Origin of the sequence: Bacillus sp. UNC322MFChir4.1 (assembly GCF_000746135.1) — a bacterium.
Taxonomy (GTDB): Bacteria; Bacillota; Bacilli; order Bacillales; family Bacillaceae_G; genus Bacillus_A.
Window position 1 is genome coordinate 1 of record NZ_JQKQ01000030.1, and the last position, 57671, is coordinate 57671.

Sequence of the window (57671 nt, forward strand, 5' to 3'; positions counted from 1 at the left end):
ACTGTTTTAAATTTTGTACGTGGTTGTCCTTTAAACGGTGCATTACCTTTACTACGTTCATCAAATGGTTCACCATTTTTCCATTTTTTCACCCAAACCTTTAATTGTGTACAACTTCGAATACCTAATCGTTCTGAGAGCCTTTGATAACTTTCGGACCCATTCACATAGGCCCTAACGGCATCTAACTTAAATTCTTCCGTGTAGGATTGAAATTGTTGTCCCTTTTTCGCCATAGAAAAATCCCCTCCAAGTTTCATTCTTTCCTTCATCTTATCATGAAGGTTTTTTTGAATGTCTACTTAAAGGGGATAATACCAGTAGATAGCGGTTTTTTTATATTACTCTGCAATTTCCTCATATAAGAAGTACGTCACATTGTAAATATGTTCTACTTCGTCGTCCGTCATATACATCAGTTCTTCACGTTCGATTCCTTTCTTCTTTTCAATAAATTCAATCATGTTTTTCCGTTCTTCTCTTTTGATCATCATTATTTCTCCTCTCAATCTGTTTTAATACAGTTTATTTAAGTTAGTACTATTATATAACAGGATCTTTAGAAAGTTCCAGCTTTTTCAATATTTTTTGGAAAAGAACTTTTCGACAAAACGAGACCTCATCTTTTGTGAGGTCTCGTCTTAATTTGTTATAGGCGTAAAAATTCTGGTTGTGCTGTACCAGTATGATCAATGTAATAAATGGTGTCAGGATTGATTTTTATTAACACGTAATTTGGATCTTCAGGACCAAGTAACCAGCGTTTTAAACTATTTGTCCAAAATTTATTTTTTAGCGTGCTGTCTTCTTCAATAGAAGCAATACCTTCTATTTCAAGATATTCTTCGTCCCATTTTTTTCCCTCGCGACCAAGTAAAACATGAACATTCGCATTTTGTTTGATATCTGCTATTTTTTTGGATTGCCGATCTGTTGCAGCGTACAATACGAAATCTTCGTGAAAAAATATCATAAAACAGCTATACGGTTTGTTGTCACGCATTGTTGCTAGGACACCAATGCGTTTGCTTTGAATAATATTTTCTATTTTTTCTTTTAGATGCATTTGTTTCTGCTCCTTTCGAGTATCTCATACTTAACATTCATATTTTTTTACTCGCTCTTACTTTTTTCTACAATGCTCTTTTTTAAACGTAATTATGATAAAAATTGGGTAAATTAGAAGAATAATAATGGTAATATAAAGAGTGATTGAGAAAGAAATGGAAGGATGAAAAGGATGTTTAATAAGATTTTTTTATTTGTTGCAGTCATTGGTGTACCGCTTTCTGTTCTTGGTAACGTAATGCATTGGCCACAAACAATTATGTTTGCTGTCTATTGCGTTACAATTATCGCACTGGCCGGTTTTATGGGGAGAGCAACGGAAAGTTTGGCGGTTGTATCAGGACCTCGTATAGGAGGCTTGTTAAACGCAACATTTGGTAATGCAGTTGAGCTTATTATTTCAATTTTTGCATTGCAAGCTGGGTTAACAGAAGTCGTACTCGCTTCGTTAACAGGTTCTGTTCTTGGGAACCTATTACTAGTGGGTGGACTCTCATTCTTTGTAGGGGGTCTAAAGTATAAACGTCAAAGCTTCAATGTATATGACGCGCGCCATAATTCAGCTTTATTAATTTTTGCGGTTGTCGTTGCTTTTGTCATTCCTGAAATATTTTCAAAAAGCATGAACGTAGGAAAAACGTTCCAACTTAGCGTCGGCATTTCTATTATTATGATTGTTTTATATTTAGCGGCATTGTTTTTCAAACTTGTCACGCATCGCGGTGTATACCAGCATAAAGACGAAGTAGTAGAGCATGATGAAGAACCGGAATGGTCAAAAGGAAAAGCATTGCTTGTTTTGGCAATTGCAACAATAGCGGTTGCTTATGTATCAGAGGCACTTGTACATACGATTGAAACTGTCGCTAAAACATTTGGCTGGAGTGAATTATTTATCGGGATTATTATTGTGGCGATTGTTGGAAACGCAGCAGAGCATGCATCGGCTATAGTTATGGCCTATAAAAATAAAGTGAATATCGCTGTTGAAATTGCAGTTGGTTCAACATTACAAATTGCCATGTTTGTTGCGCCTGTACTTGTCATTATTTCGATGTTCTCCGCGGTAAATATGCCTCTTGTATTTACGATTCCAGAATTAGTCGCAATGATTACAGCTGTATTTTTGACAATTGCTATAGCAAATGATGGCGATACGAACTGGTTTGAAGGTTTAACATTACTTGCCGCATATCTCATTATGGGAATCGGTTTTTATTTATTATAAAAAGTTTGGATAACAATAGAGAGCAGGGAAAAGAATATAACCGTATAGTCCCATTAGGAAGGAGCTTTACGGATGAAACGAGTGTGCAATATTTATATCACCATTATGTTCTCGTTTATCTTTTTATTTCCTTGTAGTAGCTTTGCGAAGACAGAATTGAATGTAAAGGTTCCACCATCTGTTTTAAACATTTCAAAAGAAAATACGTATCCAAATCCAACGCAGGACTTGCCGCGCTTACAACCGAGCGAATTAGCAAAAGCGTTGCTTGAGACATCGCCAATAAAGATTGAAAATCCGGATTTAATTCGGATGTTTAATGAAACATCCATTTCTAATGCACCACTTGCAGTTGGATACCGTGCGAAAATTTATTTAGGACAATGGCCTTTAAATTATGAATCGACTGAAACAACAATGAACTGGGAATACAGGCAAGTCAATCGGAATGTTCATGATAATCGCGGTGGACAGGGATATTATCCACTTCGCTATAGACAAGAGGCACAAAAACTAGTAGAAGGTGGGCTTACTTCTTACATTAAGGATGCAGAAGATGTGAAGAAGATGATGCTGCTAAAAGCGATGGAAAAAGTACGTTTACCTCTTTCGTTTAAAACAATCATTGGTTATGGAACCCAGCATGAACGAGTATATAATATTAGTCCGAAACAACTTGGATATTTATATGCGTATACGCCAGCCGTTAACGAAAAAGGAAAAGTAACATTTGGTGAGGTATATCTTGTTTTAAAAGGGAATCAGCGAAAATTGATGATTAAAAATATTACATCACAAGGAATTGGAGCATCCATACCAATTCAAGATCATATCTCTTTTAAGTTTATTCCGTCTTCTGATCCAAAGTAAATGTTCATACAAAAAACGTCAGCATGATAGTACGCTGACGTTTTTTCTTATAATGTGATGTTTGCTTGTTTTGTTAAGAAATTTTCTGTGGGATAATAACTATTTTTTACAAGAATGTTTGGCCCAAGGCATTTTACAGCTGGACAATGACAGCTTAATTCTTTTGCTGTTTTTGAGGCACTCCACTTGTCATAGGCTTCTTGTAATGTATTCGTTTGGACATTTCCGAGCATTGGAATGTCACCGAAATCTGTAACAATAATACTGCCGTCAAAAATATTTACATTTAAACGAGAACGACCGTCTGGGTCATTACGTACTGTGACATTTTTACTTGCATGCAGTTTCTTGAATATTTCTAAATCACGTTCATCATCGCTGCATGCATAGAATGGCAATGTTCCAAATAGCATCCACACATTTTCATCTCGAATATCAAGAAGGCGTGAAATGGCACTGCGGATTTCATCTTTCGTTAAAATTTCAAGATTGCTCGCAAAATCACTTGGATACATTGGATGTACTTCATGACGTTTACAGCCCATCTCTTCAACAATTTGACGGTGAATATGTTCAATATGCGGAAGTGTACGCTTATTGAGCATTGTTTCAGCAGAAACAAGAACGCCTGCCTCTGATAATGCTTTACTATTTGAAATCATTCGTTCAAATAATTTAGCACGTTGTTCATATGACGGCTTGCGTTCCATCATCGCAAATCCGCCCTGGACGAAATCATCAATCGTTCCCCAGTTATGAGAAATGTGTAAAACATCGAGATAAGGAATAATTTGTTCATAACGGGCTAAATCTATAGTTAGGTTAGAGTTGATCTGGGTGCGAACGCCTCGTTCGTGAGCATATTTTAAGAGCGGTGTTACATAGTTATCAACAGACTTCTTAGAAAGCATCGGCTCACCGCCTGTAATGCTTAAAGAACGTAGATGTGGAACTTCATCTAATCGTTGTAATAGTAAATCAAGCGGAAGTGGATTTGGATCTTTTGGCTGCAGTGTATAACCAACAGCACAATGTTCACAGCGCATATTGCATAATGTTGTCGTTGTAAACTCAACGTTTGTTAATAATAATTTGCCATACTCTTCAAAATCCATATAAGCTTCCCATGGATCATAAGAAGGAGTAATCGGCTTCATTTTTTGTGATGTATTCATTTATGAAATACTCCTTTGACTATTGAAATAACAATTTGTCCATCCTCTATGATAGAAGAAGATTGCTTTTTAATAAAGTGAAACTTCCATCAGTGGGGAGTTTTTTCATCCCTACTGATGGTTAGCCCACCCAATCGGGCTTTTACGGACAGTTATCCCCACTGAAGAAAAACCATTCTTTTTAGATGGGCGAGAGCATCTGGTCATACATAGAAGTTCTGCCACATGCGAAGTTTAAATAAAGCGAGAGAAGGATCCTTTTTCTGCATTGCAGCAATTTACATATTGAAAAATTAAAATGGATTCATCTAGTTGAACCTTCTGCGATTTTCCTTGAATTTTGAGGTGGAGGAATAGCGGGACATATCATTTTACTCAAATTAATGCAAAAATTCATGTCCGTGGTAATCATTTTTACTGTATAATAAAATAAAGATTCAACAAGCAAACGAATGAGTATGCTTAGTATGAGTCGAAGCAATCGGGTTATATAAGTGTATTATTTTTTGCAAATATGTAGGAATACTTATATCTTTTAAGAAATAATCAAGATAACTCGCACAAAAAGGAGAGAGCACCTATGGGAAATGCTACTTATGATAAAGATTCACAATTAGTATATTTGAAAGAACGTTTAAATATGTTTATAGAGGTTATTGATACAATTGAACCAGAAGACGTGGAACTAGAAGATGTAGATCGCCTTCTTGAAATGTTAGATGATATTGAGTTTAAATGTGAGCAATTTAAAAAGAGTGAGTAATCAGAAGTCGACAACAAATGTTGTCGACTTTTTTATTTTCGCTGTAAATAGGATGAAAATATACTTTATAATGTAAATATGGAAAAGGAGGAAGTATATGTCACACAACTTAATGGAACCTGTATTACAAGGGAAACAAGCGAGAGAAACAAAAACGTATAATATTTATAATTTTTTTGTTATTGGACTTATTTTTGGGATTATTCCGATTATGATTTTAGGAACTTGCAATGCGATTTGGTTAAAAGAGTCCAAAAAGAAAATATATATACTTCTTATGATAGGAATAATGACTTTATTAGCAATGTTCATCTTTGCCGCTCTAATTGGTGATATATATGTGCTAAAGATTGCTTCTCGAATAGCTGCTGTAGTCGTAACAGGTGTGTATGTATATGCGCTGCGGGAACGGTTTCGAATTCATAATTTAGTAAATGAAAATGTAGAGTCATTACACCGGATCGGTTTAATCGTTGGAATAGTTGGTATCATGGCCCAAGCGGCATTGATAGCAGGAGGGGAGATGCTCCATGTCAACTTCACACAGTGAAACGATGTTGTGGCAAGAAGCGTTGCATTATTACGAGATTGGTCATATTGAAACAGCACAGCGGAAATTGGAAACGTTGCTTTCTCATAATCCGCAGCATGCGGGAGCATTGTACTTTTTGGGATGCTGTTATGCAGATTTAGAACAATATGATGAAGCAAAAGAGATTTGCTTATCAGCTTTGCAACATGGTTATGACCCAGAAGAAGTGTACTATACACTTGGACATATATATACATATACGAATGAACTTGAAAAAGCGGAGCAAAGTTTTTTGAATGTGCTGTATTCAGACCCTTCCAATGCGCAAGCGATGGCGAAATATGCATATATTTTATTAAAAACAGGTCATATTGAAAAAGCTAAGCAACTCATAAAAGAGGCGGTAGAAGTTAATCCGAACCATCCTACCGTTCTTCATTATCAATTTATTTTATTACTCGCAATAGGAACGAAACAAGAAATAGAGGAATCTTTAAAAGATAATTATTATGTATCAGATAATGAGGTAAATTTTTTAGTGAAGTTAGGACTCCATGCATCATCAAAGAAAAGGTATAGAGAAGCATACAAATATTATCGACAAGCGTTCTTGTTGGCGCCTAATAATAAAGATTTACTTGAAATTTTAGAAGAAGCAGAAGAGATGATTCATCCGATTTTCTTTCCGAATGTTCTCATCGATAAAATAGGTGGTCCGCTTATCTTTTGGGCAATAGGTGTTGGAACGATGGGCTTATTAGCTACGTTACATTCGGACGTTATACTGAGAGCTGGACTTTTATTTTATATTATCATTTGTATATGGAGTTGGTTATCTACACCGATGTACAAGTTATATAAAAAAATAAAAAGATCATGATGGGAGAGCGAAGGGTGAATAAAATAGATGTGTTAAAACAAGTAGTAGCACAAGATGAAGAAAATGGATTGATTTGGTATTTGATTGGGGTAGAGTATAAAGAGCAGGGAGAGGTAGCAAATGCGCTGCAAGCTTTATCGAAAGCCCTTCAGTATGGTGATCAAGAATGGAAGGATAAAGTTGCTGCTGAACTCGCAGCTTTATCACAGGCTCTTACAAATCCGAAAGAAGCACCACATGTAACTGAAGAAGAGAGCCATTTTGAAAAAAACGAGCATTACGTAGTAGAGCCATCTCCTGAAAAAGAAAAACAGTTACATACAGCTTATGTAAATGAAAACGCGGAAGAAAATGTGATTCCGATGAATGTGCTTCAAGGCGGGAGAAGCAAACAAAAATATGAACAAGATCAGATTACATTTCAGGATGTCGGCGGTTTGCATGATGTGAAAAAAGCGATCCAAATGAAAATTATAAAACCCTTTACTTCACCTGGGTTATTTGAACGGTTTAAGAAAAAAGTTGGTGGCGGTATTTTATTATATGGCCCTCCTGGTTGCGGTAAAACATATATTGCAAAAGCAACTGCAGGAGAATGTGGAGCGCATTTTACGACAATGAGTATTACTGATATTCTTGATCCGTATGTTGGCGTAAGTGAACAAAACATACGAGAAATTTTCCAATATGCTCGTTCCAAAAAACCATGTATTTTATTTCTAGATGAAATGGATGCGCTTGGATTTAACCGGAGTAAAGCATCAGGGCATCCGACACTAAGAACAGTTATAGATCAATTGTTAACAGAAATCGAAGGTATTGATACGAATACAGATAAACTATTGTTAATTGGTGCGACAAATATGCCATGGGATATTGATCCTGCATTTAAAAGACCAGGTCGCTTTGACAAAATGATTTTTGTTTCACCGCCCGATTTAGAAGCACGGAGCAGTATTTTTAAAATTAAGTTGGCAGGCAAACCGATTTCAACAATAGATTACGATTTGCTAGCGAAAGAAACAGAACTTTATTCTGGTGCTGATATTGAGAATGTAGTGGAGCTAGCTTTAGAAAATGTTTTAGAAGAAATTATGACAACGGGCATAGAGCGAATGATTACAATGAAGGATTTAACCGATGCCATAGTAGAAACAAGGCCATCTACGTTAGAGTGGTTCCGTACAATTAAAAATTATATTAAATATGCAAATGAAAGCGGTGCATATGATGATGTACAAGCATATTTAAAAAGATACAAAAAAATATAATCTCATTAAGACGCTATTGAAAATAGAAGGAATGGAAAAAAAAGAGTATAATCATATTGTGAAATTTTGAAATGCGTTTTGGTAGCGTTCACAATTGAGGGGGAAGTAATTATGAAAAAGCTTCAAGAAAGCATGTATCAACTAATTGTTGAAACGTCAACGAATTTACCGAAAGATGTAAGGCGTGTAATTCAACAAGCGAAGGAACGAGAAAATGCAGGAACTCGTTCTGCGATGGCACTTGGCACAATTACAAATAACATTAAAATGGCTGATGATAATATTTCGCCAATTTGCCAAGATACAGGGATGCCAACTTTTAAAGTGTACACACCAGTTGGTGTAAACCAACTGCAAATTAAAGAAGCAATTTACAAAGCAATCGAACAAGCAACGAAAGACGGGAAGCTTCGCCCGAACTCTGTAGATTCTCTGTTTGGTGATAACAGCGGAAATAACTTAGGACCAGGAACACCTGTCATTAAGTTTGAGCAATGGGAAAAAGATTATATCGATGCACGCCTTATTTTAAAAGGCGGTGGTTGTGAAAATAAAAATATTCAATACAGCTTACCTTGTGAAATTGAAGGACTAGGACGAGCTGGCCGTGATTTAGAAGGAATTCGTAAATGCCTTCTTCATGCGGTATATCAAGCACAAGGGCAAGGATGCAGCGCCGGCGTAATTGGCGTTGGTATCGGAGGAGATCGCACGTCAGGTTATGAACTTGCGAAAAACCAATTGTTCCGTTCATTAGATGATGAAAATTCAATTCCAGAATTGAAGCAACTTGAAGATTATATTATGGAAAATGCCAATAAGCTTGGTATTGGAACGATGGGATTTGGCGGCGAAACAACATTACTTGGCTGCAAAATCGGTGTATACAACCGTCTCCCAGCTAGCTTCTATGTTTCTGTTGCGTATAACTGCTGGGCATATCGCCGCCTAGGTGTAACGATTCACCCAGAATCAGGTGAAATTATTGACTGGTTATACCAAGAAGGTGAAGACACGTTAAAACACGAGGAGGCAAACGAAGAAGCAAATACACAACGTGAAATCGTCTTACAGGCGCCAATTACTGAGGAACAAATTCGCGAACTTCGCGTTGGTGACGTTGTAACAATCAACGGTATGATGTATACAGGCCGCGATGCAATTCATAAACATTTAATGGATAACGATTGCCCAGTTGATTTAAATGGACAAGTTATTTATCACTGCGGACCAGTTGTTGTAAAAGATGAAAACGACAATTGGAAAATTAAAGCGGCAGGACCGACAACAAGTATTCGTGAAGAACCGTACCAAGGCGATATTATGAAGAAATTCGGTATTCGCGCTGTTATCGGTAAAGGTGGTATGGGTGCGAAAACATTGGCGGCATTAAATGAACATGGCGGCGTATACTTAAATGCAATCGGCGGTGCAGCACAGTACTACGCAGAGTGCATTAAAGAAGTAAAAGACGTTGATTTCTTACAATTTGGTATTCCAGAAGCAATGTGGCATTTACGTATAGAAGGATTTAAAGCGGTTGTAACGATGGATTCTCACGGTAATAGCTTACATGCTGATGTAGATAAATCATCTTTAGAGAAGTTAGCATCGTTTAAAGAACCAGTTTTTAAATAAGAGTGAGGAGCTGACGTTTGTCGGCTCTTTTTTTTGCGTTCGGTGCGTCGAACGGTGTCGAAGCGCCGATATATTGATTTCTTTGTATTGGTATAAATGGAAAAACGTGTTCGGCATGAAAAAATTATAGACACAGAAACTACAAGTACGATTATATAGGAAAAGGAGCTTATACAATGAAGCGTAATTGGTTATACATTGGTATTATCTTTTCAATTATGATGGTACTTGTTCCGGCTTCTGTGCTTGCTTATGTGAATACACCAAATCATTGGGGAATTCCACGCGCGAAAAATGAAACTCCTCCGGATGCTGGTCAAAAATTTACAGAGCTGCTGCAGAAAAACGGAGGATTTTATTTAGGGGATACAAAGAAAAAAGATATTTATTTAACGTTTGATAATGGATATGAAAATGGCTTTACCGGAAAAATTCTTGATGTGTTAAAAGAAAAGAAAGTCCCAGCAACGTTTTTTGTGACAGGACACTATATTAAAACGCAACCAGATTTATTAAAACGAATGGTGAATGAAGGACATATTGTTGGAAATCACTCACAGAGTCATCCAGATTTTACAACGGTACATGATGCAAAGCTTCGCGTGGAATTGCAAATTGTAACAGACGAAATTAAAAAGGTGACAGGACAAAAAGAAGTACGATATGTAAGGCCACCGCGCGGTATTTTTAGTGAACGTACATTAGCGCTTGCAAAAGATATGGGCTACTATAATGTCTTTTGGTCACTTGCTTTTCTCGATTGGAAAGTAGACGAGCAAAGAGGATGGCAATATGCTCATAATAATGTAATGAATATGATTCATCCTGGAGCGGTTATTTTGCTGCACTCTATTTCGAAGGATAACACAGAAGCACTTGCGAAAATTATTGATGATTTACGCGAGAAGGGGTATCATTTTAAAAGCTTAGATGATTTAGTAAAGGGCAATCAACCGTAAGCATGTATGCTTGCGGTTTTCTCATGCTATAATGATGTGTAAAAAGGATGAGGAATGCATGTGGAGCGAACAAATTACGTTAGATTATCCGTATCGTTTTGAAGAAGTATTAAAACGTTTATCTTTTGACCCGTTAAATATCATTCATTTAGAAGATAAAACCATTCATGTCCCACTTACCCTAGATGGAAAGCAAGTTATTGTCCGTGTACAAGGGAAGGGGACAACTGGAGCACCGCAATTTTGGATTTCTAGCCAAAGCGATAAACAAGACGAAATTATGAAGCGCATTTCTTCTATTTTTCAATGGAATCAACCTTTTCATGAGATTCAACATCATTTTTTGAACACATCATTACGGCCGCTTTTTGAAACATTTGCATATACTCCAATTATTTTAGAGTTCGATTATTTTGCTTGTCTTCTTCGTTGTATTATTCATCAACAAGTTCACCTAAAGTTTGCGACAGCACTGACAGAACAATTTGTAAAAACATATGGAACAGAAAGAAAAGGCGTTTTCTTTTTTCCGACGCCTGAACAAGTAGCAAATATTACAGTAGAAGAATTAAGAAATCAAAAATTTAGTCAGCGTAAAGCAGAGTATATCATTGGACTTGCACAACATATTGTGGACGGAAAGCTAAACTTAGAAGAGCTAGAGGAGAAAACAGACGAAGAAGTTGCAGCGGTGCTATTACCAGTGCGAGGTATTGGGGCATGGACTGTACAAAATTTCTTACTATTTGCTCTTGGACGTCAAAATATGTTTCCAAAAGCTGATATTGGGATTCAACGTGCACTTCAACAGCTATTTCAATTAGAACAAAAGCCAGATGACGTATTTTTAGAACGAATGAAACAAGAGTGTGAACCATATTGCAGCTATGCATCATTATATTTATGGAAAAGTATAGAGTAGAGGTGTAACAATGATACAAAAACAACACGAGAGTAAGTTAGAAGTTGGTCAAACATTTCCTGTGACAATTAAGCGTCTTGGGATTAACGGAGAGGGCGTAGGTTACTTTAAGCGCCAGGTTGTCTTCATTCCAGGGGCATTACCAGGAGAAGAAGTTGTTGCAGAAACAACGAAAATTCAGCGTGGCTTTGCAGAAGCAAAAGTGAAAAAAATTCGTAAAGCTTCCCCGCATCGCTTGAAGCCGCCATGTGCTGTTTATGAGAAATGCGGTGGTTGTCAGCTTCAGCATTTAGATTATCAAGAACAATTAAATCAAAAACGTGACATCGTTGTACAAGCATTTGAGAAGTATATGAACGGCAGTATGGAAGATAAGATTCGTCAGACGCTTGGTATGGAAGACCCATGGCATTATCGTAACAAAAGCCAACTGCAAGTCGGACGTAAAGATGAAAAGGTCATCACAGGATTATACGAACAAAACTCACATCGCTTAATTGATATCTCGCATTGTATGATTCAACATAAAGCAACGAACGAAGCAACAAAAGTTGTAAGACGTATATTAGAAAAACTGAACATTTCTATTTACAATGAAAGAAAACAAAAAGGTCTTGTACGTACAATTGTAACGCGTGCTGCAGTGCAAACAGGGGAAGTGCAAGTTACATTAATTACGACAAAAGAAGAATTGCCAAATAAAGAACAGTTTATTGCAGAAGTGCAAAAACAAATGCCGTCTGTAAAATCGATTATGCAAAATGTGAACTGGCGTAAAACATCAGTCATCTTCGGCGATAAAACATTCCGCTTAGCTGGAAAAGAAGTAATTCAAGAAACACTCGGGGATTTATCATTTGAATTATCTGCACGCGCATTCTTCCAGTTAAATCCTGAGCAAACCGTTGTGTTATATAACGAGGCGAAAAAAGCAGCTGCTTTAACAGGAACTGAAAAAGTTGTAGATGCTTATTGCGGCGTTGGAACAATCGGACTGTGGCTTGCAAAAGATGCAGCAGAAGTGCGCGGTATGGATGTTATTCCAGAAGCGATTGAAGATGCGAAGAAAAATGCAAAGCGTCACGGTTTCACAAATACAAAGTACGAGGCTGGAAAAGCGGAACAATGGCTGCCAAAATGGGTAAAAGAAGGCTGGCGTCCAGATGTCATCGTTGTGGATCCGCCGCGCACTGGTTGTGATGATAAACTACTTGAAACGATTTTAAAAGTAAAACCGGAAACGGTTGTGTACGTATCTTGTAACCCGTCATCATTAGCGCGTGATGTGAAAACGTTAATGAAGAGTTATGACGTGGAGTATGTACAGCCAGTTGATATGTTCCCGCATACGGCGCATGTGGAGAATGTTGTTAGGCTTGTTAGAAAAGAAAAGTAAATGAATTACGCTGAACCGTACCATAAGTACATGGCATAAATAATAAAAAACAAAGAAGCAGACAATCACTTAAGATTTCCTGCTTCTTTGTTTTTATAAAGAAAATATTGTTAGTACACAACAACCGGTTCATTAGTACTAAGATTATCATACACAGTTTTCGCAATACTAGGAGGGAGGTTAACACATCCGCCCGAACCTCCAGTTAAATAGGCATTATTTGCCCAGTTTGTTCGCCAGCCGGCATCGTGGAATCCTTGTCCACCGTTTGTAAATGGAGCCCAGTAATCCACATTAACGGAATAATCGGGTTTACCTACTGCACTGCCTTTTAGTGTGTACGGTGTTCGTTTATAAAGGATATACCATACACCTGGTGATGTATCTTCACTCGTGCTATGTTTACCAGTTACTACATTCGTTGTGACTACCAATTGTCCATCTTTGTAAATCCAAATTTGCTGTTCAGCAATTGACACTTCCGCATACGTGTCTCCAATGCCGTTATTCGCTGTTGTTTCATAACCGATGCCTTCATTATTCCAGCCATTTCCGTAAATATGAGAAGCAGAAAGCGATTTTTCCCCTTTTTCGAAGGCTTCTTTGACGCGTTTTGCTTCTTTTTCAATATCTATTGCCCAGCCATAGCCTTGTCCTCTTACTGATATGACCGAACCAGAATGGGTTTTAAATGTGAAGTTTTTAGTTAATGTTGATTGAGAATTATTAATTTCAGCAATCTTGTTCTTAATGTCACTTGCGTCGATTGTAACCTTCATATCTTTTGACATAGAGGCGTTTTTAATTAAATCTTTAGCTTTTAAAGAGTGCACTTTATTTTGTACCTTATAATCAATGGTTTGTTGAAGAAGATTCTGTAGTGCTTGTTCTTCTTTTTTAACAATCGAATCGTTTTCTTTAATAGGCTTTATGTATACAGTTTTCAAATGAATTTCACTTTTATACTTCTGCTTGTCGTAATCTTTTAATAGACTAGCAACGTCATACTGTTTTCCGTCAACGCTTTTTGAAATAACAACTTTACCTTGTTCGAGTTTCGCCATAGCATCTTGAGGCGCTTTTAAATCTTCATTCATAGAGATGAGCTTTTCTTCTACAAGTTTTTTCAGCGTTTCGCTTCGATACTGATCCGCATTTTTCGGTAGCAGTGAATAATTTTTTCCCTTTGAAGAAGGGAAAAATGTCCACTGGCTTTTTAATAGTTCCTTAACTTTAGGCAAATCTTTTTCTGTAAGTTCCGTTTGTGTATTTTTTTCATCTAAAATTTGTTTCTCTCCGACATAGACCTTGTTTTCTAATCCAGATACTTTTAATTTCTGGATTGCCTGATCAGCAGTCATACCACCGACTTTTGTGTCATTAATCGTAATCTGTGAATTGAAGTGGGTTGTCTGATAATAACTCACTCCCCCAATAAGAAGCGCGATAATACCAACGCCGCCCGCTGTGATAAGTTTCCAATTTGTAGAGCGTTTGCTTGATCTTGACCGTTTTTTATCAACTTCTTCAACTGATTCATTTATTGTGTTGTTGTTCATAAACTATTCCTCCGTATATATCAACGTCAATCGATTTTAAACTAAAACCATTGATTAGTGTACCTTATTCTTCTTAAATTTTCATTACTTTTGACTAGATTTTATTGTTCTAAATTGGACAAATTTGGATTTTTTTAAATAGAATGACACTGAATAGCCCATTATAACCCCCTTGCAAGCCCCTTAAAAGCCCCTTATAAGTAATAAATCATTAAAAAAACAAAATAAAAAACTACTACTACAAGAATCACCCCGAAAGAACTAAAACCGTAGTAGTCATTTTTTTGAAAATCAAATTACCAAATTTCCTCTTTTGTCCTTATATCTATTAAGGAGACGGAAATCTCATATGTGTCATCAAAGATGGGAGGAATTAATATGGCGGTATACCGAAATGTACAGGTGGATTTTTGGCAGGACGATTTTGTATTGGAGTTAACGCCAGAGGAACGATACTTTTACATATACTTGCTGACATGTTCTAAAACGACGCAATGCGGCATTTATTCCTTGCCGAAGCGTTTAGCGGAGATGGAAACAGGTTATAACCGTGAGACTGTTGAGAAGCTGCTGCAGCGGTTCATCGATTATGGAAAAATAGTATATGATGCAGAAACGAAGGAGTTATACATCAAAAATTGGTTACGCTATAACCCGGTTACGAACACGAATATTGAAAAATGTGTGCTGCGTGAGTTAAAAACTGTGAAAAGCAAAAAGTTTGTATACATGTTTTTGGAAAAATGTTTGGAGGAAGAGATGAATATTCCGCTATTATTAGAGTATTTTGGCATACCAGTTAAGGATTCTCAAGCCGATGCTGAAAGCTGTGAAGCAGATGAAGGAATGACTCCAGATAGCGATGTATTCACGTTTTATGAACAAACCTTTGGCAGCTTGTCACCGTATACGAAGGAGGAACTGAATACGTGGATGAATGATTTGTCAGATGAACTTGTATGGAAAGCACTCCAGATTGCCCATGAAAATAACAAGCATACGCTTGCTTATGTGAAAGGCATTTTACGAGAATGGCATGAGAGAGGATATACGAAGCTTAGTGAAGTAGAGGAAGCAGCAGTGCGGTTTCGGAAGAAGGAACCTTCTGTCGTTCATGAGACTGAGGAGTTTCTAAAGGAGTGCGAGGAGTGGGAGAAAAATGTACCGTCTGAAGAAGAATTGCAGAGGTTCTTGCAGGAACATGGCTGGCATCCGTGAATTGGAAATTCCATTAATTGTATTTACAAAAATATCGAAAAGTGAGATAATAAAGAAAATTTCGAAGGGGGAAAGTAAGTTATGACACCAACTAATTGCTAATATTGATTTTAAATTAAAATTAATAGGGATTTTATAATGAGTATTAATTTTCCTAATTTTACTAGGTTTATTTGGTTATGCTCTTTATGGAATCAAGGCAATGTAGAAGGTAACTTACTTTACTAAAATCGAGATTATAATTTATAACATATTTCAAAAGTGGTTTTGAAATTGTTCGCCTCTGTTTAGTAGGCGAAGTGTATAGGCATAACAATGTGTTTTTGACGTACACATTTTCTGCTTGTATACAGTTTCATAAATTATATTCCGCAGATTATTTAGACTGTAAGAAGAGATCATCTTCTTATGGTCTTTTTATTTTTAACAATAAAATAGTAATGAAGGTCTGCTTTGTCCTGTCCATAAAATGCGTAACTTGTATTATGGATGAAAGAAGGGAATTGCATGTTTGAATTAACGTTAAACGGTATTAAGAAATATATGGATGCTACACTTGTTCTTAAAAATATAAGTTTTGAGGTTTATGCAGGAGAGAAGGTTGGGGTTGTTGGCGCAAATGGCAGTGGAAAGAGTACGATCTTGAAATTAATTGCGGGGATAGAGTCTATGCATTATTATCCAGGTTATCCACAAACCTCAAGCCCTGGATATGATGAAGGTCTTATTCACTTTCCGAGAGGGGCAACTTGTGCATATCTCGAGCAAACGCCTTCGTATCCACAAGGTTTAAAGGTGATTGATGTTTTAAACATGGCTTTTGAGGAAGTTCATTGTATAGAGAAAGAAATGCGTGTATTAGAAGGGCAAATGAAGACGTTAGAAGATGCCGCGTTAGAAAAAGCCCTGCAAAAGTATAGTGATTTAGTTCAATTATATGAAGCGAAGGGCGGATATGATATAGAAGAAAAATTAGGCAAGGTTTGCACAGGGCTGAAATTTGATGAGAGCTTTTTAAACAAGGATTTTGATTTATTGAGCGGCGGTGAAAAAACGACCGTTGTACTTGGGAAACTACTGATTCATGATCCAGACATATTGTTGCTTGATGAGCCGACCAATCATTTAGATATGGATTCCGTTGAATGGCTCGAGGGCTATTTGAAGAGCTATAAGGGAGTTGTCATTATCGTATCCCATGATCGATATTTTTTAGACAATGTAGTCACAAAAATTGTAGAAATAGAGGATATGGAGTCTATCACCTACAAGGGGAACTATTCATCTTATGTGAATCAAAAGGAAGAGAATTTACGCATTCAGTATGAGCATTTTAGAGAGCAGCAAAAAAAGATTAATTCCATGGAAAAGACCGTAACGGATTTGAGAGATTGGGCTATGAGAGCCGATAATAACAAGTTCTTTAGAAGAGCTGCTAGTATACAAAAAAAGCTCGATAAAATGGAGCGGATTGAAAAGCCGGTGTTTGAGAGACAAAATATGAAGCTACATGTAAAGGCTGCGCAAAGATCCGGAAATGAAACCATTAAAGCAGTAGGACTTTCTAAAAGCTATGGAGATAAAGTAATTTTTAAGGATGCTGATGTAATGGTTCATTACGGGGAAAGAGTGGGGCTAATCGGCTCTAATGGCAGCGGGAAAACCACGTTTTTAAAGATGCTTTTAGGGGAAGAGCAGCCGGATCAAGGTGTAGTGGAATTAGGTGCTAATGTAATGGCGGCATATTTACCGCAGAAAATTACTTTTAAAAGTGAAGAACTTACGGTACTGGAATGCTTTAGAGAGGATATCTCGATACTGGAGGGAAAAGCACGGGAATATTTATCAAAGTTTATGTTTTATAAAAATGGCGTCTTCAAAAAAGTAAAGCATTTATCAGGTGGGGAAAGAATTAGACTCAAACTTGGTATGTTGTTATATCAAGATGTAAATTTATTAATACTGGATGAGCCGACCAATCATCTGGATATTGATTCGATAGAGACTCTTGAGGAAGCTTTAGAGGATTTTAAGGGAACTATATTTTTTATCTCTCACGACAGATATTTTATTAATAAAATCGGTGAAAGAGTAATTGATATTGAGGATCACTCCTGTAAAAGCTATCTTGGAAATTACGATTATTATAAAAGCGTAAAAGAGGAGTTAAGCCTGAAGAATGTGAAGGAACCGGTTAAAAAGAGCGTGAAGGTGAAGAAACAAAGAAATGATGCGGACGATATAAAGGGGGAAGCAGTAAAGACTAAGGCACTAGTGAAGATTGAAAGGCTTGAAGAGGAAATAAGACAGCTAGATATAGCTATGGCTGCTGATCCTATCGAGTATGAGGAACTCAATCAGCTATATGGTAGGAAATTTGAATTAAATCATGAACTAGATTCGGCGATGGAATTGTGGTTAAGTTTTGGAGATTAACTTTAACGGTCTATATCTCTCCTAAGTTTTGTAAGTATTTAGAGATGAAAAGCTTTAAGTCTTTTGAGCAAATAATTGTAATTCATCAGATATAGAAATTGACATACAAAAACACTATCCTTTCTTATGATTCTATGGAAAGGATAGCGTATTGTTCATTTTAGGGGGATTAGCTTGATGGAAATATCGTGCCCCCTATAAGGTCTTTAAATGTTGAAAGAAATAAATGTGAAACAAGTGTTAGTTGGTAACCTGTCTATATATAATTCGATACTTTTTGAACAATATACTGTATTGTGGATTCCATTTTCGAATCATCTATCTCGTCCTTATATTTATGATGAATGACTTGTTGCTTTTTAAGAATGTAATAATCAAAAAGTGCTTGATATAAAGTCATATTGTTTTGAATTAAGATTGTAGGTTCAAAGAGCTTCCGCAGTAGTATATCGTCTTGGATAAGGATGAGTGCAGGGTTTATCGTGTTGAACACTTCTGTTTTTATATGTTTTTCATAGAATTTTTTTAATTTATTATTTCGTTCGTTTTGAGCTTGTACGATTTGCTCGTATAGTACAGGAGCACTATGCTTTAAATCTAATATAAAAGTATCAGATATATAAAAAGCAATGAGTAATGACTGCTCAAATGTTTTTTGAAAACGCTCTCCGAACGGGACTGTTTCTTCAAAAATGGTTTGATCGATACTAGTAATATATTCAGCATAAATCTTGACGATGTATTGGATAATCTCATCTTTTGATGAGAAATACTTGTACATAGTTGCTTTGCTAATATCCATATAACGAGCAATATCATCTGTTCGTAATGGGCTTATACCTTGTTTTTTTACAATCGGTAATAATTTAAAAATGAGCTTTTTTCTCATTTCTGCTTGATTATCGATATTGTTATTTAACATAACAACCCTCCTTGCATTCATTTTATTATAGGCTAGTTTATGGATTTATACAAATTAAACTAATTGAACTAAAAACACAAAAACAGTTTACTTGTTATTTTTTGTGTGTTATTCTCTTTTTACATTATCTTTTCGAAAGAAGGGGAACTTATGAAAAAGAAGAAACTAGGTTCACAAGGTTTAGAAGTAGCGGAAATCGGATTAGGTTGTATGGGGATGTCTGAATTTTATGGTCAAACAGATGAGATAGAGGCGACAAAAACAATTCATCGTGCTTTTGAACTTGGAATTACAATGTTCGATACAGCGGATATTTATGGATATGATGAAGAGGGAATGGGAACAAATGAAAAACTAGTAGGGAAAGCGTTACAAAAGGTTCGGTATGATGTGAAAATTGCAACGAAGTTCGGAGCGTTGCGAAATGAAACAAAATCACTAGGATATAACGGTTCTCCTCAATATGTGAAGGAAGCATGTGAAGCAAGTTTAAGAAGATTAGGAACAGACTACATTGACTTATATTATTTACATCGAGTTGATCCAAATACACCAATTGAAGAAACTGTAGGGGCAATGGCAAAGTTAGTGCAAGAAGGAAAAGTACGTTATATTGGACTGTCTGAAGTAACAGGTGAGCAATTAAAAACAGCTCATGCAATTCATCCAATTTCAGCTGTTCAAACAGAATATTCTCTTTGGTCACGCGATCCAGAGAAAGATATTTTACCAGTTTGCCGTGAATTAGGCGTTGGATTCGTTCCGTATAGTCCACTTGGCCGCGGATTTTTAACAGGAAATTTAACAAGTCGTGATCAATTAACACCTGATGATTGGAGATATTATAATCCACGTTTTTCAGAAGAAGCGTTTGCTTCGAATATGAAAATTGTCGAAGGAATTAAGCAGCTTGCGCTAAAGAAAGAATGCACGCCTGCACAATTAGCACTTGCTTGGGTTGTTGCCCAAGGCGAAGGAATCGTGCCAATTCCGGGTACAAAGCGAGTGAAGTATTTAGAACAAAATGTAGCAGCTCTTGAAGTAACTTTAACAGAAGAAGAACTAGCATATTTAAACACGATTGCGCCAATTGGCGGTACGATTGGTAATCGATATTAAGATTGATAATCATATGAAAAATCAAATAGAGAAACGTATGACTTCGAATTAATAAATATGTTTTATCTATATATAAATATAAATAATAAAATGATTTTGTGTACCCAATTTGAAATGTTAGATCATAAAGGAGCAAAAAAACATGAACAAATTTAAAGACATTCAAAATAATCATTTAGTATTAACACAATATCATCGTTGGTATCAAGTATATGAAGCTCCATTTAACAAAGCACGTATTGACAATCAGTTAGATATTTTAGCGGAAGAAATCGACATTTCATCGCAAATTGGAACAACGAAAGGGAAAATGGGTATAGAAGATAAATTAAAAATGTTTGAAGGATGGCAAAATGCACATCATGTTGAAAACACATCAATCAAACAGTTGAACGATGAGGAACTTTCATTAGAAGCAGATATTCTTTATCAAAATATACGCCCAGATAATAGTAGATACAGCTACAAAATTCATTATTCAACAATTTTGACACTTAGAGAGAATGACTTGCCTCTTTTTACAAATGTTCATTTAAAACCAATCGGTAATGTAGAAAATCCGCAATTTACATCGGCCTATGCAGACAATAGAGCAAAATCATTTATGCATTACTGGTTATATTTAATGGAAACGGTATCTGTGGACGGTGATAAATTCAAAGAACTACTAGCGGAACAATTTGAATTGAATTTAAGTACAGGTTCTAAAATCGATACATTAAAAGGATTTAACGAATGGTTGGCAACCATTTCAAATCAAGTGAAACAAAGCGGACATTATCCGAAAAATTTCTCAGTTACAGAAAATGCGGATAACACGATAAATGTTTCCGTAGATTTTGAATGGGAAGGTATTTCTGTTGATGATAAACCGATGGTTGCGGAAACACATCATGAATGGGTACTTGAAAATAATTTAGATGAGCGATTTGCTCGTATGAAAATGATGAAAGTAACTCAAACAAAGCCATTCCAAACAGTAGAATAATTTGAAATATAGTTCTGATACGAACAAAACAAGAAAATTGTATGTTAAGGTACCATTTAAATAAAAATCACCGATTTCCTGTACGTTAAAAAGTCGATGATTCTTGATATTTTGTTTCTTGTAATGTTCATAAAAGAAACAGAACAATAAAATTAGCAAATTAGAAAATAAAACAGGATGTGAGTCGATTATTATGGAGCAATCAAATAAAGCGTTTAGCGAGGCATTAGTAAAATCGTTAAGGGGAGAACGAGGACATCTTCCCATCAAGAATGCTTTGTCGGATATAGACGTGGCTCTTGCGGGAAAACGCAGAGAGGAACTACCTTATTCTATTTATCAATTAGTGAAACACATGACCTACTGGCAAGACTTTCTCTTATTAGCTGCTCAGGGGGAAAAACCTGCACTGCCTGCTCATGTAAGAGAGAGCTGGCCTGAAGGAGAATGTCCTGGCAGTGAGGAAGAGTGGAAACAGACGATTCAGTATTTTCTTCAGGGGATTGAGCAGGCATGCATGATTGCCCAAACTGCTCAATTGGACGAACCATTGGAGAGCTGGCCTGGTGAAACCCGAGGCGGTGTGCTACGCAATATTGCATCTCACAACTCCTACCATTTAGGAGAAATTGTACTGATTCGCAGATTATTTAGTGCTTGGCCACCGCCAACAGGTGGATATCCGGTCTAAACAAGGTTATTGGTTGAACCCTTTCCTGTGAATTGACTTCTATATTTTTAGATATGAATAATTACTTTGCGGTCTACAACAAGACCCTGTAATTACTCCTATAATACCGAATACAAGAGACCGATTTTGTATTCATAATCTACCACGGTACCCTGTAGCGTGGTATTTTTTCATATGAAGGTGTATATTTAGGTACAGGTAAAAGAAAGGCGGTGAGTCTGTTACTAAAACAGAATAACTTTAGTAGCAGAAAATAATGAACAACTACAAACTAACAATTCAATATGACGGCGGCCGCTATAAAGGCTGGCAGCGTCTTGGTAATAGCGAGAATACCATTCAAGGAAAAATAGAAAATGTATTATCTGAAATGTTCGGAAAAGAAATTGAAATTATCGGCTGCAGCAGAACAGATGCGGGTGTGCATGCTTTGAATCAAGTAGCTAACTTTAAGATTGATGAGAATTTGACGGAGCATAAAGTGAAAAAAAGTTTAAATCAATACTTACCAAATGATATTAGTATTACTGATGTGGAATTAGTTTCGGAGCGTTTCCATGCTCGCTACAATTCGAAAGCGAAAACGTATTTATATAAGATTTGGAATGAAGAACATACGAATCCGTTTATGCGAAAGTATAGCATGCATGTTGGAAAAAAGTTGAATATTGAAAGCATGAGAAAAGCAGCTCAATATTTTATCGGTTCGCATGATTTTACAGCTTTCTCTAATGCGAAGTCGAAGAAAAAATCAATGGTTCGTGAAATCTATTCATTAGATGTAATGGAACAGGATGGCTTCGTTCAAGTTAGAGTAAGCGGAAACGGATTTCTTCACAATATGGTGAGAAAAATTGTTGGAGCGTTAATAGAAGTCGGATTAGGCCAGTTAGACGCTGAAGCAATACCACAAATTTTAGAGGGAAAACAACGAAATCAAATCAATTGTCTTGCGGAGGCAAGTGGATTGTATTTGGAGAAAGTTGATTTTTAATTTAAACAAGCCCCCGTTTCAAAACACATTAGCTTTGAATTGGGGGCAAATTTATCGCACGTTTGAAAAAAACGTGTTTAGAATTGCTAAATTCTCCTGTAAAAAGGTTTGATGTTTTTCAATGCCTCTTTTTTTACACCAACCAATTGAGTTAAATGCATCCATAAAGCGATAAAATGGTAAAACTTCCTGTAAATTAATAAGAGGGCGAACGGACTCGTAGCCTTGTTGATAAGCTTCCATTGTGCCGGGATATTTTATAAAGATATCACGATTGATTTTTGTGAAATCTATTTCGGTTGCTCCGATGCGGGTACCTTCAAAGTCAATGATACCCGCTACTTGATTTTCATAAACTAAAATATTACCAGGGCGAAAATCCATATGTATAAAACTAGGTCCGTCTGGAGACGGAAGTAATTTCAAATGATGTTCAAAATATTGCAAGCTTTGTTCGTATAAATGTGGGTCGATTACTTCTTTTGCATATTTTGTAAAGGAATAAAAAAATTGCTGAATAAACGCAGACCATTGATTATACACATTGGGAATGGAACTTTTGAAGTCTTGCTCATTCGGAATAATTGCATGCAACGTAGCGTGTTGCACTCCGATATCATAAGCTAATTTGGCATCTACCTTCTCTGTAGCCGGTACACCGTTGATTGCGGATAATAACAATGCACCGCTACATTCCTCATTTCCTCCCCAATAATCTAATACTTGTGGTACGGATAACTCATGGCGTAATCGATCAAGTATGGTATATTCACGTTCAAGTTTTACTTTAGAAGAAGGAATCTTAACATAAACTGTACGTTGATTGATTAACTTGATTTTATAAACTGTTGAACTAAAAGATTGAGGAACATCTTCAATTGTTAATACGTGTAGTTTGAATTTTTTTATGACTTGTTCCAGCTTATCCATTTGCAAACCACCTATCTATAAACATCGAATATAAGCAAAGGTCTCTAGAATACATATAAAGCTACTAGTTCAACCCATACTTTTTTAACCGATATTGCAAGTTTTGCCTACTTAATCCTAAGTACTTTGCGGCTTGCGAGATATTTCCATTATGCTCGCTAAGAATTTCAATGATATATTCTTTTTCCATGTCTTTCATTGTGTTCTTTAAAGTTTTCGATTGATTGCTTTCCCATCTAGCTAGAGGAGGTTGAATAGAGCATTCATTTTTTGTTAGCTCATAAAAACGGGTTGGAATATGGGATGTTGTAATCATTTCCTCATCTTCAATTAAGTTCATAGAACCTTCAATGATGTGCTCTAACTCGCGAATATTTCCGGGCCAATCGTGTTGATAGAAAAAGTTGATTACGTTGTCATCCACACCTTGTACTTGTAAGCCAAACTGCATATTATATTTTTCAATAAAACGATGAAGAAGCGGTAAAATGTCATCTTTACGCTGCCGTAAAGATGGGAGAAATAAAGTAACGACGCTTAATCTGTAATATAAATCTTTTCGTAATCGATTGTGCGTGATAGCTTCAATTGGATCTTCATTAATTGTAGCTATGATGCGAACGTCTACTTCTTTTTCTTGTGTTCCGCCGATTCTTCGAATTGTTTTATCTTGGATGGCACGCAATAATTTAGCTTGCAGTGCTGGACTTAATGAGTTAATTTCATCTAATAATAAAGTTCCTCCATGCGCTTCCTCAAATAAACCAGGTTTATCGATTGCTCCTGTAAAAGCTCCTTTGTTTGTACCAAATAATAAGCTTTCCATTAAAGTTTCAGGAATGGCTGCACAATTTTGCGAGATAAAAGGCTTTCCGGCACGCTGGCTTTCATGATGAATACTTTGTGCAAATAATTCTTTTCCGGTTCCTGTTTCTCCGACGATCAGTACAGAGGAAGAGGTCCGTGTTACCCTTTTCGCTTCTGTAATAACCGATTGAATAGCGCTAGAATTCCCTATTATATGATCGAAGGTAAATTTCGTATGATGCACTCGCATGGCGTTTCCTTTACTCACTTGTTTTAATGGAAGAAACTCTTTTACGATTTCAACAGCGCCCTTGATTTTTCCGTTCTTCACGATCGGAAAGGTATCATTAATCGTTGTAATCTCTTGTCCTTTATTATTAAAATACGTTTGTTTGATATTTTTCTTTGCTTTTCCAAGTGTTAACGCCTCGATAAGAGTACTGTTTTGATTTTCTTCAAATGCAAATACTTCTAAAAGATTTTTATAGAGTACATCTTTATGATCCATCGATTCAATTTCCATCATTTTACGATTATAGATGATCGTTTTGCCTTCTTCGTTAATCATGTGAATCCCAATATCAATTTCATTCAGTAAAGTTTCATATAACGAATTCATTTCAACTAATTTTTTGAAATTGATTTCTTCTGTATGCATGTTTCATCTTCTCCTCGTTATACTCTATGAAGACTGATTTTTCTTAATTTTAATAAAATTTTTGCAAGTATGCAAAAAAAATTTGCGTTTTTAACCTTAAAAATTTGTCAAAGAGAAGAAAGAGTTTGTGTAAAATGCAGATGTTTTCAGTACGAACTCTTAAATCCAAGTAAAAAAATTAGGTTGGTATACATCTTGCATAAATAATAGTTGAATTCTAGCAATTTGGAGGTGGGTTAAAGGGGTTACATGCGCAATTCATAAGAGAGAGAGGTTTAAAAGATGAAAACAGTGATAGAAAACGTGTACAGTCCTTGTTATGGCAAAGTTGCGAAATTATTTATTAACGAAAGCTCCTATGTTTATGAGTGGGAGAAATTAGCTTTAATTGAAACGATGGATGAGCGGAAAGTAGAAGTAAAAGTGGGAATTAGCGGCTATGTGGAATTGCTAGAAGTAGAAGAAGGACAAGCTATCACGAATGAAACATTATTAATATCAGTTAGAGATGATTTATTGATCACAGGAAGTGATTAATACAGTCTTTCTAGATAATGTACCGTTTTCTAAGAGTCTTTTAAACAATTGTAGTAAATGATAAAAAATTTTTTGTAGCAACTATCTATCGAGTTATCGGTATTTCCTTGGATTGGGAGAGTTTCTTTTGAAACATCTCCCTCCTGTTACAAATTTATAGTAATAATGAGAATGCACTTTTATTTTTTTACATTATTTTTAAGGCGTTTACATCTTTGGGCAAGGGGGATTCATATGGAAAAGCAAAACCAGGAGTTAAAGCGAGAGCTAAAAAGTCGGCACATATTTATGATTGCACTTGGAGGGGTTATCGGTACAGGGCTTTTCTTAGGATCTGGCTATACAATTCATGAAGCCGGACCAGGCGGTGCACTTGTTGCGTATCTTGTTGGGGGCTTTGTTATGTATTTAACGATGCTCTGCCTTGGCGAATTAGCAGTTGCTATGCCGAATGCAGGATCTTATCAAATGTATGCTGCAAAGAATATTTCGCCTGCGGTAGGTTATGTAGTTGGTTGGATGTCATGGTTAAACTGGGCTGCTACGATAGGGATTGAGTTGATTGCAGTAAGCATTTTAATGAAGCGCTGGTTTCCTCATGTACCATCTTGGATATGGTGCGTCGTGTTTGCAGTCCTTCTTTTTTCGATTAATGCATTATCATCACGGAGTTTTGCGGAAGTTGAGTTTTGGGTTGCGGGCATTAAAGTCATTACGATTATTGCATTTATTATTTTAGGCGGGGCAGCGATGTTCGGATTTTTACATATGAAAGGAAATGAAGCAGCACCGATACTTTCAAACTTTACTGATCACGGGGGACTGTTCCCGAATGGACTGACAGCGGTTCTAATTACAATGATTGCCGTTAATTTCTCCTTTCAGGGGACCGAAATTGTTGGGATTGCGGCCGGTGAGAGTGAAAATCCGGAGAAAGCCATTCCGCAAGCAATTAAAAATACAGCTTGGCGTATATTGGTTTTCTTTATACTTTCTATGTTCATACTCGCTGGGTTATTCCCGTGGGAAAAAGCGGGATTAGTAGAAAGTCCATTCGTAGTTGTATTTGATAAAATTGGGATTCCATATGCTGCAGATATTATGAACTTTGTTATTATTACAGCGGTGTTATCAGTAGCAAATTCGGGCTTATATGCAACTTCTCGTATGCTTTGGTCTATGTCGAATCAAGGGATGATTAGTCCAATTTTTGGGAAGTTATCTAAAAAGGGTGTTCCTATTTATGCATTAATTACAAGTATGATTTTTGGTTGTCTTTCTTTATTATCTGGTATATATGCAGAGGATACAGTTTATTTATGGCTTCTTTCTATTGCAGGATTCGGTGGAATACTAGTCTGGGCATCGATTGGTTTATCCAATCTTCTTAGTAGAAGAACGTACATAAAGCAAGGCGGGGATATTAAGGATCTGAAATTTAAAACGCCGTTGTATCCCGTTGTGCCACTCCTTTGTTTCGGATTGAATATGGCTGTAATTGTGAGCATGGCTTTTATTCCAGATCAACGTATGGCATTGTATTGTGGTATTCCGTTTCTGCTTGCTTGCTTACTGCTTTATCATTTTTCTAAGAATAAAAAAATGAAACAGACTGAAGAAACAAATGCAAAAGAAGTACATAGCTTATAATGAAAACAAGGAAAATCGGTGCATGCTGCGCCGATTTTCTTTGTTTTTTATGTGGAATGCGCTATTCTTCTTTCGCTGATTTGTTTTTCATCGCAATTAATTTTTCCTTTACTAATTCTACCGCAATTGCATCATCTAAGTATCCAATGGGAAATATGTAATCTGGAATAATATCTGTTGATAAAACGAAATAAAGCAAGGCACTTCCGATAATTGCTCGTTCTTGCGATGTAATCGTTTCGTTGCAAAATTGATGATACATATCTGTGAGTTGATCAATGAAAGGACCTGTACTATCAAGCTGTTGCAATTTTGCTAGGAATCCTTCATGAATAAGGCGTGTGCCTTCTGTTGTTTTCGCATAGCGTTCGTAATTTTCAAGCTCTTGTTTTACACGAGTTGTTGTGTACTTGTAATCAAATACGTTAGAGGATTGTAATATGTTTTGAATGGCATCAATTGATGTATATATTTCAGTCTGGGGTTCAGTAGTTTGGTGAGGCTGTTTGGCGTACGTTGCATCATATAAGAACTGTATAGGAATTTGGAGACATTCTGCAAATTTTTGAAGGTGCTTTTTCTTCGCTTGTTGCTTTCCATTAATAATTCGTGAAATGGTGGAAGGGTCAATATTGGTTAGCGTTCCAAATTGTCGCATCGATAGTGAACGCTCTTGTAACAATTCCTTTAATACCGTACCGAGTTGATGATTTATATTCTGAATAGACATAGGTTTAGGCGCTCCTTTTTGTTTCTGAAATGTTGATATTTTATTAAAAGTATATGAAACAGACAGGCACAATTGCTCAATATTTGCATACGATGCAATAAAAAAAGCAATAAGGGAGTGCTTATTGATGTATATAACAAGTTTTCTTTCCATTCTTTTTATTGGGGTAGCTTCAAATTTAGATAATGCAGGTGTAGGTATTGCTTATGGAATTCGGAAGATCCATATCTCATGGTCCAATAATTTTATCATAGCTTTCTTCGGCTTTTTCTTTACACTGTTGGCAGGATTTTTCGGGAATTGGATTTCTTTGTTTATTTCAGATGTTACAGCTAATGTGATTGGTGCTATCGTATTGGGGAGTATTGGCGTATTGGTATTATGCCAGCCGATGCTTAGTAAAGCGGTAGATGAGAGAAAGCAAGGTAATGTATTGATGCGTATTTTACGTAATCCAGAAGCCGCCGATTTTGATGAGTCTAAAACAATTGGCTTTTCAGAAGCAATTGTGCTTGGCGTTGCATTATCCATTAATAACATTGCGGGTGGTTTTGATGCAGGTGTGACAAATTTGAATTTGTGGATGACCGCTATTATTTCGGGCTGCTTTAGCTTCTTATGTGTGAGGTTCTGTTCTTATATCGGTAAAAAATACTTAGCGCTGTATTTAGGGAAATGGGCAACGATCATTGCTGGAGCTTTGCTTATTATCATTGCAGTTAATCAAGTTTTGTGAAAGATATAAAATTAGAGAGGGCGAGAGCGTCTGGCTGTGCATAGAGGCGACCAGGGCCTATTCCTGCCACGTGCGAGAATGAAAACAAAAGGAGAAAGCAAGTAGCGGTCATGATGTATTCTGCGTAGCAGTAAGTATAGAGAAAAACAAATTTCTAGCATTTCCTCGGAAATACAACAAACCATTGCATATGTCGACGACATTTTATTTATACTAACATAGAATTTAGGTAAAGGAAGGTGTTAGTATGGGACGCGGTAAATCCTTTGATCATAAGAAAAAAGGTCATGATCATCAACCTCCAAAAGGTGCGTATATTCATAAAGATGTAAATGAACATACGTTAGAAGAGGAAGAATTACCAGTAAATATTGAAACGTATAAAAATAGTTTGAAAAAACATTAAAAAGCACCTAAAGAGGTGCTTTTTCTACATGTAATGGACGTTTCACTTTACCGAATGTCTTCAAATAATTGTTCCGTTTCTTCATACATTTCATAGTCGCTTAGTACTTGAATACAGCGCCATTTTAGCTCTTCGATATTTTGTTCTAAGTCTTCAGGGATTAGATTTTGAATGTCTTCTAATTCGATGCCAAAATGGACGATTTCTAATACTTTGTCATCAATACTTCGATCCATTAACAATTCCAGAACATCTAGATTAAATATGTATCGATAGGCTTCATCAAGGGAAACAACTTTTAATTTTAAACTTTCAACGATACTTAATACAAAAAGAAGGATCGTCTTCTCAAGAACTGCCTGATCTTCTGTTTGAAGGATGAGTTTCATGAGCACCTCCATCTTCCTCAACGGCTTACTGTCTGTAAGAGTTGATTAGTTAACCATTTAGAGCGAAATGTATTCTCTAAACTGAAGTTTCCTTTTATAAAACCTAGGCTGTACTTGTACTATACTATTCAAGGGTACATGGTGAATATGCACAATTATATTGAAAAAAGCGTCGTTTCAGACGCTTTTTAGAAAATGCTCCAACCTTCTTGTTCAGAAAGTAATTCTAATATTTTAAATCCAGCAATGCTATTTCCGTTTTCATCTAGTGCAGGACCAAAAATACCAATACCCATTTCACCTTTTACACATCCTAAAATTCCGCCAGCTACACCACTTTTCGCTGGAATCCCAACGCGAATTGCAAATTCTCCAGATTCGTTGTACATACCACATGTGACCATAAAGGTTTTACAAATTTTCGTAATGTGTTTTGGGATAATTTGCTTTTTATAATATGGATCATAACCATCCATTGCAAAGATAAGTCCAATACGAGCTAAGTCGATGCAGTTTACTTCGATTGCGCATTGACGTGTGTATAGGTCCATTAACTCTTCGATATCCCCATCAATGATGTTGTTTTGCTTCATATAGTAGCAAAGAGAACGATTTAAATAAGCTGTTTCTAATTCAGAGATGGCCACTTTAGAAGAATAGTTAATGGAAGGATTAGCTGTAATTTCACGAACAAAGTGAAGGATACGCTCCATTTTCTCTTCATTAGAATTTCCGGCAATCATACTCGTAATCGCTAATGCCCCGGCATTAATCATTGGATTTAATGGTTTAGATGGGCTTGTTGTCTCTAGCTTAATAATAGAATTAAAAGGATCACCAGTTGGTTCCATGCCAACTTTCGAAAATACGTACTCCTCACCGCAATCTAAAAGTGCGAGTGCAAGTGTAATTACCTTCGAAATACTTTGAAGTGTAAAGAGTGTCTGGGATTTTCCAGCATGAACGTAATGGTCGTCTTTATGAAAAATCGCAATTCCTAAATCATTAGGATCTGCATTTCCTAACTCAGGAATATACGTTGCAAGCTTACCTTGTTTCGTATAGGGCTGAACTCGATCTAATAATTGTTGTAAGTTGTTCGTCTCGATACACTGCATAATAAACACCCCTAGTTGTATTAGTGATTAAGCTTAACTTGCGAGGCAAGTGTGGAAATAAATAATAACATGAAATTGAGGAATGATGAAATGTAACTTCTATTTACATCTTGGGTATGTAAAATAAAAAAATGCCAAAAAAACCTTTTTCTTTTAGGGTGGTCGAGAGAGTCTGGCGGTGCATAGGAGCGGTCAGTGCCTGTTTGTGCCACGTACGAGCTTTTAAATCCAGTGCAGGTCATCTTTTTTTCTGTATAGCAGCGGCTTATGTGTCGGAAAATTTAAATGAATATACATAGAATTAAATAAACGAGCATAAATTTATAAAAAAAACCAAACATAATAACTACACATCTATACAACTATATGTTATTATGTTCCTGTAATAGAAAGCGTTTTCTAAAACATATTTGTAGTTGGTAACGATTTCATAATTAGGATAGGGGGAATTCAGATGTTGCAGTTTTTACAACGTATTGGTAAAGCGTTAATGCTCCCAATTGCGGTACTACCAGCAGCCGGTCTATTGCTTCGTTTAGGGCAACCTGACGTATTTAATATTCCTGTTATGGCACAAGCCGGTGCAGCAATTTTTGATAACTTAGCACTTATTTTTGCAATTGGTGTTGCAGTTGGTTTGTCTGTTGATGGCAGCGGTGCCGCAGGTTTGGCCGGTGCGATTGGTTATCTTATTTTGAAAAATACGACTGATACTTTAAGTAAAGGGTATTCAGCGGCAGAGTTAAACGATAAGTTGAAAAGTGTTCAAGATTTAGTGGGTTCTGTAGATCCATCTAAAGTAGCAGATACGTTAGGAAAGATTTCTAAAGCGGCGACGTTAGCACCAAAAATTAATATGGCCATTTTAGGTGGTATCATCGCTGGTATTGTTGCGGGATTACTATATAACAAATTCTATAAAATTAAATTACCAGAATGGTTAGGATTCTTTGCTGGTAAACGTTTCGTTCCAATTATTACATCTGTAGTGATGCTTCTGTTAGGTTTAGTATTTGGAGAAATTTGGCCAACAATTCAAAGCGGTATCGATGCGGTAGCACATGGTATCGTTAACTTAGGAGCAATTGGTGCAGGGCTTTTCGGTTTATTAAACCGTTTATTGATCCCGATTGGTTTACACCATGTAATGAATACGTACTTCTGGTTTGTATTTGGTGAATTTACAAACACAGCAGGAGCGGTTGTAAATGGCGATATTGCTCGTTTCTTTGCAGGAGATCCAAGTGCAGGTATGTTTATGACAGGTTTCTTCCCAATCATGATGTTTGGTTTACCAGCAGCATGTTTTGCGATGATCGCAGCAGCAAAGCCAGAAAAGCGTAAAGCAGTTACAGGTATGTTAATTGGTCTTGCGTTAACTTCATTTTTAACTGGTATTACAGAACCAATTGAATTCTCATTTATGTTCTTATCTCCAGTATTATATGGGATTCATGCTATATTAACAGGTCTTTCTTTATTTATAACAACAAAGCTTGGCATTCACGATGGTTTTTCATTTAGTGCAGGTGCAATTGACTACGGTATTAACTTCGGTATTGCAACAAAGCCAGTATTATTAGCAGGTGTAGGCTTAGTTTATGCCGCAATTTACTTCTTTGTATTCTATTTCTTAATTAAGAAGTTAAACTTAAAAACGCCTGGTCGTGAAGATGATGATGAGTTATTAGAAGAGGGAACAATTGCAGTAGGTGAATCTGGTTCTATCGGTGAAGCTTATGTCGCAGCGTTAGGCGGAAAAGACAATTTAGCTGTTATTGACAACTGTGCTACTCGTCTTCGTCTACAAGTGAAAGATGCAAGTTTAATAAATGAACAAGCATTAAAACGTGCCGGCGCAAAAGGTGTTATGAAATTAAGTGATACAAGTGTACAAGTTATCGTTGGAACAAACGTTGAGTCTGTTGCTGATGATATGAAGAAGCACGTATAAGGAATATGAAGGCTCTGACTAAAAAGTCCACTTATTAGTCAGAGCCTTTCACTTTTTGGTATGATTCAGCACAGCGGGGGCGACTACTTGTATGTCGAATATCATCGAATGGTCTTTATCCCGCATTAACGGGCAGTAAAAGGTGGGGAAGGGCAAGGAAGAAAACTGCCCGTAAAAGCCCGATTGGTGAGAGCTTTCCATCAGTAAGAAAGGCGTCACTGATGGAAGTTTCACTTTATATTGTGTCGAAGCGCCGATATATTGCAAAGAACGGTCGATAACAGAAGTCAGCTTCGTTTTTTCATTACAAATGTAACGGCTATCTTGCATTTTGGGTGCTCATTTTTATTTTTTTGTACATAGCATTGGTAAAACATTGGTTGCGTGATAAAGTAAGATGTGAAATGAGCAACTATGTGAAAAGGCAGGTTTTTATTGTTATGAAAACTCGCGAACCAATTGTATATGTAAAACGAACGATTATTCTTAGTCTGTTGTTTGCCTTGGTATATTGGGGGTATGCGAAAATTACTTCCCATGATAAAGAAAAGGCAACTTTGCAAGCGATGAAAGAAGAAGAAAAAGAAGTGAAAAAAGAAGTAAAGAAAGAAGAAGTAAAGAAAGAAGAAGTTGTAGAGAAACCAAAAGAAGAAGTGGTAGCTGAGCAACCTCCGCAAGAAATTAATAATCATGCTCAATTAGATGAGTATATGAAGAGTAAAAACTTTAGCGGCACAGCGGTTGTTGTGAAAAATGGAGAGGTTCTTTTAAACAAAGGGTATGGACTTGCCAATCAAGAAAAAAAAGTTGCTAATAATTCAGAGACATCCTACTATATTGGTTCTATTACAAAAGCTTTTGTCGCAACTTCAATTATGCAATTGAAAGAACAAAATAAATTAAACATACAAGATACGGTCGCGAAATATATTCCTGATTTTCCAAGAGGTGGAGAGATTAAATTAGTGCATCTTCTTACACATACATCAGGGATCCCGGAGTACAGCGAGGGATCAGAGAGCATCACCCATGAGGAATTAATTAGAAGAATAGGAAAGCAAAAGTTGGCATTCCCGCCCGGATCACAATGGAAATACTCCGATTCTAACTATTCCGTGCTTGCGTATATTGCCGAGAAAGTGAGTGGACAATCCCTTCAAGATTATATTCAAAAGAATATCTTTGAAGTTGTCGGTATGAAACATTCCGGATTTGGTGATCAGTTTCAACAAGGAAAATATCCATCTACTGGTTATAAAATAGTAGACAATAAAATGACAACACCAGCTGTACCGAGTATGTCGCAATTATTTGGCTGCGGTGATATATACACGACTGCATATGATTTATATTTATTTGATCAAGCTTTGTTTACAGGAAAGCTGATTTCAAGCGATAGTTATCAACAAATGTTTACCGCAGTTAAAAAGGAGTATGGTTTTGGTTGGTATGTGAACCCTGGCAGTTATTCAAATCATGGTGTTATGCCAGGATGGAATTGTTTAAATAGTTTTAGTAAAGATGGAAATACATATGTTGTGTTATTATCAAATATTCAAAATAATATTAAGTCGTTTGGCGTTGTAAGTAATGATATTTATACGATGGTACGGCATGAGGAAGGTTAGAAAGCTATCTTACGAGATAGCTTTTTTTGTAGTTTTATATGGGGATTTTTGTGAAAAACAAAACCTAAAAAACTTTTCTATGCCTGGCCATGTATAGAAGCGGTCAGTGCCTGTTTCTGCCACGTGCGAGGTTTGAAACAAAGGGAGGAAGCGAGAACAGGTCTGCATAGCCTCGACTTCTATGTTGGGAAATTAAAATAAATTTAAATCTTTGGAAAAGCATGAGATAATGATAAAAAATGTAAAAAATAAGGAGATAAATATGGGGATCCATGAGCATCATGCCAGGAATGGAAAAAGGTTTTTTCTTTTTTCTATTTTTATATTTTTACTTGCTATTATAGCGTTTATCCTTGAGTATGTTCGAACGCCGCATTTCCAGTGGAACAAAGATACAATGCCCTTTGTTAGCATGATAGTAACAGCCTGCCTGTTTATGATTTATAGTTTTGTAGAAAGAGGGAGAGCGAAGAAAATTGGCGCAACAATTCGGATCGAAGGGGCCGCGTCGATGCTACAACACCAGCGATTCGTTGTGCGAAGAGAAGTATCTTACGTGACTACAGTTACATACTTTTCGATGGATGGAAATACAATGGGGATTTTAAGAGAAGAATATGAAACAAAACTGCAAAGGCTATGGAAGATTTCCGTATCGTTTTTTTTGAGCGCATTGATTGAAAAACGTTTTGTTTTGTATAACGAATTGGGCGAGGCGATGCTGATTGTAAAACAAAAAGCAGGCATGTCTTTTTCATATACGTTTTATGACTTGGCAGGGAATAAGATCGCTGGGTTGAAACAAATGTTGAGCTTAAAAAAGTTGAAGTGGTTCTTACTGTCTGAGCATGATGAAGAAATTGGTGAGATTACTGGAGATTTGTATGCGAATATCCAAAAGGGACAATGGAATGATGGTAGTGCTATTGAAGTAAAAGAAGATGCGATTCCAGTAGAAGCAATTGAGTATTTTTCGGCTAGTGGTGGCTCGCTTGTTAATTTATCAGTTGTGGAACATGCGAAGTATGAGAAAGCTTTATATTATGCGGTAGCCGCAATATTAACGTTGAAAAATAATTAGATATGGTGGAGGAGCTGACCCAAAAAACATATAAGCACTTTTTGGGTCATTCCTTTTTCACGTTATCGACCTTTCTTTGCAATATATCGGCGCTTCGACACGATTTAAAGACTTCTCGACTATATTCGACATATAAACAGTCGATTCACTGAGCTGAATCGTACCGAAAGGTGAAACTTTTGGGACATCCTCTTTTTTACTTTACTAGCGGGTAGGGAAATATCTTATATATGAATCCATTTAAGTTTTTCACCATAGAAATTGCGGTTATGCAAAATGCAACAAGACCTGCTCTTGTTTTCTACCTTTGTTTTAAAACAGGGAACAGGTCCTGTCTGCTTCTCTCGCCCCTTTAAAAAGAAAAGAATTTATCGTTTTTTATTACTTCACAACCTCAATTTTCAGTAGATTTGTTGTGCCACGTTCGTTAACAGGGACACCTGCTGTTACGATAATGATATCTTGCATAGAGACAAGCTGTCGTTCTTTAGCTTTACTTATTGCTTGTTCAATTACTTCATCTGTCGTTTGTTTTTGGGGAGTGAAAAGTGGATATATGCCCCAGACGAGTGCGAGTTGCTGCATAACAGATTGTTCAGATGTTGTTGCGATAATTGGTGTATTCGGACGGTATTTTGAAATCATTTGTGCTGTATAACCGCTTTTTGTTGGTGTTAAAATTGCCTTTGCTTGTAAAGAATAAGCTGCTTGGACAGCAGCAGCTCCAATTGTTTCTGTTATTTGTTTATGGTCATTGTGAAGAGACTGCTTTTGGTTTTGAAATAAAGAAGATTCTTCTACTTGCAGAGCAATTTTATCCATCATTTGTACAGCTTCTACTGGATATTCACCGGCAGCTGTCTCTCCAGAAAGCATAATCGCATCTGTTCCGTCAAAGATGGCGTTTGCTACATCGGATGCTTCCGCTCTTGTTGGTCTTGGATTTCTTTGCATAGAATCGAGCATTTGTGTTGCTGTAATGACTGGTTTTCCTAGCGTATTGCAAGTATGAATCAATTGTTTTTGAATGATTGGTACATATTCTGCCGGAATTTCGATCCCCATATCACCGCGTGCAACCATAATCCCATCTGTAACTTCGACAATTTCTTTTATATTCTCAATTCCCTCTTGGTTTTCAATTTTTGCGATGATACGAATATGCGAGGCGTTATACGCTGCTAATATATCGCGTACTTCTAAAATGTCGGTAGCTTTACGTACAAAAGAGACTGCGATGTAATCAACCTGTTGCCCTATGCCAAAAAGAATATCTTGTTTATCTTTTTCAGTAATACCTGGCAGGCGGATTTTTACATTTGGTACGTTTACACCTTTATGATCTTTAATGATTCCACCATGTATAACTTTCGTTTGTAATTCGCCATTATCTTTCTTTGTTACCTCTAGCTCTAATAATCCATCATCGAGTAATAGATGCGATCCTATTTCTACATCATCATATAGACCTTCATAAGTGACAGAAAAACGTTGAGATGTTCCGAGCACTTTTTTCATGGAAACAATAACCGTTTCTTCTTCCCGTAATTCTGCTTGGCCACCTTCAAATTCATCTGTGCGAATTTTAGGTCCTTTAATATCTTGTAAGAGCGCAATGTTATTTTGAGAGGCTGTGGCAGCTTTTCGAATTGTGTTGATCCGAACTTGATGTTCTTCGTGCGTTCCATGAGAGAAATTTAACCGAGCCACATTCATTCCAGACTTTAGTAAAGAGAGCAGTGTTTCGTATTGTTCACATGCAGGTCCAATTGTGCAGACAATTTTTGTTTTTCGCATATCAAATTCCTCCTATTTATAGAAGCTTCATTTTAATATGTTGCACTTGTAGGTGTACTTCATGTATACGTATGTAATTTGTATTATTTACTGTTAAAAGTGTTGTTTTTGGATATAGTCCTATGTATATAGAAGAACGTGGTTTTCATAATGGAGAAGTTGTATCGAAACAGGTATAACTTTTTTAATTCTGTTCCAAAAAAACTATAACAGAATATAAGGAATTAGTATTACAGTTTGTGATAGGTACGACTTTTATGTTACAGGAAAACATTTCCTGATTAAGATGCCAAAAAGATGAAATTATGAAAAGAGAGGTTGATTTACCAAAGTTTTCAACAGAGTTTCCACTACGATTGTAGTGATATGCTCAATTATTCACAAACATGTCACAACTTAAACGTTCATGTTTTCAAAAAAGTAGTATCCTAAATACGTAAGCTGTTATATAAAAATTCTTAGTCCTGTACTAATCATAAAATGGAGGAGATTAGGATGACTGAAGTATTAGAAAATGTAAAAAACGCATGGGAAAACTTTAAAGGTGAAAAGTGGAGAGCAGAGATTGATGTTCGCGACTTCATTTTAAATAACATAAACGTTTATGAAGGTGATGATACCTTCTTAGCTGAAGCAACAGAAGCGACGAAACAACTTTGGGATCAAGTAATGGATTTAACAACACAAGAACGTGACAATGGCGGCGTCCTTGACATGGATACAGAAATTGTTTCTACTATTACATCACATGGTCCAGGATATTTAAATAAAGATATTGAAAAAGTAGTTGGTTTCCAAACTGACAAACCATTCAAACGTTCATTACAACCATTCGGTGGTGTTCGTATGGCAGAGCTATCTTGTGAAGCTTACGGATACGAAATGGACAAAGAACTAAGCCGTATTTTCAGAGACTATCGTAAAACGCATAACCAAGGTGTATTCGATGCTTATACTCCAGAAATGAGAGCAGCTCGTAAATCAGGCGTTATTACAGGTCTTCCAGATGCATATGGCCGTGGTCGTATTATTGGTGACTATCGCCGCGTTGCATTATACGGTATTGATCGTTTAATCGAAATGAAAAAAGCAGATTTAAACTTAACGAGCAGTGTAATGAGCGAAGAGACAATTCGTTTACGCGAAGAGTTATCTGAGCAAATGCGTGCCCTTCAAGAATTAAAACAAATGGCAGCTTCTCATGGTTTTGATATTTCTAAACCAGCAACAAATGCACAAGAAGCATTCCAATGGTTATATTTTGGTTATCTTGCAGCAATTAAAGAGCAAAATGGTGCAGCAATGAGCCTTGGCCGTACATCTACTTTCTTAGATATCTATGTTGAAAGAGATTTAGCAAACGGTACATTAACAGAAGAAGCAGCACAAGAAATTGTTGACCACTTCATTATGAAATTACGTCTTGTGAAATTCGCAAGAACACCTGATTATAATGAATTATTCTCTGGTGACCCAACTTGGGTAACAGAATCTATCGGTGGTATTTCACTTGATGGTCGTCCATTAGTAACGAAAAACTCATTCCGTTTCTTGCATACATTAGATAACTTAGGACCAGCTCCAGAACCAAACTTAACAGTTCTTTGGTCTAAACAATTACCAGAGGGCTTTAAAAACTACTGTGCGAAAATGTCTATCAAAACATCTGCAATTCAATATGAAAATGATGACATTATGCGCCCAGAATATGGTGATGACTACGGTATTGCTTGCTGTGTATCTGCAATGAGAATTGGTAAACAAATGCAATTCTTCGGAGCACGTGCAAACTTAGCGAAAGCATTATTATATGCGATCAACGGTGGTAAAGACGAAAAATCAAAAGCACAAGTTGCACCTGAATATGCACCAATTACTTCTGAAGTATTAGATTATGAAGAAGTTATGCGTAAATTCGATGTGACAATGGAATGGTTAGCAGGTCTTTACTTAAATACATTAAATGTAATTCATTACATGCATGATAAATATAGCTATGAGCGTATCGAAATGGCACTTCATGATACAGAGATTATTCGTACAATGGCAACAGGTATCGCAGGATTATCTGTAGTAGCTGACTCTTTAAGTGCAATTAAATATGCGAAAGTAAAACCAATTCGTGATGAAAATGGTCTTGCTGTTGATTTTGAAATTGAAGGAGATTTCCCTAAATACGGTAACAACGATGACCGTGTAGATGAAATGGCAGTAAACCTTGTAAAAACATTTATGAACAAGCTTCGTAAACATAAAACATATCGTAACTCTGTTCATACAATGTCAATCTTAACAATCACATCTAACGTTGTATACGGTAAGAAAACTGGTAACACACCAGATGGCCGTCGTGCCGGCGAACCGTTTGCACCAGGTGCAAACCCAATGCATGGCCGTGATACAAAAGGTGCACTAGCATCATTATTATCTGTTGCGAAATTACCATATGAAGAGGCAAGAGATGGTATTTCTAACACATTCTCTATTATTCCAAAAGCGCTTGGAAAAGAAGAAGATGTACAGATTCGCAACTTAGTATCTATGTTAGATGGGTATGCTATAAAAGAAGGACATCACTTAAATATTAACGTATTTAACCGTGAAACATTAATGGATGCAATGGAACATCCTGAAAAATATCCACAATTAACAATTCGTGTATCTGGTTACGCTGTTAACTTCATTAAGTTAACTCGTGAACAACAAATTGACGTTATTAACCGTACAATGCACGAAAGCATGTAAGTAAAAAAGTTTCCCTCTGTTTTTCATCAGGGCAGAGGGGAGCTGTTTTAATAGAGGAGGAAGTAACATGGTAAAAGGAAGAATTCATTCTGTTGAGTCTTGTGGTACTGTTGATGGCCCAGGGATTCGTTATATCATCTTTACGCAAGGGTGTTTACTACGTTGTCAATATTGTCATAATGCGGATACGTGGGAAATTGGTAAAGGGAAAGAAATAACAGTTGAAGAAGTGATGCAGGATGTTACATGTTACACTCCTTTTATGGAAGCTTCCGGCGGTGGTATTACTGTAAGTGGCGGTGAGCCGCTATTACAGTTAGACTTTTTGATTGAACTGTTTAAGAAATGTAAAGAGGTCGGCATTCATACGACAATTGATTCTTCCGGAGGATGTTATTCTGAAGATGAAGAATTCCAAAGAAAACTAGATATTTTGATGGAATATACAGATTTGGTATTACTTGACTTAAAACATATTGATTCAAAAAGACATCGCAAATTAACGGGCAAACCGAACGAACATATTTTACAATTTGCTCGTTATTTATCAGATAAAAAGAAACCAATTTGGGTGCGTCATGTACTTGTACCTGGAGTTACTGATAGTACAGAAGACCTAGAGAAATTGGCGGCCTTTATTCAAACTCTTGGTAATGTGGAAAAGGTAGAAGTATTGCCATACCATAAGTTAGGGGTTTATAAATGGGAGGCACTAGGTCACAAGTATCCTCTTGAAGGAGTAGAGCCTCCAACGGAAGAAAGCGTTCAAAAAGCAAAGAATATTTTAGGAGCAGTCTAATCCAATTGTGGATTAGGCTTTTTTCTTTCTTTCGATAAATAGTAGAGCAAAGATAAGGAAAAGAGTATACTTATATTATATAATGACTATTTTTGTAAAGAAATGATATGGATAAATTTACGAAAATGTAAAGGGAAAACGAAACAATAGAAAGAATTAAGAAATAGTGTAGTGCGTATCATGAAGTATAGAGACACGTCAAGTTATTGCGAAAGCAGTTATGGGAAAGTATAATGTTAAGATATGAGCAGATGGGATTAAGGGGTCAATAACATATGCTTTGTATATCCACGACAGGTACATATCCAGCGGTAAACCGTTGGGATACAAACTTGCAAAATTATAAGGAAATTGTTTTTTATATTGTGACAGATGCAATATAAAGGACCGAAAAAGCTAGGAGTGGATTTGTTTGATTAAAAACCCCAAGGTTTTAATATTAACAGCACATTACGGTAACGGTCATGTCCAAGTGGCAAAAACATTAGAACAAACATTTCGTCAAAGAGGACTTAAGGATGTAATTGTATGCGATCTTTTTAGTGAATCACATCCTGTCATAACAGACATTACAAAATATTTATATTTAAAAAGCTATACAATTGGGAAAGAGCTATACCGCTTATTTTATTATGGTGTTGAGAAGATTTACGATAAAAAAATCGCATCATGGTATGCCAATTTTGGACGAAAACGTCTAAAAGCGATATTACAAGCTGAAAAACCCGATATTGTTATTAATACATTTCCAATCATTGCGGTGCCGGAGTTAAAAAAACAAACAGATATTTCTATTCCTGTTTATAATGTACTTACTGATTTTTGCTTGCATAAAATATGGATTCACCGAGAAGTGGATCGTTATTTTGTTGCAACAGATTATGTGAAGAACATTATGATAGAAGTAGGAGTACCTGCTGAGCAAATTGTAGAGACTGGAATTCCAATTCGGAAAAGCTTTGAAGCATCTGTTAATGTGGAATCCTTGTATGATAAGTATAATTTGTCACGCGACAAAAAGACTTTACTTATAGTGGCAGGGGCACATGGGGTGTTAGGAAGTGTAAAAGAGTTATGTCAGTCCTTTCTATCAGTTCCTAATCTGCAGATAGCTGTAGTTTGTGGGAAAAATAAAGCATTGCAAGAGGATTTGCTACAATTACAAGAAAGCAATCCAGATGTATTAAGAGTATTCGGTTATGTAGAGAATATTGATGAACTGTTCCGTATTACCTCTTGTATGATCACGAAACCAGGAGGAATTACATTAAGTGAAGCAGCAGCTTTGCAAGTACCTGTCGTTTTATATAAACCAGTACCAGGACAAGAAAATGAAAATGCGAAGTATTTTGAAAAGCAAGGTGCAGCAGTTGTTATTCGTGAAGATCATGAAATTTTTCCAAAAACGAAAGAATTATTGCAAGATGACATGAAGTTATTGCAAATGAGAGAAGCGATGAAACGCATTTATCGTCCGGAACCAGCGTTTCATATTGTGGATTCTATTTTGGAGGAAAATCATGTGCGGGTACATTCGCCGGTACGTTCACCAGCCCTTGTACAGTCTTTTACTTAATATAAGAACCTCTTTTCTAACTGTAGAAGGAGGTTTTTTTCGTTATTTCGTTTAAAACGAAAGAGGCTTATATGTCGGTTCCCACATATAAATCGCCGCTACCAAAAACCCCAACGTGCTCTCCACAAGCATGCTCCTATTGTTTTAAACATAGCCCGTGGTAGAAATAGGGACTGACCGCTTTTATCCACAGCCAGATGCTCTCGTCGTCCAAAAAAGAAAGAGGTCTTTTACACCGGTTTCCACATATAAATCGCCGCTATCAAAAACCCCAACGTGCTCTCCACAAGCATGCTCCTATTGTTTTAAACATTATCTGTGGTAGAAACAGGAACTGACCGCTACTATCCACAGCCAGATGCTAAAGGGGTTTTATATATTATAGATGGTATAGGGAAGGGAAATTGCTTGTAGAATATTAATTTATCCACAAACGAATCCGCTTTCAATATACAGTAAACTTAAAATATTAACAAAACTATCCACAATATCCACAAAATTCAGTGAATATATCCACAATTCAAACAAACTCACTGTGGTTAAATTCCTCTTTTATAGAAAAGATATTCGAATTTATACACATTTCCAACGGTTTTGTGGATAAAGTTTTCCACAAAAAAAGCTACCTCTTCTGAACAAGAGGTAGCTTTATGTTAAAAAATCCCTTTTGGCTTATACCCAGCTGCACGATCTGCTCTTTTAAATTCACGTTGATAGAGAACTTCTTGTGTGCTAGATAATTTACTTTTCGTTTTTTCACGTCTTCTCTTATCCATTCCAGTTCACCTCGTGTCATAAAGTCATTACCTATCGTTACCAATGACAGAGGGAGATATACATAGATTACGCTTCTTTTAAATGGTGAGCGTCTTGGAATGTTGCTTCGCGCATTGTGTGTAGTGTGTATTGATCTTTCGGAATTTCATATAAGTTATACACTTCATCGTTTGCGTTAATTTGATCGTATACACATCTACGTGTTTCATTTGCTAGATTGACGTATGGTAGTTTTTCGGCAGCTTTAATAGAGCGAGTATTTAATTTGCGAATTCGCATGAAAATAGTCTCAATATCTAATTCAAAGAAAAGTTCACTAAAGAAAGCGTCTTTTGCAGGTTTATTATAACCTTTTCCATGATATGGTTTACCAAGCCATGTGCCAAGGAAGCCTGCTTTTTCTTGAATATCAAATAGAGTTATTGTTCCGATTGGATTTCCCCACTCATCAACAATTGTTCGTGAAATTAACTCTCCACGCTCTTCCGCTTCAACGGTTTGTTTTGTCAAAAACAAAAATTCGTCATAAGAAGACGCCTTTTGACGCACAAAGGGGAAGACATCAGGGTGAATCATCAAATCATATAGAACGTGGCTGTCATGTAGGTCACGTTTTTTTAACATACTATCTCCTCCTAAAAAGAGGGCAGCATGACAACAAAAAACACCCCACCCTCGAAATTTTTATATAAAACTTTAAAAAATTTCGGGGTGGGAATCGAACCCACTAGAACCAGTCTATAATGCTGGTGGCGCACCATTTGCCTTCCCCATTCATCAATTTGAAATTACTCAACACGACACAAATTGATTATGGTTTCATTCAGTTTATAATCGTATAATACTTCATCTAGTCAAAAAAATAAACTAGTTTTTATGAATTTTTTGTGTAGATAATTTTTCCATCTATCATTGTTAATACAGGCTTGGCTAAATAGTGAAAAGGATGGTGAGTCCATAGGACAAGATCAGCGTCTTTTTCAGGCTCTATGCTACCGATTTTCTTTTCTAGTCGTATATTGCGAGCTGGTATAATTGTAATTCCTTCTAGAGCTTTATGTTCATCTAATCCTTCTCGGACGGCGATAGCCGCGCAAATATTTAAATATTGAATGGGTGTATAGGGGTGGTCTGTCGTAATAGAAACTTCAATCCCGTGAGTAGATAAAGTATGATATGTTTGCCAAGATTTGTTTTTAATTTCAATCTTTGAACGGCGTGTTAATGTGGGTCCGACAGATACTTTTAAATCGTGACCTGCTAATTTATCAGCAATAAGGTGTCCTTCTGTGCAATGTTCAATACGTAAATCGAGATTAAATTCTTTAGCAAAGCGAAGAGCGCTTAAAATATCATCGGCACGGTGAGCGTGGGCGCGTATAGGAATTTCACGGCGAAGCGCTTGTATAATAGGAATCATTCGAAAGTCGGTATCATTCCCATAGTGTTTTGCTTCATAAAATGCTTCTCGAAGCATTCCCATAATCCCCATACGGGTAATAGATTCTTTGTTTCCGTTGCTATGCATACGTTTTGGATTTTCTCCAAACGCAATTTTTAAACCAGCAGGTTCTTGAATGACCATATGATCGATACTAGTTCCTGCTGTTTTGAGGACGCATGTTGTTCCGCCAATTACATTTTGGCTTCCAGGCATGACATGTACGGTTGTAATACCGCTTTGCCGGGCATCTTGAAAAGCAACATCAAAAGGATGAATGCCGTCTAAAGAACGAATATGAGGGGTTAGGACTTCTGCTGTTTCATTTGCATCATTTCCAGCCCATCCAGTTCCTTCATCATATAAACCGAGATGTGTATGCACATCAATAAAGCCTGGAAGAAGATGAAGACCTCGTGCATCAATAATGGTCATATCCTGGCTAGACTCAATAAATCGTTCTAATGCCACAATTTTGTTGTTTTCTACTAATACATCCCCCTTAAATTTAGAGGAAGTAATAGGGTAAACAGTCGCTTGCTTAAATAATGTTTTCATAAGAACCTCTTTGTTTTATATAAATCCATTTTAATTTTTTAACATATAAATCGCTGCTAAGAAGAATACAGCATGACCGTTTCTATGCGCGGCCAGATGCTCTCGTCTCCTCTTTAAAAAAGAAGGGGTTTTTATGTCATTTTTTAAGAGCTTAGTAGTTATGAGTACGATTCAATATTTTGAAGCGCATGTTCTAAAGTAGCATAGGAATGTGTATATCCGTGTTGTATTGCTTTTTGAGGTAATACTCTTTGTCCTTCTAGCACAAGGATGCTCTTTTCACCGAGAAGAGTTTTGAGCGCAAACGCAGGTACTGGCAACCAATGTGTTCGATGCAGCACTTTCGCGATTGTTCTTCCAAATTCCGTCATTGTTACAGGATGAGGAGCTGTAATATTGAAAGCGCCACTTACTTCTTTTGTGTGAATTGCAAAATCAATCATTCGAACAACATCTTCAAGGTGAACCCAAGACAACAATTGATTTCCTGAGCCGATTGTTCCTCCCATGAACAATTGATAGGGAAGCAACATTTTCGGCAGTGCCCCTCCATTTTTTCCAAGAACAATACCGAAGCGCGTATAAATCGTTCGAATGCCAAGATCAGCTGCTTTACTCGCTTCTTCTTCCCATAATTGTACGGTAGTGGCTAGAAAATCATTCCCTTTCTTAGGATGCTCTTCTGTAAATGTGTCTATTTCTGATGTACCATAATAGCCAATCGCACTGGCATTTATAAATGTGCTTGGGTATGTGTGTAACGTTTGGAGTTGCTTAATTAAGCCTTTTGTCGTGTGTAAACGACTATTTATAATTTTTTCTTGCTGTTTTTTCGTCCAGCGACCATTATTAATCGATTCTCCGGCAAGATTAATAATGACATCAATGGAAGAGAGTGGGAATTTTGAGGCGCCAGCATCCCAATGTATATAGTGTATATTTGCAGGGGAATGATTTTCTCTTACTTGACGTGTCAGGATGTATACGATATGTCCTTTACTTGCTAAATATAAAGTGAGTGCTTTTCCAATAAAACCTGTTCCTCCAGAAATAGCGATTTCCAAAAGAAACCCCTCCTCATTATGTATATTCAAGAAACTCAAATTTGTTTCATAGTATGTTAAAATGATGTTGAGGTGAAATGTATGGCTGTCATTACGAAAATAGAAGTACAAAAACGAACGAACGAAAGATTTAACATTTACATTGATAAAGGTCATGGAGAAGAATATGGTTTTAGTGTTGATCAAGTGACTTTAATCAAACATGGGCTTCAAAAAGGCTTGGAATTTGATGATGTTGAATTAGCAAACGTTTTATATGATGAAGAAGTACAAAAGGCATATTTATATGCAATTACTTACTTATCGCATCAAATGAGAACGAAGCAAGAAGTAGAAGAGCAATTACGGAAAAAGGAAATTGGACAAGCCATCATCTCTGAAGTGGTTTCAAAACTATTACATGACCGTTATATTAATGATAAAGAGTATGCGATTGCATATGTCCGTACGCATAGTAATGTGAGCCAAAAAGGACCAATTGTCATTAGACGTGAACTGTTAAGTAAAGGGATTACGGATGTAATGATTACCCATAGTTTACAGGAGTATCCCGAGGAGAAGCAAATTGAAAATGCTCTTGTGCTTATAGAAAAAAAGAAAAAGTCTTATCAAAAACATTCTTTTCTACAAATGAAACAAAAACTAGAAGAGATGTTAGTGCGGAAAGGATATGGGCGTAATATCATTCAAATTTGTTTAGAAGAACTAAAAGATGAAAAGGATGATAAAAAGCAAGAAGAAGCCCTTATCTATCATGGGAATAAATATCATGAAAAGTATAAGAAATATGATGGTTGGACGTATGAAAATAAGATAAAGCAAGCATTATATCGAAAGGGTTTTTCGATTGATGAAATAGAAGTGTTTATTCAAATGAAACGTGAAGAGGGATGAGGGAGAAAAAAATGAGAAACATGCCAAAGCGCTATAGCGAGATGACACCACATGAATTGCGAGAAGAAATAGGCGTTTTAAAAGAACAGGCAGTAAAAGCAGAACAACTTGGCATTGTAAATGAATTTGATGTTTTAATGAGGAAAATTGCGATGGCACGTGCTTATATGACAGATATAAATGAATTTCAGATTGGCGAAACATATGAACTTGTAGAAGAGCCAGGTGCATCGTTTACCATTACGTATTTTAACGGGGTATTTGCTTGGGGACATAAACAAAATGAAACAGAGGAAATTGGTATTCCTATTTCATTATTGCAAAAAAAGTGAAGACTAGAGAGCCTTGGCTGCTCTAGTTTTCACTTTTTGTAATTGTTAAAGGAGGTAGGCGCTTAAAATTGGCGTTTTTTCATTTCATTTGCCAAAATAATGAGAGACTGCGTTTGCTGCGTTTGTCCATTTACTTGTGCTTTTGCGTGCTTTGGACGAGCCCACGTGGGATTAAATAATTCAGAACGACGGTCTAAATGATTGCGGTAGCTCATTTTATCACCTCGTATAAGAAGTTATCGATAAACAGTTGTTATGCTTCTTCTTGATTCGCGGCACGCATTCGCTCTTGTGGATGCGTGTTAATAGTGCCGTTAGGGCGTTTTGAAGCAAAGCGAGCTTTTGCTTTTGTAGGACCGTTGATTTTGCTGTCGTTTTTGGATTCAGACCAAATTTCCGATTGTTTGCCCAAGAGGAACTCCCCCCTCGTTACAGTTTGATACATGAAGTATCACTTATAGATTGTGCAATGTGAGAGGAAATATTCTAGAGGAATACAAACAAAAAATGGCTTGAAAACCTTTTTCTTTTTTGGGGGGGACGAGAGCAACTGGCCATGTGTAGGAGCGGTCAGTGCCTTTTTCTGCCACGTGCAATATTTAAAACAAAGGGAGAGAGCAAGTGCAGGTCATGTTTTGTTTTGCATAGCTGTGATTTATATGTTAAAAAATAAATGAATCGATTAAAGGAGACATAGTATGAACGATATTTTTGAAAAATTAACGAAAGAACTTCTTGAAAAAAATCCTTCTCTTTCTTATTCTCAAGCGCGTACTTGGATTGAGTTGTTATGGGAGGATTTTGGTGCGACATATGCAAAAGTAGGAACGTATCAAGGGACTGAAATGACAGAGAAAGTGGTACGAGCGTGGATTAATAACCAAGGGGCGCGTTTGCATGAAATTCAAACGAATAATCCAAAGTATAGTCATTTAATTAATAAAGACGATCATGTTAAACATTAAAAAAACGACCAATTGTGGTCGTTTTTTTTAATGCGGAATTAGTTCTAATTTTTTGCGCAGTTTTTCTTCGCTGAAAATCCATCCTGTGTAGGAACTCATAATATCAAGTTCTTTATTCAGCTGAACAATTGCGACAAACGGATAATAATCTTTACTGCGATAGCGTAGATCTATAAATCTAACTTCATAATAGTCGTTGTATTCAAAAATATCCCAGCGATAGACAGGAGAAAATGATAAGAACGCTGAAATGTTTTCATCTTTTTGAGCGGCACGAATGACATCGTTATCAGGTAATGGAATGCGCTCGAATTTATCATGAACCATAATACTACCGCGATGCCAACGGGCAACAAAATAGTGGTCTTTTGTAACGATAGCTAAGTGATAATGATAAAAGCGATATGATGGTGAAATGATGACTTGTTCAACGTCACGAAATCGTTTCTTTACGACACCTTTTACATTTTGGCGCATCATAATTCGGCCGATATAATAAACGGTCATTAACATATAAGCAGCTACTCCAGCATAACCTTTATTTGCACCGACAAGCATACATGCAATCGCTAATGTATGAATGAAGAAAATGACGGCATCAAATGTGTTAATGACGCCTAGTGCCACCCATTTCCTAGTAAAGGGCCGCAGTGCTTGTGTACCGTATGCATTGAAAATATCAACGAAGACATGAAGAAATACAGCGATAAATGACCATAGAAGAAGGTGAAGATAGGGCGGGCTTTGAAATACTGCAAAAGTAATCCCACTAACCAAAAATGACCAAAGGATAACAGCTGGGATGGAGTGAGTAATCCCGCGATGATTTCGAATATATTTTGCATTGTTTCTTAATTTTAAAACAGTATCAATATCAGGAACATTAGAACCGACAATTGTTGCAAACATCACAGCTTGTGGCCCGAAGTCACTTTGACTGAGCGCTGGATCTAGTGTTGCTAAGCTTCCTAATGTAACGCCCATGACAAGATGAGTGGCTGTGTCCATGAAAACCACCTCCGTTTTTTATTAATGTAACTCTTTTTATTCTATATCACAAGGCATTTGCCTTTTATTTCTTACATCATCTTACTTAAATTTTCTCCTAAATTCTTTATAATAGTACGTATATGCAAAAAAATGAGGGGGACCAAGTTTGAAGCTTGAAATATTAGATGACTTTAACATAGAAAAATTCCAACATGATTTAATTAGTTGGTTTGAAGCAGAGCAGCGTGATTTGCCATGGCGCATCAATAAAGACCCATATCGCGTTTGGGTTTCGGAAATTATGCTTCAGCAAACCCGGGTTGAAGCTGTAAAACCATATTACGCAAACTTTATGGGAAAGTTTCCAACATTAGAAGCATTAGCTGATGCAGAAGATGAAGAAGTGTTAAAGGCGTGGGAAGGTCTTGGTTATTATTCAAGAGCACGTAACTTACATGCTGCCGTAAAAGAAGTAAAAGAACAATACGGCGGAAAAGTTCCTAGTGATGTAAAACAAATTGAAAAGTTAAAAGGTGTAGGACCTTATACAAAAGGGGCCATTTTGAGTATTGCTTACGGGATTCCAGAGCCGGCTGTTGATGGAAATGTAATGCGCGTATTATCACGTGTTTTGTCAATTTGGGATGATATCGCAAAACCGAAAACACGTAAAGTATTTGAAGATGTTGTTCGCCAAATCATCTCAAAAGAAAATCCATCTTATTTTAACCAAGGGCTGATGGAACTAGGGGCACTTATTTGTGTTCCGAAAAATCCATCTTGTCTTCTCTGTCCTGTTCGGGAGCATTGCCGCGCGTTTGCTGAAGGAGTACAAAAGGAATTACCAGTGAAAAGTAAAGCAAAAGCCCCGAAAATGGTTCCGCTTGTTGCCAGTGTCCTGCGTACGGAAGATGGAAAATATGTTGTTAATAAAAGACCGAGTACCGGATTACTTGCTAACATGTGGGAATTTCCGAACGTTGAAATTAGCGAAGGAATTCGAAATCAGAAACAACAGCTTACTGATTATATGAAAGAGAAATTTGCGATGTCTATTTCCATCGATGACTATGCAATAAATGTGCAACATACGTTTACTCATCGGACGTGGGATATATTTGTGTTTTATGGCACTGCGCTGCAACCAATTGTTGAAACGGACCATTTAAAAATTATTACTACCGAAGAGTTTGAACAATTACCCATTTCGAAATCACATCGAACGATTTATGAAGAATGTGTCAAAAAACTCCAACCATAACGGTTGGAGTTTTTTCGACATAAAGATAACAATCTCTTACAAATATTTCATATTCCCTTAACAAATGACAAATACAATGAAAGTTGTAATGAAAAATGTAAAGGGGGATAGAAAATGTTTAAAAAAGCAATCCGTTCAGCAATTGTAGCGACTTTCTTGTTTCAAACATTGGCTGGGACAGGTTATGTCACTTTTGCTGAGGAGAAGGAACAAAATCAGCAAGCTCTCATTTCAGAAGTTCATTATACAGATGATCTACGCTATATCGAGTTGTATAACTCATCGGCGAAAGTTATGGATATGAAAAATGTTCAACTGAAGGTCAATGGAAAAGTGCTAAAACTTAAAGATAAAAATGAAAGGCAATTTGTACAACCGAAAGAAACGAAGTTAATCTTATTTGGAAATAAAACCGTTAATGAGCTGAATGAGCGCTATAAGACAGAAATAAAAGAAGATCAAGTTTTATTTGCTACTGAGGATTTAAGTGATGAAAAAATTAAGATTGAGGTAGCGAATGAGAAAAATAAAATGTTAGATGTCATTGAAACAAGAAAAGAGACTAAAGATATATCAATTCATTCTTTTTGGAATGAAACAAAGAAAGAAATAAAAAATGAAAGACCATCCCCTGGGACTTATACTACATTTGAAACTACAGAATCCACACAAAAAGAAGACTCCAAACAGCTAGGGCCTGCACAAAAAGATAATAATCAAAAAGAAAAGCCGTTTCAAGTACCGTCAGAGCCAGTAAAACAATCAGATCAAGTTGGCGTTACGATCGAGCATACAGCATCACCTACCCATACAGAGGCAGAGGATCTAACTATTACTGCAACGATTAAAGGCGGGGAAAATGTAGCCATTTTGTATACGCAAGATGGCAAATTGACGCACAAAAAATTGCAGATGAATAAAGAAGGAAATAGCGATATTTATAAGGTGACAATTCCTCAAAAAGAGCTGTGGGGGAAGTCATTATTCTATAAAATTGTCGTGCAAGGTAATCAAGAAACGATTGAAAAATCCTATGAAACAAAAGTAGAACATAAAAAAATAGATCCGCAAGGCGTACCGCCATTTTTAATTACCGAAGTGACGCCAGACACGACGAATGTTGGGAAAGCAGATGGATACGAATTTATTGAAGTGTATAACAATAGCGAGAAGGATCTTAATTTTAAGGATTATACAATTCGCTATCGTTATCCATCTGAAGGAGCAGAGGGGGATCTTATCTGGGGATCCACTCCAGATGATGTTGTAATTCCAGCAGGGCAGTCGCTCGTATTTTGGATTATAAATGGTGAAAATAATGAGAAGAATGTAGCTGATTTTAATAAACAATTTGGAGTGAACTTAGTAGAAAATAAAAATATTGTTAGAATATACTCAAATGGAATGGCGAATGGAAGTGCACGTGGCATTGTCGTTGCAACAAAGACGGGGAAAGAAATTGCAGCTGCCTACTACAATGATCAAGCAAACCAAGCTGATGTGAAAGCGAATAAGGGAATTTTATATCGCTACCCTCAAGATGGCTCACAAATGATGCAAAAGATTAGTAGTGCAGAGCATAATGCATCTCCTGGAACTGTATTCGAAGGGCAAGTACCGGCTGAACGAGTTGCTTTGAAGGCAGATGCAATTCCGCCGACAATTTCACATGAACAGGCAGAGGGGCTAATTTCTGAATTTCAGGACCATAAATTGAGTTTTTCTGTTCTTGATAATGAACAAGTTAAAAGTGTGAAATTATATTACAAAACGAATCCTAATGCAGAATATAAAGTTGAAAATTTAGTAGAGAATCGTGTAGATAAAAAATATCATTATACCATTTACTCACCTGAATTAATTGGGAAAGAGAAAATAACATATTACTTGGAAGCTTCTGATGGTTTACATGTAGTAAAAAGTAATATGTACGCAGTGCAAATAGCTGGTGAGAAAGATAAGGGCCCTCTTCGTCTTAATGTAAAAGATGATGAAGTGGTCGCAAATCAAGTTTTATTAAAAGGAACCTCTTCGTCGGCCGGGTCTGAACAACTTTCTCTTTTAGTGGACGGAAAGAAAGTAGAGACGAATACATATCGCGCTTTAGAGAAGCCTGCCTATTTTGCTTTCGATGTGAAGCAAACTGACTTGTATTTTAAAAACGCAGTTACAATTGGAAATGAAGTATTGCGTGTATTTGATGATACGTATAGTGATTATGTCACATTAACTGTAAAAATTGATCAATCAAAAATTAAATATAATGAACCGTTCAAAATTGACATTCGATCTGGCACAAAAACGTCTCCATTTGATGATCGAGTTGAAGAGAACAAAGATGACTTTTATTTAAAAAATGTTCGCCTTGTATTAGCAGATGGAACGACTTTATATGATCCGAACTTTGCAAATCCAAATCAGGAGTTATCAGTTGGTGATGGAGATACATCAACACCAGTATTTACGTTCGGATTCCGAGTTCCAGAAGACAAATTTATTTCAAATGCGTATTTATGGGATACAAAACAAGAAAAGGATGGAAATCATCGAATTGCAGTGCAAGATGGTGTGAATAAAGAAGTCGCCTCGAATGTAAAAGTTGATAACACACCGCCACAAATTTCTACTACAGTACAGAATGAAAAGAAGTACAAAGGGAAAATTCCAATCGATGTAACAGTTACGGACGATATAGCAGGAGTGAAAAATAAAAAAGTTATATTGGACGGTAAAGAGATTATAACTCCATACGAAACGTCATCTGCACAATTAGTAGCAGGAAAGCATGAACTACATGTGGAGGCGGAAGATCAAGTAGGAAATCGTCAAGAAAAGACAGTTATGTTTGAAACCTGGGCAGAAAATCCAACAGATCCTACTCCGATTGCACCTAAAGATGGAGAGGAAAATGTGAGTACGAGTCCGACACTTGAAGCAAAAGTAACTGATCCAACAAATGATGCAATGAAGGCAACATTTTATAAAGGGTATGTGTATAAGCCGAATCAAACGGATCGTATGAAAATTACCGAAAATACAATAGAACAAGAACCACCACAAGCTTTTGCTGTAAATGGTGAGAAAAGCTTTGACCAAGAACAGCTAAGTAAAGTTAGTAAAAAGGACGGGAAATATTATAAGACGGAATCAACAGAGAAATTCCCGTACCATCGCTTTGATGTAACAGTTGCTGCTGATGTGAAAAACGATGATACGGTAGAAGTAAAGTGGTTTGGACGTTCTCTAGAAGGAAGAAAAGTTACGATGTATGCTTGGAACTATACGACAAATAAGTGGACAGAGCTTACATCGAAAATTGCTGGAGATAAGGATTTTGAATTAAAAGGCGCTGTATTAGCAAAAGAATATGTAAAAGATCAAAAAGTAAGTGTGATCGTGCAAGATCAGATTCCAAGTTCACCAAATAAATTTGATTACACATTTGTATGGATGTCGGATACACAGTATTATTCTGAAAGTTATCCACATATTTATAAAAGCCAGGTTGACTGGATTGCTGCGCAAAAAGATGCATTGAATATTAAATATGTATTCCATACAGGAGATCTTGTTGATAAGTCGTATCAAGAATTTCAATGGCAGCGTGCAGATGAATATATGAAAGTACTTGAAAATGCGAAAGTACCGTATGGTGTGTTGGCTGGGAATCATGATGTAAATCATAAAGATGAGGACTATACAGCATACGCGAAATATTTTGGGGACTGGCGCTTTAAAGATAAGTCATTTTACGGTGAAAGTTATAAGGATAACCGTGGACACTATGATTTGATTTCAGCAAAAGGTAACGATTTTATTATGCTGTATATGGGATGGGGCGTTACAGATGAGGATATCCAATGGATGAAGGAAGTATTGGAGAAATATCCAAATCGAAAAGCAATTTTATCGCTCCATGAATATTTACTTGTATCAGGTAATCGTAGTCCGATTGGCGACAAAATTTTTAATGAAGTAGTTAAACCGAATAAAAATGTGTTAGCTGTGTTGAGCGGACATTATCATGATAGTGAGACATTAGTTGATGAAATTGATGATAATGAGGACGGAATCGCAGATCGTAAAGTATATCAAATGTTAGCGGATTATCAAGGTGGCCCAGAGGGTGGACAAGGTTATATGCGTCTTTTGCAATTTGATACAACCGCGAATAAAATGTATGTCAAAACGTACTCTCCATATTTAAATGAATATAATTTTTATAAACCAGAAGAGTATCCAGGAAAAGATGAATTTGAATTAGACGTTGATTTGAAACCTGCGATAAAACAAGTTGCAACAGATTATGTAGAAGTAAACGTGTACACGAACGAAGTAATAGGTAAAGATAATTTTGTGTCAAATTGGCGCAACGCAAAAGTGAAATTGGAGAATTTAAAGGAAAATACGACGTATTACTGGTATATGAAAGTCGAAGACCGATATGGTGGTCAAGTGACTTCACCAATTTGGTCCTTTACAACAGGTAATAAAGGTAGGAGATGGAACGTGTTCCCAAGTTAGGGAACACGTTTCTCTTAATCGTAAGAAATGTTTGTGCTATGGGTCCAACTAGCTTCGTTTTTTTGTAAACCACCACGTGATTCAATCTCTTTTACAATCTCTTTATAAACCGTTTGTCCTTCGACATTTAAATAAGGCATCATTTGTTGTAAGGAATGATGAAAATAAGCGAGTTCTTCTTGATTCCATTGATCTTTTGGAGTCATGGATAACTCTGTCATATCACGTCCAACATACATCATGCAGCACCTCCATCATCATTAGTTTGAATGAACGTTTTTGTCTGTATACGTAAAAAATATTTTTCTTTTTAAGTTTTTAACGGATAGATTCAGCTAAGGATGGTTACATTATTTGTTGTGGAGGTGAGAAAGATGAACAAAAAATCACAAGGTTTTGGTAAAACAACTTCTGGTGCTAGCGTTCAAAGCGCAGGTTTTGGAACAGAATTTGCTTCTGAAACAAATGCACAAGAAGTAAGACAACAAAATGCACAAGCAGAAGCTAAAAAATCTCAAGCTTCTAGCGCTAACGCTCAAAGTGCAGGTGCTAGCTATGGTACAGAGTTTGCAACTGAAACAAATGTACAAGCAGTAAAACAACAAAACGCAAAATCAGCTGCAAAAAAATCTTAGTATGAATTAATAACAAAAAACACTTCTCTTGTAAGAGGAGTGTTTTTTGTTTGTGTGAGCCGACATAACTTCTAATAAGTCAACAAATATAGTCAAAGGAGATGGAATGGTTTTATTCGAAAATATGTAATAGGATTTTTAGGAGGGATTTAATGAAACAGTTTGATGAATTGGTTGGAGAGCAATTGCGGACGATGGATGAATTGTTAAAGTTACAAGTTCATTTAGAAAGATATCAACATCTTGAAATGAATGAGCAAGATGCGAAAGAACTCCATTTTATTCGTCAAGAAATTCAAAGAACAGGAAGAACATTAAAAAGTTTACAATTGAAATTTGAGCAGCAAACAACGGCGGTAATTCATGCTTTTGAAAACGAGAAGATACTTCCAAACGAAGAGACGATTTCATGAATCGGCTCTTTTGTTTTAAAATTTCGACAGAACCGTTATAATAAAAAGAAAAGTGAATTCGGCTCAATATGTTTGAAAAAGAGGTAAAAAAAACAAACGGTGTCACAAATAACAACCTTAGAAGAGCATTCACGGCGAAAGAAGGGAGAAAGTATGGGGTTTCCCAAAGAAGGAGAAAAAATACAAATACATAGTTATAAACATAATGGTTTCATTCATAGAATATGGGAAGAGACAACGGTTTTAAAAGGGACACAAAGTGTTGTTATTGGGGCAAATGATCGCACGGTCGTCACAGAATCTGATGGGCGAACGTGGATTACTCGTGAACCAGCTGTTTGTTATTTTCATTCAAATTATTGGTTTAATATTATTGGGATGTTAAGGCAGGAAGGTGTGTATTACTATTGTAATTTAAGTTCGCCATTTGCCTATGACTATGAAGCATTAAAATATATTGACTATGATTTAGATATTAAAGTGTATCCTGATATGACGTATACTTTGTTGGATGAAGATGAGTACGAAAACCATCGTGAGCTTATGAATTATCCAGCTGTTATTGATACGATTTTAAAACGAAATGTTGAGTATTTAACACAATGGATTCATCAACGAAAAGGTCCGTTTGCACCTGATTTTATTGATATGTGGTATGAACGATATTTAATGTATAGAGATTAAAGAAAAACCTGCTAGGGTATCCAGCAGGTTTTATCCTTTTAACATGATTGGAGGGAGAGAAATGAAAGGGATAAAACGGTATCTCCAATTTGTAAAGCCGTATCGGTGGCTCATTACGATTACGATCGTAATCGGTCTCATTAAATTTGGGATTCCGCTTATTATGCCGTGGCTATTAAAGTATATTATTGATGATATTATTCAAGGCGGGAGTTCACTAGAACAGAAAACATCGCAATTATTTGTGGTTATCGGGATTGCATTGTTTATTTTTTCAGTATTACGTCCGCCGATTGAATATTATCGTCAGTACTTTGCGCAGCGTATTGGAAACTCGGTGTTGTATGATTTGAGAAAGCATATTTTTGCGCATTTACAAAAATTAAGCTTACGTTATTACTCCAATACAAAGACGGGGGAAATTATATCTCGTGTAATCAATGATGTTGAGCAGACGAAAGATTTTGTGATTACGGGATTAATGAATGTGTGGCTTGATACGGCAACGATTTTTATTGCGATTACAGTTATGTTTTCGATGAATGTGAAATTAACGCTCGTTTCCTTACTTGTACTGCCTGTTTACGTAGTTACAGTTAAGTATTTTTTCAGTCGCCTTCGAACATTAACACGTGAGCGTTCACAAGCGCTGGCAACGATGCAAGGCTATTTACATGAGCGTATTCAAGGTATGCAAGTGACGCGGAGCTTTGCGTTAGAGGAGTATGAAAAAGAGAAATTTCAAGAGAAGAACAGTGCATTCTTAACAAAGGCATTAACGCATACGAGCTGGACAGCAAGGACATTTTCTACTGTAAACACATTGACGGATCTTGGACCTTTGATCGTAATTGCTTTTTCTGCTTACGAAGTTATTCATGGATCGTTAACACTTGGCACAATGGTCGCTTTTATTGGATATATGGATAGTTTATATAGTCCGCTTCGTCGCCTTGTGAACTC

56 protein-coding genes (1 of these 56 running past the window's edge) are annotated in these 57671 nt (G+C 36.5%); 35 read left to right on the top strand and 21 right to left on the bottom strand.

Annotated features, from left to right (window positions below; all coding sequences use genetic code 11):
- The 3 genes from BR72_RS12475 to BR72_RS12485 all read right to left on the bottom strand — a co-directional run.
- Positions 1-236: transposase (locus tag BR72_RS12475; RefSeq protein WP_035433445.1), on the bottom strand; the 236-nt coding region annotated here is incomplete at its 3' end.
- A gap of 105 nt (positions 237-341) precedes the next feature.
- Positions 342-488 carry a BH0509 family protein gene (locus tag BR72_RS12480; RefSeq protein ID WP_028411195.1) on the bottom strand — a complete coding sequence of 49 codons (147 nt, stop codon included), beginning with the start codon at positions 486-488 and terminating at the stop codon, positions 342-344.
- Positions 489-649: 161 nt separating this feature from the next.
- The gene (locus BR72_RS12485) at positions 650-1066 is read right to left on the bottom strand and encodes a pyridoxamine 5'-phosphate oxidase family protein (RefSeq protein ID WP_035433446.1); all 417 of its coding nucleotides are present in this window, start codon (positions 1064-1066) and stop codon (positions 650-652) included.
- A 174-nt stretch (positions 1067-1240) separates the two neighbouring features.
- On the opposite strand from BR72_RS12485, the gene cax reads away from it, so the two are divergent.
- On the top strand, positions 1241-2296 hold the full coding sequence (gene cax / locus BR72_RS12490) for a calcium/proton exchanger (protein ID WP_035433447.1): 1056 nt from the start codon (positions 1241-1243) through the stop codon (positions 2294-2296).
- Between the two features lie 72 nt (positions 2297-2368).
- On the top strand, positions 2369-3166 hold the full coding sequence (locus BR72_RS12495) for a YfkD famly protein (protein ID WP_035433448.1): 798 nt from the start codon (positions 2369-2371) through the stop codon (positions 3164-3166).
- Between the two features lie 47 nt (positions 3167-3213).
- Here BR72_RS12495 and yfkAB read toward each other — a convergent pair whose 3' ends face one another.
- Entirely contained in the window at positions 3214-4341 is a 1128-nt protein-coding gene (yfkAB, locus tag BR72_RS12500) for a radical SAM/CxCxxxxC motif protein YfkAB (protein WP_035433449.1), read from the bottom strand.
- Positions 4342-4921: 580 nt separating this feature from the next.
- On the opposite strand from yfkAB, the gene BR72_RS12505 reads away from it, so the two are divergent.
- The 8 genes from BR72_RS12505 (at position 4922) to rlmD (ending at position 12702) form a co-directional block, all read left to right on the top strand.
- Positions 4922-5104, top strand: a complete 183-nt coding sequence (locus tag BR72_RS12505) for an SE1561 family protein (RefSeq protein WP_020061169.1) — start codon at positions 4922-4924, stop codon at positions 5102-5104.
- Between the two features lie 97 nt (positions 5105-5201).
- Complete coding sequence (locus BR72_RS12510) at positions 5202-5654, top strand: hypothetical protein (RefSeq protein WP_035433450.1); 453 nt, start codon at positions 5202-5204, stop codon at positions 5652-5654.
- Positions 5635-6516, top strand: a complete 882-nt coding sequence (locus BR72_RS12515; protein ID WP_035433451.1) for a tetratricopeptide repeat protein — start codon at positions 5635-5637, stop codon at positions 6514-6516. Before BR72_RS12510 ends, BR72_RS12515 begins: the two co-directional genes overlap by 20 nt.
- A 14-nt stretch (positions 6517-6530) precedes the next feature.
- Positions 6531-7787 carry an ATP-binding protein gene (locus BR72_RS12520; RefSeq protein ID WP_035433452.1) on the top strand — a complete coding sequence of 419 codons (1257 nt, stop codon included), beginning with the start codon at positions 6531-6533 and terminating at the stop codon, positions 7785-7787.
- 111 nt (positions 7788-7898) lie between these two features.
- Positions 7899-9425, top strand: a complete 1527-nt coding sequence (locus tag BR72_RS12525) for a fumarate hydratase (protein ID WP_035433453.1) — start codon at positions 7899-7901, stop codon at positions 9423-9425.
- A gap of 176 nt (positions 9426-9601) precedes the next feature.
- Positions 9602-10384, top strand: coding sequence for a delta-lactam-biosynthetic de-N-acetylase (gene pdaA, locus BR72_RS12530; RefSeq protein WP_035433454.1), 783 nt, complete (start codon positions 9602-9604; stop codon positions 10382-10384).
- A gap of 58 nt (positions 10385-10442) precedes the next feature.
- A complete protein-coding gene (locus tag BR72_RS12535) occupies positions 10443-11306 on the top strand; it encodes a DNA-3-methyladenine glycosylase family protein (protein WP_035433455.1) in 864 nt (287 codons plus the stop codon).
- A gap of 10 nt (positions 11307-11316) precedes the next feature.
- Entirely contained in the window at positions 11317-12702 is a 1386-nt protein-coding gene (gene rlmD, locus BR72_RS12540; protein ID WP_035433457.1) for a 23S rRNA (uracil(1939)-C(5))-methyltransferase RlmD, read from the top strand.
- A gap of 110 nt (positions 12703-12812) precedes the next feature.
- Here rlmD and BR72_RS12545 read toward each other — a convergent pair whose 3' ends face one another.
- Positions 12813-14261: a L,D-transpeptidase family protein gene (locus BR72_RS12545; protein ID WP_035433458.1), complete on the bottom strand. Its 1449-nt coding sequence runs from the start codon at positions 14259-14261 to the stop codon at positions 12813-12815.
- A gap of 378 nt (positions 14262-14639) precedes the next feature.
- Between BR72_RS12545 and BR72_RS12550 the strand changes: the two genes are divergently transcribed.
- A complete protein-coding gene (locus BR72_RS12550; RefSeq protein WP_035433459.1) occupies positions 14640-15479 on the top strand; it encodes a DnaD domain-containing protein in 840 nt (279 codons plus the stop codon).
- Positions 15480-15986: 507 nt separating this feature from the next.
- Positions 15987-17915 (top strand): ribosomal protection-like ABC-F family protein, encoded by a 1929-nt coding sequence (gene abc-f, locus BR72_RS12555; RefSeq protein ID WP_035433460.1) that lies wholly within the window; start codon positions 15987-15989, stop codon positions 17913-17915.
- Positions 17916-18171: 256 nt separating this feature from the next.
- Here the strand turns inward: abc-f and BR72_RS12560 are convergent, their stop codons facing one another.
- Positions 18172-18837 (bottom strand): TetR/AcrR family transcriptional regulator, encoded by a 666-nt coding sequence (locus BR72_RS12560; protein ID WP_051957313.1) that lies wholly within the window; start codon positions 18835-18837, stop codon positions 18172-18174.
- Between the two features lie 150 nt (positions 18838-18987).
- Between BR72_RS12560 and BR72_RS12565 the strand changes: the two genes are divergently transcribed.
- The 4 genes from BR72_RS12565 (at position 18988) to truA (ending at position 22629) form a co-directional block, all read left to right on the top strand.
- The gene (locus BR72_RS12565) at positions 18988-19956 is read left to right on the top strand and encodes an aldo/keto reductase (RefSeq protein WP_035433461.1); all 969 of its coding nucleotides are present in this window, start codon (positions 18988-18990) and stop codon (positions 19954-19956) included.
- A gap of 142 nt (positions 19957-20098) precedes the next feature.
- Positions 20099-20944 (top strand): hypothetical protein, encoded by an 846-nt coding sequence (locus BR72_RS12570; protein WP_035433462.1) that lies wholly within the window; start codon positions 20099-20101, stop codon positions 20942-20944.
- A 193-nt stretch (positions 20945-21137) separates the two neighbouring features.
- The gene (locus BR72_RS12575) at positions 21138-21635 is read left to right on the top strand and encodes a DinB family protein (protein WP_035433463.1); all 498 of its coding nucleotides are present in this window, start codon (positions 21138-21140) and stop codon (positions 21633-21635) included.
- Positions 21636-21891: 256 nt separating this feature from the next.
- A complete protein-coding gene (gene truA, locus BR72_RS12580; RefSeq protein ID WP_035433464.1) occupies positions 21892-22629 on the top strand; it encodes a tRNA pseudouridine(38-40) synthase TruA in 738 nt (245 codons plus the stop codon).
- A 51-nt stretch (positions 22630-22680) separates the two neighbouring features.
- Here truA and BR72_RS12585 read toward each other — a convergent pair whose 3' ends face one another.
- Together BR72_RS12585 and BR72_RS12590 are read right to left on the bottom strand one after the other, a co-directional pair.
- A complete protein-coding gene (locus tag BR72_RS12585) occupies positions 22681-23559 on the bottom strand; it encodes a phosphotransferase family protein (RefSeq protein WP_035433465.1) in 879 nt (292 codons plus the stop codon).
- A gap of 64 nt (positions 23560-23623) precedes the next feature.
- Positions 23624-25024: a sigma-54 interaction domain-containing protein gene (locus tag BR72_RS12590; RefSeq protein ID WP_035433466.1), complete on the bottom strand. Its 1401-nt coding sequence runs from the start codon at positions 25022-25024 to the stop codon at positions 23624-23626.
- A gap of 282 nt (positions 25025-25306) precedes the next feature.
- Between BR72_RS12590 and BR72_RS12595 the strand changes: the two genes are divergently transcribed.
- Complete coding sequence (locus BR72_RS12595) at positions 25307-25561, top strand: biotin/lipoyl attachment domain-containing protein (protein WP_035433467.1); 255 nt, start codon at positions 25307-25309, stop codon at positions 25559-25561.
- A gap of 234 nt (positions 25562-25795) precedes the next feature.
- Positions 25796-27211 (top strand): amino acid permease, encoded by a 1416-nt coding sequence (locus tag BR72_RS12600; protein ID WP_035433468.1) that lies wholly within the window; start codon positions 25796-25798, stop codon positions 27209-27211.
- Between the two features lie 61 nt (positions 27212-27272).
- Here the strand turns inward: BR72_RS12600 and BR72_RS12605 are convergent, their stop codons facing one another.
- Positions 27273-27941 carry a DUF1232 domain-containing protein gene (locus tag BR72_RS12605; protein WP_035433469.1) on the bottom strand — a complete coding sequence of 223 codons (669 nt, stop codon included), beginning with the start codon at positions 27939-27941 and terminating at the stop codon, positions 27273-27275.
- Between the two features lie 127 nt (positions 27942-28068).
- Here BR72_RS12605 and BR72_RS12610 point away from each other — a divergent pair, with 127 nt between their 5' ends.
- Both BR72_RS12610 and BR72_RS26745 read left to right on the top strand, forming a co-directional pair.
- Positions 28069-28677: a manganese efflux pump gene (locus BR72_RS12610; RefSeq protein WP_035433470.1), complete on the top strand. Its 609-nt coding sequence runs from the start codon at positions 28069-28071 to the stop codon at positions 28675-28677.
- Positions 28678-28924: 247 nt separating this feature from the next.
- A complete protein-coding gene (locus tag BR72_RS26745; RefSeq protein ID WP_020061179.1) occupies positions 28925-29083 on the top strand; it encodes a hypothetical protein in 159 nt (52 codons plus the stop codon).
- 47 nt (positions 29084-29130) lie between these two features.
- Here the strand turns inward: BR72_RS26745 and BR72_RS12615 are convergent, their stop codons facing one another.
- Together BR72_RS12615 and glsA are read right to left on the bottom strand one after the other, a co-directional pair.
- Positions 29131-29472, bottom strand: coding sequence for a DUF3969 family protein (locus BR72_RS12615; RefSeq protein WP_035433471.1), 342 nt, complete (start codon positions 29470-29472; stop codon positions 29131-29133).
- Between the two features lie 188 nt (positions 29473-29660).
- Positions 29661-30590 (bottom strand): glutaminase A, encoded by a 930-nt coding sequence (gene glsA / locus BR72_RS12620; RefSeq protein WP_035433472.1) that lies wholly within the window; start codon positions 30588-30590, stop codon positions 29661-29663.
- A 454-nt stretch (positions 30591-31044) separates the two neighbouring features.
- On the opposite strand from glsA, the gene nagE reads away from it, so the two are divergent.
- A complete protein-coding gene (gene nagE, locus BR72_RS12625) occupies positions 31045-32544 on the top strand; it encodes an N-acetylglucosamine-specific PTS transporter subunit IIBC (RefSeq protein ID WP_035433473.1) in 1500 nt (499 codons plus the stop codon).
- Positions 32545-32592: 48 nt separating this feature from the next.
- Here nagE and BR72_RS26415 read toward each other — a convergent pair whose 3' ends face one another.
- Positions 32593-32874, bottom strand: a complete 282-nt coding sequence (locus BR72_RS26415) for a hypothetical protein (RefSeq protein WP_141771652.1) — start codon at positions 32872-32874, stop codon at positions 32593-32595.
- Positions 32875-32984: 110 nt separating this feature from the next.
- On the opposite strand from BR72_RS26415, the gene BR72_RS12630 reads away from it, so the two are divergent.
- Both BR72_RS12630 and BR72_RS12635 read left to right on the top strand, forming a co-directional pair.
- Entirely contained in the window at positions 32985-34172 is a 1188-nt protein-coding gene (locus BR72_RS12630) for a serine hydrolase domain-containing protein (protein WP_035433507.1), read from the top strand.
- A gap of 511 nt (positions 34173-34683) precedes the next feature.
- Positions 34684-35253 carry a hypothetical protein gene (locus tag BR72_RS12635; RefSeq protein ID WP_231559716.1) on the top strand — a complete coding sequence of 190 codons (570 nt, stop codon included), beginning with the start codon at positions 34684-34686 and terminating at the stop codon, positions 35251-35253.
- A 381-nt stretch (positions 35254-35634) separates the two neighbouring features.
- Here the strand turns inward: BR72_RS12635 and pyk are convergent, their stop codons facing one another.
- Positions 35635-37050 (bottom strand): pyruvate kinase, encoded by a 1416-nt coding sequence (gene pyk, locus BR72_RS12640; RefSeq protein WP_035433475.1) that lies wholly within the window; start codon positions 37048-37050, stop codon positions 35635-35637.
- 495 nt (positions 37051-37545) lie between these two features.
- Here pyk and pflB point away from each other — a divergent pair, with 495 nt between their 5' ends.
- From pflB to BR72_RS12655, 3 genes are all read left to right on the top strand, one after another.
- Entirely contained in the window at positions 37546-39795 is a 2250-nt protein-coding gene (gene pflB / locus BR72_RS12645) for a formate C-acetyltransferase (RefSeq protein WP_035433477.1), read from the top strand.
- A 67-nt stretch (positions 39796-39862) separates the two neighbouring features.
- Positions 39863-40594, top strand: coding sequence for a pyruvate formate-lyase-activating protein (gene pflA, locus BR72_RS12650; RefSeq protein ID WP_035433478.1), 732 nt, complete (start codon positions 39863-39865; stop codon positions 40592-40594).
- Positions 40595-41006: 412 nt separating this feature from the next.
- Complete coding sequence (locus BR72_RS12655; protein WP_035433479.1) at positions 41007-42170, top strand: diglucosyl diacylglycerol synthase; 1164 nt, start codon at positions 41007-41009, stop codon at positions 42168-42170.
- Positions 42171-42823: 653 nt separating this feature from the next.
- Here the strand turns inward: BR72_RS12655 and BR72_RS25620 are convergent.
- From BR72_RS25620 to BR72_RS12670, 4 genes are all read right to left on the bottom strand, one after another.
- Entirely contained in the window at positions 42824-42946 is a 123-nt protein-coding gene (locus BR72_RS25620; protein ID WP_081904876.1) for a YfhE family protein, read from the bottom strand.
- A gap of 67 nt (positions 42947-43013) precedes the next feature.
- A complete protein-coding gene (locus tag BR72_RS12660) occupies positions 43014-43571 on the bottom strand; it encodes a GNAT family N-acetyltransferase (RefSeq protein WP_035433480.1) in 558 nt (185 codons plus the stop codon).
- Positions 43572-43821: 250 nt separating this feature from the next.
- Complete coding sequence (locus tag BR72_RS12665) at positions 43822-44946, bottom strand: amidohydrolase (RefSeq protein ID WP_035433481.1); 1125 nt, start codon at positions 44944-44946, stop codon at positions 43822-43824.
- A 158-nt stretch (positions 44947-45104) separates the two neighbouring features.
- The gene (locus BR72_RS12670; RefSeq protein ID WP_035433482.1) at positions 45105-46010 is read right to left on the bottom strand and encodes a TIGR01777 family oxidoreductase; all 906 of its coding nucleotides are present in this window, start codon (positions 46008-46010) and stop codon (positions 45105-45107) included.
- Between the two features lie 81 nt (positions 46011-46091).
- On the opposite strand from BR72_RS12670, the gene recX reads away from it, so the two are divergent.
- Together recX and BR72_RS12680 are read left to right on the top strand one after the other, a co-directional pair.
- Complete coding sequence (gene recX / locus BR72_RS12675) at positions 46092-46904, top strand: recombination regulator RecX (RefSeq protein WP_035433483.1); 813 nt, start codon at positions 46092-46094, stop codon at positions 46902-46904.
- A gap of 11 nt (positions 46905-46915) precedes the next feature.
- Positions 46916-47236 carry a YfhH family protein gene (locus BR72_RS12680; protein WP_035433484.1) on the top strand — a complete coding sequence of 107 codons (321 nt, stop codon included), beginning with the start codon at positions 46916-46918 and terminating at the stop codon, positions 47234-47236.
- A gap of 62 nt (positions 47237-47298) precedes the next feature.
- On the opposite strand, the gene BR72_RS25625 is transcribed toward BR72_RS12680, so the two are convergent.
- The gene (locus BR72_RS25625; RefSeq protein WP_081904877.1) at positions 47299-47451 is read right to left on the bottom strand and encodes a YpzG family protein; all 153 of its coding nucleotides are present in this window, start codon (positions 47449-47451) and stop codon (positions 47299-47301) included.
- A 38-nt stretch (positions 47452-47489) separates the two neighbouring features.
- On the bottom strand, positions 47490-47648 hold the full coding sequence (sspK, locus tag BR72_RS12685; RefSeq protein WP_035433485.1) for a small, acid-soluble spore protein K: 159 nt from the start codon (positions 47646-47648) through the stop codon (positions 47490-47492).
- A 286-nt stretch (positions 47649-47934) separates the two neighbouring features.
- Here sspK and BR72_RS12690 point away from each other — a divergent pair, with 286 nt between their 5' ends.
- Complete coding sequence (locus tag BR72_RS12690; RefSeq protein ID WP_035433486.1) at positions 47935-48201, top strand: YfhJ family protein; 267 nt, start codon at positions 47935-47937, stop codon at positions 48199-48201.
- A 27-nt stretch (positions 48202-48228) separates the two neighbouring features.
- On the opposite strand, the gene BR72_RS12695 is transcribed toward BR72_RS12690, so the two are convergent.
- On the bottom strand, positions 48229-49209 hold the full coding sequence (locus tag BR72_RS12695; RefSeq protein WP_035433487.1) for a metal-dependent hydrolase: 981 nt from the start codon (positions 49207-49209) through the stop codon (positions 48229-48231).
- Positions 49210-49357: 148 nt separating this feature from the next.
- On the opposite strand from BR72_RS12695, the gene mutY reads away from it, so the two are divergent.
- Both mutY and BR72_RS12705 read left to right on the top strand, forming a co-directional pair.
- Positions 49358-50452: an A/G-specific adenine glycosylase gene (gene mutY, locus BR72_RS12700; protein ID WP_035433488.1), complete on the top strand. Its 1095-nt coding sequence runs from the start codon at positions 49358-49360 to the stop codon at positions 50450-50452.
- A gap of 114 nt (positions 50453-50566) precedes the next feature.
- The gene (locus tag BR72_RS12705; RefSeq protein ID WP_035433489.1) at positions 50567-54976 is read left to right on the top strand and encodes a lamin tail domain-containing metallophosphoesterase family protein; all 4410 of its coding nucleotides are present in this window, start codon (positions 50567-50569) and stop codon (positions 54974-54976) included.
- Positions 54977-54990: 14 nt separating this feature from the next.
- Here BR72_RS12705 and BR72_RS12710 read toward each other — a convergent pair whose 3' ends face one another.
- A complete protein-coding gene (locus BR72_RS12710; protein WP_035433508.1) occupies positions 54991-55215 on the bottom strand; it encodes a hypothetical protein in 225 nt (74 codons plus the stop codon).
- Between the two features lie 120 nt (positions 55216-55335).
- On the opposite strand from BR72_RS12710, the gene BR72_RS12715 reads away from it, so the two are divergent.
- From BR72_RS12715 to BR72_RS12730, 4 genes are all read left to right on the top strand, one after another.
- Entirely contained in the window at positions 55336-55611 is a 276-nt protein-coding gene (locus BR72_RS12715) for a gamma-type small acid-soluble spore protein (protein ID WP_177206948.1), read from the top strand.
- Positions 55612-55763: 152 nt separating this feature from the next.
- On the top strand, positions 55764-56024 hold the full coding sequence (locus tag BR72_RS12720; protein WP_035433491.1) for a YgaB family protein: 261 nt from the start codon (positions 55764-55766) through the stop codon (positions 56022-56024).
- A 153-nt stretch (positions 56025-56177) separates the two neighbouring features.
- Entirely contained in the window at positions 56178-56708 is a 531-nt protein-coding gene (gene ntdP / locus BR72_RS12725; protein ID WP_035433492.1) for a nucleoside tri-diphosphate phosphatase, read from the top strand.
- Between the two features lie 61 nt (positions 56709-56769).
- Positions 56770-57671 carry the 5' portion of an ABC transporter ATP-binding protein gene (locus tag BR72_RS12730; RefSeq protein WP_035433493.1) on the top strand. It continues 856 nt past the right edge of the window, so the window shows 902 of its 1758 coding nt (coding positions 1-902); its start codon is at positions 56770-56772; its stop codon lies beyond the right edge, outside the window.

Excerpts from the sequence above, each read along its gene's own strand:
- BR72_RS12485 (WP_035433446.1), bottom strand. The coding sequence starts at position 1,066 with ATGCATCTAAAAGAAAAAATAGAAAATATTATTCAAAGCAAACGCATT.
- cax (WP_035433447.1), top strand. The coding sequence starts at position 1,241 with ATGTTTAATAAGATTTTTTTATTTGTTGCAGTCATTGGTGTACCGCTT.
- BR72_RS12495 (WP_035433448.1), top strand. The coding sequence starts at position 2,369 with ATGAAACGAGTGTGCAATATTTATATCACCATTATGTTCTCGTTTATC.
- yfkAB (WP_035433449.1), bottom strand. The coding sequence starts at position 4,341 with ATGAATACATCACAAAAAATGAAGCCGATTACTCCTTCTTATGATCCA.
- BR72_RS12505 (WP_020061169.1), top strand. The coding sequence starts at position 4,922 with ATGGGAAATGCTACTTATGATAAAGATTCACAATTAGTATATTTGAAA.
- BR72_RS12510 (WP_035433450.1), top strand. The coding sequence starts at position 5,202 with ATGTCACACAACTTAATGGAACCTGTATTACAAGGGAAACAAGCGAGA.
- BR72_RS12515 (WP_035433451.1), top strand. The coding sequence starts at position 5,635 with ATGTCAACTTCACACAGTGAAACGATGTTGTGGCAAGAAGCGTTGCAT.
- BR72_RS12525 (WP_035433453.1), top strand. The coding sequence starts at position 7,899 with ATGAAAAAGCTTCAAGAAAGCATGTATCAACTAATTGTTGAAACGTCA.
- pdaA (WP_035433454.1), top strand. The coding sequence starts at position 9,602 with ATGAAGCGTAATTGGTTATACATTGGTATTATCTTTTCAATTATGATG.
- BR72_RS12535 (WP_035433455.1), top strand. The coding sequence starts at position 10,443 with ATGTGGAGCGAACAAATTACGTTAGATTATCCGTATCGTTTTGAAGAA.
- rlmD (WP_035433457.1), top strand. The coding sequence starts at position 11,317 with ATGATACAAAAACAACACGAGAGTAAGTTAGAAGTTGGTCAAACATTT.
- BR72_RS12545 (WP_035433458.1), bottom strand. The coding sequence starts at position 14,261 with ATGAACAACAACACAATAAATGAATCAGTTGAAGAAGTTGATAAAAAA.
- BR72_RS12550 (WP_035433459.1), top strand. The coding sequence starts at position 14,640 with ATGGCGGTATACCGAAATGTACAGGTGGATTTTTGGCAGGACGATTTT.
- abc-f (WP_035433460.1), top strand. The coding sequence starts at position 15,987 with ATGTTTGAATTAACGTTAAACGGTATTAAGAAATATATGGATGCTACA.
- BR72_RS12560 (WP_051957313.1), bottom strand. The coding sequence starts at position 18,837 with ATGTTAAATAACAATATCGATAATCAAGCAGAAATGAGAAAAAAGCTC.
- BR72_RS12565 (WP_035433461.1), top strand. The coding sequence starts at position 18,988 with ATGAAAAAGAAGAAACTAGGTTCACAAGGTTTAGAAGTAGCGGAAATC.
- BR72_RS12570 (WP_035433462.1), top strand. The coding sequence starts at position 20,099 with ATGAACAAATTTAAAGACATTCAAAATAATCATTTAGTATTAACACAA.
- BR72_RS12575 (WP_035433463.1), top strand. The coding sequence starts at position 21,138 with ATGGAGCAATCAAATAAAGCGTTTAGCGAGGCATTAGTAAAATCGTTA.
- truA (WP_035433464.1), top strand. The coding sequence starts at position 21,892 with ATGAACAACTACAAACTAACAATTCAATATGACGGCGGCCGCTATAAA.
- BR72_RS12585 (WP_035433465.1), bottom strand. The coding sequence starts at position 23,559 with ATGGATAAGCTGGAACAAGTCATAAAAAAATTCAAACTACACGTATTA.
- BR72_RS12590 (WP_035433466.1), bottom strand. The coding sequence starts at position 25,024 with ATGCATACAGAAGAAATCAATTTCAAAAAATTAGTTGAAATGAATTCG.
- BR72_RS12595 (WP_035433467.1), top strand. The coding sequence starts at position 25,307 with ATGAAAACAGTGATAGAAAACGTGTACAGTCCTTGTTATGGCAAAGTT.
- BR72_RS12600 (WP_035433468.1), top strand. The coding sequence starts at position 25,796 with ATGGAAAAGCAAAACCAGGAGTTAAAGCGAGAGCTAAAAAGTCGGCAC.
- BR72_RS12605 (WP_035433469.1), bottom strand. The coding sequence starts at position 27,941 with ATGTCTATTCAGAATATAAATCATCAACTCGGTACGGTATTAAAGGAA.
- BR72_RS12610 (WP_035433470.1), top strand. The coding sequence starts at position 28,069 with ATGTATATAACAAGTTTTCTTTCCATTCTTTTTATTGGGGTAGCTTCA.
- BR72_RS26745 (WP_020061179.1), top strand. The coding sequence starts at position 28,925 with ATGGGACGCGGTAAATCCTTTGATCATAAGAAAAAAGGTCATGATCAT.
- BR72_RS12615 (WP_035433471.1), bottom strand. The coding sequence starts at position 29,472 with ATGAAACTCATCCTTCAAACAGAAGATCAGGCAGTTCTTGAGAAGACG.
- glsA (WP_035433472.1), bottom strand. The coding sequence starts at position 30,590 with ATGCAGTGTATCGAGACGAACAACTTACAACAATTATTAGATCGAGTT.
- nagE (WP_035433473.1), top strand. The coding sequence starts at position 31,045 with ATGTTGCAGTTTTTACAACGTATTGGTAAAGCGTTAATGCTCCCAATT.
- BR72_RS26415 (WP_141771652.1), bottom strand. The coding sequence starts at position 32,874 with ATGCAAGATAGCCGTTACATTTGTAATGAAAAAACGAAGCTGACTTCT.
- BR72_RS12630 (WP_035433507.1), top strand. The coding sequence starts at position 32,985 with ATGAAAACTCGCGAACCAATTGTATATGTAAAACGAACGATTATTCTT.
- BR72_RS12635 (WP_231559716.1), top strand. The coding sequence starts at position 34,684 with ATGCTACAACACCAGCGATTCGTTGTGCGAAGAGAAGTATCTTACGTG.
- pyk (WP_035433475.1), bottom strand. The coding sequence starts at position 37,050 with ATGCGAAAAACAAAAATTGTCTGCACAATTGGACCTGCATGTGAACAA.
- pflB (WP_035433477.1), top strand. The coding sequence starts at position 37,546 with ATGACTGAAGTATTAGAAAATGTAAAAAACGCATGGGAAAACTTTAAA.
- pflA (WP_035433478.1), top strand. The coding sequence starts at position 39,863 with ATGGTAAAAGGAAGAATTCATTCTGTTGAGTCTTGTGGTACTGTTGAT.
- BR72_RS25620 (WP_081904876.1), bottom strand. The coding sequence starts at position 42,946 with ATGGATAAGAGAAGACGTGAAAAAACGAAAAGTAAATTATCTAGCACA.
- BR72_RS12660 (WP_035433480.1), bottom strand. The coding sequence starts at position 43,571 with ATGTTAAAAAAACGTGACCTACATGACAGCCACGTTCTATATGATTTG.
- BR72_RS12665 (WP_035433481.1), bottom strand. The coding sequence starts at position 44,946 with ATGAAAACATTATTTAAGCAAGCGACTGTTTACCCTATTACTTCCTCT.
- recX (WP_035433483.1), top strand. The coding sequence starts at position 46,092 with ATGGCTGTCATTACGAAAATAGAAGTACAAAAACGAACGAACGAAAGA.
- BR72_RS12680 (WP_035433484.1), top strand. The coding sequence starts at position 46,916 with ATGAGAAACATGCCAAAGCGCTATAGCGAGATGACACCACATGAATTG.
- BR72_RS25625 (WP_081904877.1), bottom strand. The coding sequence starts at position 47,451 with ATGAGCTACCGCAATCATTTAGACCGTCGTTCTGAATTATTTAATCCC.
- BR72_RS12690 (WP_035433486.1), top strand. The coding sequence starts at position 47,935 with ATGAACGATATTTTTGAAAAATTAACGAAAGAACTTCTTGAAAAAAAT.
- BR72_RS12695 (WP_035433487.1), bottom strand. The coding sequence starts at position 49,209 with ATGGACACAGCCACTCATCTTGTCATGGGCGTTACATTAGGAAGCTTA.
- BR72_RS12705 (WP_035433489.1), top strand. The coding sequence starts at position 50,567 with ATGTTTAAAAAAGCAATCCGTTCAGCAATTGTAGCGACTTTCTTGTTT.
- BR72_RS12710 (WP_035433508.1), bottom strand. The coding sequence starts at position 55,215 with ATGTATGTTGGACGTGATATGACAGAGTTATCCATGACTCCAAAAGAT.
- BR72_RS12720 (WP_035433491.1), top strand. The coding sequence starts at position 55,764 with ATGAAACAGTTTGATGAATTGGTTGGAGAGCAATTGCGGACGATGGAT.
- ntdP (WP_035433492.1), top strand. The coding sequence starts at position 56,178 with ATGGGGTTTCCCAAAGAAGGAGAAAAAATACAAATACATAGTTATAAA.